Source organism: Ruegeria sp. AE3 (assembly GCF_056542225.1).
In genome coordinates, this window is sequence record NZ_JBQFZL010000004.1 from 55,676 (window position 1) to 113,026 (window position 57,351).

General features: G+C 57.8%; 53 protein-coding genes and 1 riboswitch (2 of these 54 only partly in view). Of the genes, 36 read left to right on the top strand and 17 right to left on the bottom strand.

The window, feature by feature from the left end; genetic code table 11:
• Nucleotides 1-540, bottom strand: the 5' portion of a protein-coding gene (locus tag ACR0NZ_RS10350; protein ID WP_480518724.1) for a LysR family transcriptional regulator. 384 nt of this gene lie to the left of the window's left edge; 540 of the gene's 924 nt are visible here — the first part of the coding sequence; its start codon is at nt 538-540; its stop codon lies off the left edge, out of view.
• An 83-nt stretch (nt 541-623) separates the two neighbouring features.
• Here ACR0NZ_RS10350 and ACR0NZ_RS10355 point away from each other — a divergent pair, with 83 nt between their 5' ends.
• Nucleotides 624-1,421, top strand: coding sequence for a phytanoyl-CoA dioxygenase family protein (locus tag ACR0NZ_RS10355; RefSeq protein WP_480518727.1), 798 nt, complete (start codon nt 624-626; stop codon nt 1,419-1,421).
• Between the two features lie 6 nt (nt 1,422-1,427).
• Here the strand turns inward: ACR0NZ_RS10355 and ACR0NZ_RS10360 are convergent, their stop codons facing one another.
• Nucleotides 1,428-2,291 (bottom strand): hypothetical protein, encoded by an 864-nt coding sequence (locus ACR0NZ_RS10360; RefSeq protein WP_480518729.1) that lies wholly within the window; start codon nt 2,289-2,291, stop codon nt 1,428-1,430.
• Between the two features lie 122 nt (nt 2,292-2,413).
• Between ACR0NZ_RS10360 and miaB the strand changes: the two genes are divergently transcribed.
• The 10 genes from miaB (at nt 2,414) to cmk (ending at nt 12,895) form a co-directional block, all read left to right on the top strand.
• A complete protein-coding gene (gene miaB / locus ACR0NZ_RS10365) occupies nt 2,414-3,733 on the top strand; it encodes a tRNA (N6-isopentenyl adenosine(37)-C2)-methylthiotransferase MiaB (RefSeq protein WP_480518731.1) in 1,320 nt (439 codons plus the stop codon).
• Between the two features lie 4 nt (nt 3,734-3,737).
• The gene (locus tag ACR0NZ_RS10370; protein ID WP_480518733.1) at nt 3,738-4,670 is read left to right on the top strand and encodes an outer membrane protein; all 933 of its coding nucleotides are present in this window, start codon (nt 3,738-3,740) and stop codon (nt 4,668-4,670) included.
• 136 nt (nt 4,671-4,806) lie between these two features.
• Entirely contained in the window at nt 4,807-5,829 is a 1,023-nt protein-coding gene (locus ACR0NZ_RS10375) for a PhoH family protein (RefSeq protein WP_480494855.1), read from the top strand.
• A gap of 36 nt (nt 5,830-5,865) precedes the next feature.
• Nucleotides 5,866-6,360 (top strand): rRNA maturation RNase YbeY, encoded by a 495-nt coding sequence (gene ybeY / locus ACR0NZ_RS10380; RefSeq protein WP_480473791.1) that lies wholly within the window; start codon nt 5,866-5,868, stop codon nt 6,358-6,360.
• Between the two features lie 35 nt (nt 6,361-6,395).
• Nucleotides 6,396-7,283, top strand: coding sequence for a hemolysin family protein (locus ACR0NZ_RS10385; RefSeq protein WP_480476819.1), 888 nt, complete (start codon nt 6,396-6,398; stop codon nt 7,281-7,283).
• A complete protein-coding gene (gene lnt, locus ACR0NZ_RS10390; protein ID WP_480518735.1) occupies nt 7,280-8,794 on the top strand; it encodes an apolipoprotein N-acyltransferase in 1,515 nt (504 codons plus the stop codon). The genes ACR0NZ_RS10385 and lnt overlap by 4 nt, the downstream gene beginning before the upstream one ends.
• A gap of 30 nt (nt 8,795-8,824) precedes the next feature.
• Nucleotides 8,825-8,873: riboswitch (SAM-SAH riboswitch) on the top strand.
• Between the two features lie 5 nt (nt 8,874-8,878).
• The gene (gene metK, locus ACR0NZ_RS10395; RefSeq protein ID WP_480518737.1) at nt 8,879-10,060 is read left to right on the top strand and encodes a methionine adenosyltransferase; all 1,182 of its coding nucleotides are present in this window, start codon (nt 8,879-8,881) and stop codon (nt 10,058-10,060) included.
• A 95-nt stretch (nt 10,061-10,155) separates the two neighbouring features.
• Nucleotides 10,156-10,866, top strand: a complete 711-nt coding sequence (trmB, locus tag ACR0NZ_RS10400; protein ID WP_480518739.1) for a tRNA (guanosine(46)-N7)-methyltransferase TrmB — start codon at nt 10,156-10,158, stop codon at nt 10,864-10,866.
• Between the two features lie 68 nt (nt 10,867-10,934).
• Nucleotides 10,935-12,281 carry a 3-phosphoshikimate 1-carboxyvinyltransferase gene (aroA, locus tag ACR0NZ_RS10405; RefSeq protein WP_480518741.1) on the top strand — a complete coding sequence of 449 codons (1,347 nt, stop codon included), beginning with the start codon at nt 10,935-10,937 and terminating at the stop codon, nt 12,279-12,281.
• Nucleotides 12,278-12,895: a (d)CMP kinase gene (cmk, locus tag ACR0NZ_RS10410; RefSeq protein WP_480488256.1), complete on the top strand. Its 618-nt coding sequence runs from the start codon at nt 12,278-12,280 to the stop codon at nt 12,893-12,895. Before aroA ends, cmk begins: the two co-directional genes overlap by 4 nt.
• 24 nt (nt 12,896-12,919) lie before the next feature.
• Here cmk and ACR0NZ_RS10415 read toward each other — a convergent pair whose 3' ends face one another.
• Nucleotides 12,920-13,396, bottom strand: coding sequence for a YHS domain-containing (seleno)protein (locus ACR0NZ_RS10415; protein WP_480473785.1), 477 nt, complete (start codon nt 13,394-13,396; stop codon nt 12,920-12,922).
• A gap of 629 nt (nt 13,397-14,025) precedes the next feature.
• Between ACR0NZ_RS10415 and rpsA the strand changes: the two genes are divergently transcribed.
• The 6 genes from rpsA (at nt 14,026) to ACR0NZ_RS10445 (ending at nt 20,965) form a co-directional block, all read left to right on the top strand.
• On the top strand, nt 14,026-15,702 hold the full coding sequence (rpsA, locus tag ACR0NZ_RS10420; protein WP_480473784.1) for a 30S ribosomal protein S1: 1,677 nt from the start codon (nt 14,026-14,028) through the stop codon (nt 15,700-15,702).
• 270 nt (nt 15,703-15,972) lie between these two features.
• Entirely contained in the window at nt 15,973-16,257 is a 285-nt protein-coding gene (gene ihfB / locus ACR0NZ_RS10425) for an integration host factor subunit beta (RefSeq protein WP_050603110.1), read from the top strand.
• Nucleotides 16,258-16,264: 7 nt separating this feature from the next.
• Nucleotides 16,265-16,615, top strand: a complete 351-nt coding sequence (locus ACR0NZ_RS10430) for a lipopolysaccharide assembly protein LapA domain-containing protein (RefSeq protein ID WP_209505811.1) — start codon at nt 16,265-16,267, stop codon at nt 16,613-16,615.
• Between the two features lie 5 nt (nt 16,616-16,620).
• A complete protein-coding gene (locus tag ACR0NZ_RS10435; protein WP_480518743.1) occupies nt 16,621-17,265 on the top strand; it encodes a phosphoribosylanthranilate isomerase in 645 nt (214 codons plus the stop codon).
• 98 nt (nt 17,266-17,363) lie between these two features.
• The gene (gene trpB, locus ACR0NZ_RS10440) at nt 17,364-18,611 is read left to right on the top strand and encodes a tryptophan synthase subunit beta (protein WP_480473782.1); all 1,248 of its coding nucleotides are present in this window, start codon (nt 17,364-17,366) and stop codon (nt 18,609-18,611) included.
• A 698-nt stretch (nt 18,612-19,309) separates the two neighbouring features.
• Nucleotides 19,310-20,965, top strand: coding sequence for an Ig-like domain-containing protein (locus ACR0NZ_RS10445; protein WP_480518745.1), 1,656 nt, complete (start codon nt 19,310-19,312; stop codon nt 20,963-20,965).
• 28 nt (nt 20,966-20,993) lie between these two features.
• Here the strand turns inward: ACR0NZ_RS10445 and ACR0NZ_RS10450 are convergent, their stop codons facing one another.
• The 7 genes from ACR0NZ_RS10450 to ACR0NZ_RS10480 all read right to left on the bottom strand — a co-directional run bounded on the left by ACR0NZ_RS10450 (nt 20,994) and on the right by ACR0NZ_RS10480 (nt 27,016).
• Entirely contained in the window at nt 20,994-21,368 is a 375-nt protein-coding gene (locus ACR0NZ_RS10450) for a DUF2237 family protein (RefSeq protein ID WP_480473780.1), read from the bottom strand.
• Between the two features lie 9 nt (nt 21,369-21,377).
• Nucleotides 21,378-22,541 carry a serine hydrolase domain-containing protein gene (locus ACR0NZ_RS10455; protein WP_480473779.1) on the bottom strand — a complete coding sequence of 388 codons (1,164 nt, stop codon included), beginning with the start codon at nt 22,539-22,541 and terminating at the stop codon, nt 21,378-21,380.
• An 83-nt stretch (nt 22,542-22,624) separates the two neighbouring features.
• On the bottom strand, nt 22,625-23,305 hold the full coding sequence (gene pth / locus ACR0NZ_RS10460; protein ID WP_480518747.1) for an aminoacyl-tRNA hydrolase: 681 nt from the start codon (nt 23,303-23,305) through the stop codon (nt 22,625-22,627).
• Between the two features lie 142 nt (nt 23,306-23,447).
• Nucleotides 23,448-24,095: a 50S ribosomal protein L25/general stress protein Ctc gene (locus ACR0NZ_RS10465; RefSeq protein WP_480473778.1), complete on the bottom strand. Its 648-nt coding sequence runs from the start codon at nt 24,093-24,095 to the stop codon at nt 23,448-23,450.
• A gap of 249 nt (nt 24,096-24,344) precedes the next feature.
• Complete coding sequence (locus ACR0NZ_RS10470; RefSeq protein ID WP_480518750.1) at nt 24,345-25,511, bottom strand: alpha-hydroxy acid oxidase; 1,167 nt, start codon at nt 25,509-25,511, stop codon at nt 24,345-24,347.
• A gap of 145 nt (nt 25,512-25,656) precedes the next feature.
• Nucleotides 25,657-26,448 (bottom strand): tryptophan synthase subunit alpha, encoded by a 792-nt coding sequence (gene trpA, locus ACR0NZ_RS10475; protein ID WP_480518752.1) that lies wholly within the window; start codon nt 26,446-26,448, stop codon nt 25,657-25,659.
• Nucleotides 26,449-26,527: 79 nt separating this feature from the next.
• On the bottom strand, nt 26,528-27,016 hold the full coding sequence (locus ACR0NZ_RS10480; RefSeq protein ID WP_480518754.1) for an acyloxyacyl hydrolase: 489 nt from the start codon (nt 27,014-27,016) through the stop codon (nt 26,528-26,530).
• 200 nt (nt 27,017-27,216) lie between these two features.
• On the opposite strand from ACR0NZ_RS10480, the gene ychF reads away from it, so the two are divergent.
• The 6 genes from ychF (at nt 27,217) to ACR0NZ_RS10510 (ending at nt 35,279) form a co-directional block, all read left to right on the top strand.
• Nucleotides 27,217-28,314: a redox-regulated ATPase YchF gene (gene ychF / locus ACR0NZ_RS10485; protein WP_480518756.1), complete on the top strand. Its 1,098-nt coding sequence runs from the start codon at nt 27,217-27,219 to the stop codon at nt 28,312-28,314.
• A 65-nt stretch (nt 28,315-28,379) separates the two neighbouring features.
• On the top strand, nt 28,380-29,261 hold the full coding sequence (locus tag ACR0NZ_RS10490) for a LysR family transcriptional regulator (protein WP_480494834.1): 882 nt from the start codon (nt 28,380-28,382) through the stop codon (nt 29,259-29,261).
• An 85-nt stretch (nt 29,262-29,346) separates the two neighbouring features.
• Nucleotides 29,347-31,050, top strand: coding sequence for an NAD(P)H-dependent oxidoreductase subunit E (locus tag ACR0NZ_RS10495; RefSeq protein WP_480518758.1), 1,704 nt, complete (start codon nt 29,347-29,349; stop codon nt 31,048-31,050).
• A 13-nt stretch (nt 31,051-31,063) separates the two neighbouring features.
• A complete protein-coding gene (fdhF, locus tag ACR0NZ_RS10500; protein WP_480518760.1) occupies nt 31,064-33,847 on the top strand; it encodes a formate dehydrogenase subunit alpha in 2,784 nt (927 codons plus the stop codon).
• 111 nt (nt 33,848-33,958) lie between these two features.
• A complete protein-coding gene (locus tag ACR0NZ_RS10505; RefSeq protein ID WP_480518762.1) occupies nt 33,959-34,747 on the top strand; it encodes a cyclase family protein in 789 nt (262 codons plus the stop codon).
• 10 nt (nt 34,748-34,757) lie between these two features.
• The gene (locus tag ACR0NZ_RS10510; protein WP_480518764.1) at nt 34,758-35,279 is read left to right on the top strand and encodes a thioesterase family protein; all 522 of its coding nucleotides are present in this window, start codon (nt 34,758-34,760) and stop codon (nt 35,277-35,279) included.
• A gap of 21 nt (nt 35,280-35,300) precedes the next feature.
• Here the strand turns inward: ACR0NZ_RS10510 and ACR0NZ_RS10515 are convergent, their stop codons facing one another.
• Complete coding sequence (locus tag ACR0NZ_RS10515) at nt 35,301-39,389, bottom strand: translocation/assembly module TamB domain-containing protein (protein WP_480518766.1); 4,089 nt, start codon at nt 39,387-39,389, stop codon at nt 35,301-35,303.
• Nucleotides 39,386-41,191 carry an autotransporter assembly complex protein TamA gene (locus ACR0NZ_RS10520; protein WP_480518768.1) on the bottom strand — a complete coding sequence of 602 codons (1,806 nt, stop codon included), beginning with the start codon at nt 41,189-41,191 and terminating at the stop codon, nt 39,386-39,388. Before ACR0NZ_RS10520 ends, ACR0NZ_RS10515 begins: the two co-directional genes overlap by 4 nt.
• Nucleotides 41,192-41,522: 331 nt before the next feature.
• Here ACR0NZ_RS10520 and ACR0NZ_RS10525 point away from each other — a divergent pair, with 331 nt between their 5' ends.
• Nucleotides 41,523-42,458 (top strand): LysR family transcriptional regulator, encoded by a 936-nt coding sequence (locus ACR0NZ_RS10525; protein WP_480518770.1) that lies wholly within the window; start codon nt 41,523-41,525, stop codon nt 42,456-42,458.
• Between the two features lie 36 nt (nt 42,459-42,494).
• Here the strand turns inward: ACR0NZ_RS10525 and ACR0NZ_RS10530 are convergent, their stop codons facing one another.
• The 3 genes from ACR0NZ_RS10530 to ACR0NZ_RS10540 form a co-directional block, all read right to left on the bottom strand.
• Nucleotides 42,495-43,481 (bottom strand): type I glyceraldehyde-3-phosphate dehydrogenase, encoded by a 987-nt coding sequence (locus tag ACR0NZ_RS10530; RefSeq protein ID WP_480518772.1) that lies wholly within the window; start codon nt 43,479-43,481, stop codon nt 42,495-42,497.
• Nucleotides 43,482-43,534: 53 nt separating this feature from the next.
• Nucleotides 43,535-43,858, bottom strand: coding sequence for a hypothetical protein (locus ACR0NZ_RS10535; RefSeq protein WP_480518774.1), 324 nt, complete (start codon nt 43,856-43,858; stop codon nt 43,535-43,537).
• 111 nt (nt 43,859-43,969) lie between these two features.
• Complete coding sequence (locus tag ACR0NZ_RS10540; protein WP_480473762.1) at nt 43,970-44,803, bottom strand: bifunctional allantoicase/(S)-ureidoglycine aminohydrolase; 834 nt, start codon at nt 44,801-44,803, stop codon at nt 43,970-43,972.
• Nucleotides 44,804-44,979: 176 nt separating this feature from the next.
• Between ACR0NZ_RS10540 and ACR0NZ_RS10545 the strand changes: the two genes are divergently transcribed.
• The gene (locus ACR0NZ_RS10545; protein WP_480518776.1) at nt 44,980-45,336 is read left to right on the top strand and encodes a hypothetical protein; all 357 of its coding nucleotides are present in this window, start codon (nt 44,980-44,982) and stop codon (nt 45,334-45,336) included.
• A gap of 15 nt (nt 45,337-45,351) precedes the next feature.
• Here the strand turns inward: ACR0NZ_RS10545 and ACR0NZ_RS10550 are convergent, their stop codons facing one another.
• Nucleotides 45,352-46,287 carry a 2-hydroxyacid dehydrogenase gene (locus tag ACR0NZ_RS10550; RefSeq protein WP_480518778.1) on the bottom strand — a complete coding sequence of 312 codons (936 nt, stop codon included), beginning with the start codon at nt 46,285-46,287 and terminating at the stop codon, nt 45,352-45,354.
• 232 nt (nt 46,288-46,519) lie between these two features.
• Between ACR0NZ_RS10550 and ACR0NZ_RS10555 the strand changes: the two genes are divergently transcribed.
• Genes ACR0NZ_RS10555 through ACR0NZ_RS10565 form a run of 3 tightly spaced genes read left to right on the top strand, consistent with a single transcriptional unit; the run spans nt 46,520 to nt 48,941 of the window.
• A complete protein-coding gene (locus ACR0NZ_RS10555; RefSeq protein WP_480483993.1) occupies nt 46,520-47,323 on the top strand; it encodes a thioesterase family protein in 804 nt (267 codons plus the stop codon).
• Between the two features lie 44 nt (nt 47,324-47,367).
• A complete protein-coding gene (locus tag ACR0NZ_RS10560) occupies nt 47,368-48,042 on the top strand; it encodes a DUF1007 family protein (RefSeq protein WP_480518780.1) in 675 nt (224 codons plus the stop codon).
• The gene (locus ACR0NZ_RS10565) at nt 48,027-48,941 is read left to right on the top strand and encodes a nickel/cobalt transporter (RefSeq protein ID WP_480518782.1); all 915 of its coding nucleotides are present in this window, start codon (nt 48,027-48,029) and stop codon (nt 48,939-48,941) included. Before ACR0NZ_RS10560 ends, ACR0NZ_RS10565 begins: the two co-directional genes overlap by 16 nt.
• A gap of 1 nt (nt 48,942) precedes the next feature.
• On the opposite strand, the gene truA is transcribed toward ACR0NZ_RS10565, so the two are convergent.
• Nucleotides 48,943-49,710, bottom strand: a complete 768-nt coding sequence (gene truA, locus ACR0NZ_RS10570) for a tRNA pseudouridine(38-40) synthase TruA (protein ID WP_480518784.1) — start codon at nt 49,708-49,710, stop codon at nt 48,943-48,945.
• A 107-nt stretch (nt 49,711-49,817) separates the two neighbouring features.
• Between truA and ACR0NZ_RS10575 the strand changes: the two genes are divergently transcribed.
• The 8 genes from ACR0NZ_RS10575 to ACR0NZ_RS10610 all read left to right on the top strand — a co-directional run.
• A complete protein-coding gene (locus ACR0NZ_RS10575) occupies nt 49,818-51,233 on the top strand; it encodes a YcjX family GTP-binding protein (protein ID WP_480518786.1) in 1,416 nt (471 codons plus the stop codon).
• Complete coding sequence (locus ACR0NZ_RS10580) at nt 51,230-51,685, top strand: N-acetyltransferase family protein (RefSeq protein ID WP_480473754.1); 456 nt, start codon at nt 51,230-51,232, stop codon at nt 51,683-51,685. The genes ACR0NZ_RS10575 and ACR0NZ_RS10580 overlap by 4 nt, the downstream gene beginning before the upstream one ends.
• Nucleotides 51,678-52,667: a YcjF family protein gene (locus ACR0NZ_RS10585; protein ID WP_480473753.1), complete on the top strand. Its 990-nt coding sequence runs from the start codon at nt 51,678-51,680 to the stop codon at nt 52,665-52,667. Before ACR0NZ_RS10580 ends, ACR0NZ_RS10585 begins: the two co-directional genes overlap by 8 nt.
• Nucleotides 52,668-52,727: 60 nt before the next feature.
• On the top strand, nt 52,728-53,438 hold the full coding sequence (locus ACR0NZ_RS10590) for a VIT1/CCC1 transporter family protein (RefSeq protein ID WP_480494812.1): 711 nt from the start codon (nt 52,728-52,730) through the stop codon (nt 53,436-53,438).
• Between the two features lie 76 nt (nt 53,439-53,514).
• The gene (locus tag ACR0NZ_RS10595; RefSeq protein ID WP_480518788.1) at nt 53,515-53,778 is read left to right on the top strand and encodes an NAD-dependent epimerase/dehydratase family protein; all 264 of its coding nucleotides are present in this window, start codon (nt 53,515-53,517) and stop codon (nt 53,776-53,778) included.
• Nucleotides 53,702-54,832, top strand: coding sequence for an SDR family oxidoreductase (locus ACR0NZ_RS10600; RefSeq protein ID WP_480518790.1), 1,131 nt, complete (start codon nt 53,702-53,704; stop codon nt 54,830-54,832). Before ACR0NZ_RS10595 ends, ACR0NZ_RS10600 begins: the two co-directional genes overlap by 77 nt.
• Nucleotides 54,832-55,311 (top strand): DUF2269 family protein, encoded by a 480-nt coding sequence (locus ACR0NZ_RS10605; RefSeq protein ID WP_480494907.1) that lies wholly within the window; start codon nt 54,832-54,834, stop codon nt 55,309-55,311. Before ACR0NZ_RS10600 ends, ACR0NZ_RS10605 begins: the two co-directional genes overlap by 1 nt.
• Before the next feature lie 80 nt (nt 55,312-55,391).
• Nucleotides 55,392-57,351: the 5' portion of a DUF2339 domain-containing protein gene (locus ACR0NZ_RS10610; protein WP_480518792.1), read on the top strand. Its footprint extends 749 nt past the window's final position; the window shows 1,960 of its 2,709 coding nt (coding positions 1-1,960); it begins with the start codon at nt 55,392-55,394; its stop codon lies off the right edge, out of view.

Genomic DNA, 57,351 nt, shown 5'->3' on the forward strand with positions numbered 1-57,351 from the left:
CGCTGTCGCCAACAGATGATCCGGGGGCATTAGGGCCTTTGGTCGACTGTCGAACAGTTTTGTTCGTGTGAACCCGGCATCCATTGTCAGCTCGTAAGTGATTGCAACATCGATCTGGCCATCAATCAATCTGTTCAACAGCCCTTCGAATGAGGCGGCAAAATAAGTGATAGCGATGTTTGGAAAAGCATCGCGCAAATGGTGCAGGGCGGGTGCCAGCAGGAAGGGCGCGAGGTCTGTAAAACACCCTAGACTTAGACGTGTCGTGCCTGGCGACGGAGTTTCTGATGCCTCGATTTGGGCTGCGTCTTTCAGCAGGCTCTCGGCCTGATCGATGAATTTTCGCCCCTGAGGTGTCAGCGCCATGGCCGAACCTCGGCGGCGGATAAACAGCGGGTATCCCAAATGTGCTTCGACACGCGTCAGGGCCGTGGACAGTGCTGGTTGTGAAACATTCAGGTATTGTGCGGCGGCGGACAGGCTGCCGTGGCGCCCGACTGCGCAAACATATTCATACTGACGCAGTGAAATATATAACATGAAATTAATTATAATTTCGAAAGATATGATTTGAATAGAACACATCTCCAACGCAAAAGATTGGAAAACGAATGGAGACCCGGATGCCTCACCCGCTTGTTACTCAAGAAATGATCACAACTTATCAGGATGATGGCGTCGTTCTGATCAAAGGGCTGTTTGCAGACTATGTGGATCAACTGCGGAAGGGTGTGGCCGCGAATATGGCAGAGCCTGGCCCGTATGCATCAGAAAACAAGAAAGAGGGTCAAACGGGTCTGTTCTTTGACGATTACTGCAACTGGACCCGCATCCCACAGTTCCGTGAGGTGATCGAAAACTCGCCTGCGGCCGAGGTCGCAGCGGACCTGATGCAGTCGAAAAGTGTGCAGGTGTTTCACGACCACGTATTGGTCAAAGAGCCCGGGACATCCATGGCCACGCCCTGGCATCAGGATGGCCCATATTACTTCGTTGAAGGTCAGCAAACCATCAGCTTCTGGTCTCCGCTGGATCCGGTCAGGCAGGCGACGTTGCGCTGCGTCGCAGGCTCTCACCGGTGGGAAAAAGAGGTGCTGCCAACCCGCTGGGTTTCAGAGGAAGGTTTTTTCCCTGATGAAGGGCAGTACATCTCCGTGCCGGACCCGGATGCTGAGGGCATGAAGGTCGTCGAATTCGAAATGGACCCCGGTGACGCCGTTGCCTTCAATTATCGCACCCTTCACGGTGCGCGAGGAAACCACTCGGACAGCCGTCGCCGCGCCTTTTCTCTGCGGCTGGTCGGCGATGACGCGCGGTATGTAGAGCGTCCTGGCAGAACCTCTCCACCGTTTCCCGGCCATGACATGACGCCGGGGCAGCGTCTTCGTGAAGACTGGTTTCCGGTCCTGTTTCAGCGCTGAGGCGCTTCAGAACCATTGGCCTGATTCGATCAGACCCAGATCCAGCAGCTGCCGCGAGTGCCATTCAAAAGGCACGGAGTTGCGCCAGCTAAAACTTGGAATGTCAAAAGTCGACCCGGCATTTGTTTTGAGCGCCTTCGCGGCGCGGAAGGAACAGATAGCCGCGGTCACGTTGTGATGCCATGGGCAGGAATAGGTATTGTATTCCGGCTCATTGAACGTGTGGTCGGATTTCAGGATCAGGCCCTTTTGCGCCTTGAACAGGGCGATGCGGTCGATGCGACGGCGTTCATAGGGAATGTGATCCTCGAACCGCCAGCGCAAGCCACCTGACAGGTCCACCTGACGGTCCAGAGGTTGGCCATCAGGGTCGTGGCGTGATTGGGCATAGTAACCCGTTTTGTCGAACAAAGCCTGTTCGGGGGCGACATCGTTGGGAAAAGCGGTCAGGTCCTCGGCATAAAGGTCGATGACGTAGCTCAGCATCGCATTGCGGCGTTCTTCGCTGTGAAAGGCCAGCATTTCGCCAATGCTGCGCGTTTCGCAAAACGGAAAGAACAGGTATTCGGCGTTATAGCAGTAATACATCCAGATGCCGGGTGCGGCCTGAATTATTCTGTTCAGGGTATCGAAAACCACCGTTCGGGGAACGCATTTCAAGGTGACCCGATGCACCCGGTCGGTCAACGCGGGCTCTAGTCGGAACTCCTGAGGCATGAAGGCGATAACGGATTTGAACCTTAGCTTCAGATGGTGATGCAGAGTGCTTTCCAACTCGACCTCGTCCTCGGCAAAGACCATCGCAACGGGGCCTTGCGTCATTGCGGGCTGCCCCGCTTTCAGGAAATGGTCGAAGGAATCGTATTGCATCGGCTGTTTTCGGTTTTGTCTTGCTGGAAAGTTCCGCCAAATTCGGGTAATTGCGCCCGCATTGCAAGCGGCGTTCGAAGCAGATAGACGACGCCGGTCCAGCGAATGCAAAGGCCCGTCTCATGTCCGAACCGAAGAAGCTGTTTATCAAGACCTATGGCTGTCAGATGAATGTCTATGACAGCGAACGCATGTCCGAGGCGCTGGGCGGGCAGGGTTATGTTGAAACCCAGACCCCCGAAGATGCGGATATGATCCTGCTGAACACCTGCCACATCCGCGAGAAAGCGGCAGAGAAAGTGTATTCCGAACTGGGGCGCTTTAAGGGTCTGAAGGCCGAGAAGCCTGATTTGAAAATCGGCGTGGCGGGCTGTGTCGCTCAGGCTGAAGGCGAAGAGATCATGCGCCGCCAGCCGCTGGTTGATCTGGTGGTCGGTCCGCAAAGCTATCACCGCCTGCCCGAGATGGAGGCAAAGACCCGAGCGGGCGAAAAGGCGCTGGACACGGATTTCCCCGAAGAGGACAAGTTCGAAAAACTGAAAAACCGCCCCAAGGCCAAGCGCGGCCCGACGGCGTTTCTGACTGTTCAGGAGGGCTGTGATAAATTCTGCGCCTTCTGCGTGGTTCCTTATACGCGCGGTGCTGAAGTCAGCCGTCCAGCGGATCGCATCATCCGCGAAGCCAATGATCTGGTCGAGCGCGGGGTGCGCGAGATCACGTTGCTGGGCCAAAACGTCAACGCCTATCACGGTGCCGGGGCAAATGGTGACATGACACTTGCCGGCTTGATCTGGGAATTGAACAAGGTCGACGGGCTGGAACGCATCCGCTTTACGACCTCGCACCCGAACGACATGGCCGACGACCTGATCGAGGCGCATGGCACCTGTGACAAGCTGATGCCCTATCTACACTTGCCGGTTCAGTCGGGTTCGGACCGTATCCTCAAAAGGATGAACCGCAGCCATACGGCAGAAAGCTATCTGCGGCTGGTCGAACGCATTCGCGCGGCGCGGCCTGATATCGTGATGTCGGGGGACTTCATCGTTGGTTTTCCCGAAGAAACCGAAGATGATTTTCAGGCCACGATGGATTTGGTCGAAGAGGTCAAATACGGCTACGCCTATTCCTTCAAATACTCCACACGTCCGGGAACCCCAGCGGCTGAACGAGCCCAGGTTGATCCGGCAGTGTCAGATGAACGGTTGCAGCGGCTTCAGGCCTTGATCACGCGTCATCAGCGGGAAATTCAGGACGGTATGGTTGGACGCACAGTCCGCGTTCTTTTTGAAAAACCGGGTCGCCTGCCTGAACAGATGGTTGGAAAGTCCGAATACCTGCATTCGGTGCACGTAAAAGGACCAGAGATCGCCACGGGTGACTTGAGAGAGGTCCGGATCACTGCGTCGGGGGCGAATTCTCTGGCCGGTGAGTTGCTGTAGATCGGTGTATACACCTCCCGGACACCATAGTTGGTGTTTGTTTCCAAAATTTACCCTTGATTTATTGCTTGGAACTATGCTCCGAGAGGAGCCATGGTTTTCGGGGCGCAAGGATTTGCGCCTGCAAATCGGCAATATGCCGGTCCCGGAAAACGGGATGAGGGAGGTACGAGTGACGACTTTCAATAGCTTTACGAGCCTGAGCAGGTTGAAAACGCTGACACTAACTGCCGCTGTTACACTGATTGCCAGCGCATCCATTGCCGGTGATTTGAAAGGTGAGATAAGCGATCCGGAAGTGGTCAGCCCGAAAAGATTCAGCAGCGATGTCAGTGCTTTTTATCTGGGGCTTGCTGGTGGTTATGGCGCTGGTGGGGACGATCGATTTGGCCTGACAACACCCGGCGGACAGTTTGATATCGGTGATCAGGATTTGTCGGGAGCATACGGGGGGGTCCGGGGCGGCTGGCGTGGCATTCTACCTGCAAGGGAAGGGCGCGACTATGTCTACGGCTTCGAAATCGGGTATGAATTCGGATCTCTTGACGACACTGTCAGCAGGCGGATCGGCAGCGTCAATGTGCAGGGCGGAACAAAGATATCGGATGTTCTGGCAGTCCGATTTCGCAATGGTCTGACGAACCGCAGCGGACGAATTCTGTATTTTTTTAGCGTCGGATATCTGTGGGGCGATGTGGAAACAACCAACAGTTTTGCATCGGCCACCTCGGTTCAGAATTTCCCCGTGTCAGATCGGCGGAACGGCTATTCGGCAAGCATAGGGGCCGAGCATAAGTTGTCCGACAATTGGTCGATTACGGGCGAATATGAATATGTCCAGTTCCAATCAAAAGACATCCAGTTCAGTTCTGGCTTCTCCACAAAGTCCACACCAAAATACAGCGGATTAAGATTCGGGCTGAATTACACCTTCTAATGTTCATCCAATCGGCAACCAATCACCGTTAAATCGGCTGTTATGACATCTCAGCATTTATTTTTTAAACTGTGGCTTGCGCCTACCAAGATTTGTTGTCTACGCTCGGGGTGAACAGCCAAGACAGGAGAGCGGATTGGCCATCGGTGCCCTGACCCCACCGCAAGATGAAATGCCCCAACACGAGGCGTTCGTAGAATTTCCCGACAACCGATTGCTGATTGACCTGTGCGGTGAATATGACCGCAATCTGGCTGAGATCGAAACCAAGCTTTCGGTCCAGATTGTACGCCGCGGCAATCAGCTTGTTGTGATGGGCGATGAAGATGCTCAGAAACAGGCGGTTGAAGTGCTTCAATCGCTTTACACTCGGCTTGAAGGTGGGCGCGAGGTTGAGGCAGCAGACGTCGATCGCGAGTTGCGGATGGGTGTTTCGGAACAGGGAACCGGTAGCCGCGATGGCGATCAGCTTGAGATGTTCAAGGGCGGTTCGGTCGAGATCAAAACCCGCAAGAAGTTGGTTGAACCGCGCACCGACGCCCAGAAAGCCTATGTCCAGTCACTGTTCAAGAATGAGCTGGCCTTTGGAATTGGTCCGGCGGGGACGGGTAAGACCTATCTGGCGGTGGCGGTCGGGGTTTCGATGTTCATCGGCGGGCATGTGGACCGAATCATCCTGAGCCGTCCGGCGGTCGAGGCGGGCGAAAAACTGGGCTATCTGCCGGGTGACATGAAGGACAAGGTCGACCCTTACATGCAGCCGCTTTATGACGCGCTGAACGATTTTCTGCCCGGAAAACAGTTGGCCAAGCTGATCGAAGAAAAACGAATCGAAATCGCTCCGCTGGCCTTTATGCGCGGTCGTACGCTGGCCAACGCATTTGTGGTTCTGGATGAAGCGCAAAACGCCACCACGATGCAGATGAAGATGTTCCTGACCCGTCTGGGCGAAGGAAGCCGCATGGTCATAACTGGCGACCGGTCACAGGTCGATTTGCCGCGTGGCGTTCAATCGGGCTTGGCGGATGCTGAGAGGTTGTTGAAAACAATCCCGAATATCAGCTTCAACTACTTCACCTCGAAAGACGTGGTGCGTCACCCGCTTGTCGCTGCGATCATCGAGGCGTATGAGGCCGATGCGGGCCGTGAAACCACGTGAACACATAGCCCGCTAACGAGGCTGTTGCGCGGTAAGATGACCCTGGAACTCATTTTCGAAGACGAAAGGTGGCAAGATCTTGAGGTCTTGTCACAAAAGGCGATTAACGCCGTTCTGACCCATTGCGGATTGGCCCCGGAGCAGTGCGAAGTCAGTATATTGGGATGCAACGATGCGCGGATTTCAGAACTGAACGCTGAATTTCGCGGTAAACCGACGCCCACCAATGTGCTGAGCTGGCCTGCGGAAGACCTAGCTCCGGATGAGCCAGGGCAATCACCACGCCTGCCAGAGCCGGATTTTACCGGCGAGATTGTTCTGGGCGATATTGCGATTTCCTATGACACCTGTGCCCGCGAGGCGGCCGAGGCCAACAAGGCAATGAGTGACCATGTGACCCATTTGCTTGTTCACGGAACGTTGCATTTGCTGGGTTATGATCACATTCGTGACCCCGATGCCACCTTGATGGAAGGGATTGAGGTCAAGATACTTGGCAAATTGGGTATTGATGACCCATATAAGGTATAATGTGGGTTCAAGACCCGATCAGTTGGAACAAGGTAATGGGCGATATAGAAGGCAGTTCTAGGGCGGCGCAAAGCGCGCAACCTCAGGACAGCAGTACTGAAACGGAAGAGAAAACCGGTCTGTTTTCTCGAATCCTCGAAGTGTTTTCGAGCGATGATACTCAACCGGACCAGACGGTGAACGGACAAAACGCGGCTGTGGCGCAGCCACGCGGGATGATTAACCTGCGCCGGATGCGCGTTGAGGATGTTGCCATCCCTACCGCTGAAATCGTCTCGGTACCTTCAACGATCACAAAAGATGAACTGGCGGATGTTTTCCGGAGCAGTGGTATGTCAAGGATTCCTGTCTATGAGGGAACCTTGGATACACCGCTTGGTTTTGTTCATCTCAAGGATTTTGCCCTGACCCACGGTTTCAACGGTGGCGGCAAAGAGTTTGATCTGACCTCGATGCTGCGGACGCTATTGTTCGTGCCGCCATCCATGCCAATCGGCGTCTTGTTGACCAAGATGCAAACCGAGCGGCGTCACATGGCATTGGTGATTGATGAATATGGCGGCGTTGATGGACTGCTCACGATCGAAGACCTGATCGAGCAGGTCGTCGGCGAAATCGCTGACGAGCACGATGCGGATGAAGACCAGCTTTGGGTGCAGGAAAAGCCCGGATGTTATGTGGTGCAGGCGCGTGTGCCGCTCGAAGATTTCGAGGCTGAGATTGGCCGGTCTCTGACCAGTCATGAAGACGTCGACGAAGAGGAAATCGATACTCTGGGCGGGCTTGTGTTTATGCTCTCCGGCCGCGTTCCGGCGCGGGGTGAAGTTGTCATTCATCCAGAAGGTCCGGAATTCGAAGTGATCGAAGCCGATCCACGCCGTATCAAACGGCTGCGCGTCATGCTGCCGGACGTTGCTGCATGACCCCAGTACGGGGCTGGCCATTATCATTGAGATTGTTGGTCGCTGCCGCCCTTGGCGGTGTAGGCGCGTTTGGTCAGGCGCCTCATCTGTATTGGGGCGCAACCGTTTTGGCTCTGGTCCTGATTGTGCCGATCTTCCTTGCCAGCGAAACCCGAGGCCGGGCGGCATGGGTCGGCTGGGCCTTCGCGACCGGCTATTTTGCCCATGCCCTTGGCTGGATCATTGAGCCGTTTCAGGTAGATGCTGAACGCCATGCCTGGATGGCCCCGTTTGCGTTGGTGTTCTTAGCGGGCGGACTGGCCTTGTTCTGGGCCTCTGCATTCGGCCTGTCGCGCAGAATTGGTGCCACGCCAGTTCGTCAGGGCATATTACTGGTTGCAGTTTTGTCCCTGGCCGAAGTGGCGCGGGGATATGTGTTGACCGGCTTTCCATGGGCTGGGGTCGCGCAAATCTGGGTGGACACGCCAGTGGCGCAGATGCTGTCTCTGGTCGGGCCGTATGGGTTGAATGTGCTGACCTTTGCCGCAACATTCCTAATTGGCGCGGCATTGGTGCAGGACAAACCCTTGGACGGTTTGGTGCGGACCCTGAGTTTTACCGGCGTTATGGCAGCGATGGCGATTGCCTACGGGTCGACGCGACCCGTCGTTCAGGGTAGTTCGCATCTGGTTCGCGTGATCCAGCCGAATGCCCCTCAGCATCAAAAATGGGATCCGGCATATGCGCCTTTGTTTTTTGCGCGTCAGGTTGAGTATACTGCAGCCTCTCCTAGACCTGACCTGATTGTTTGGCCCGAGACCGCGGTTCCCGAATGGTTGGGCAGCGCACGACCGTTTCTGTCGACTATTGCGGATGCCGCGCAGGGTGCGCCGGTGATACTGGGGATTCAGCGCGCAGAAGGTCCGAGGATTTTCAACTCGCTGATCTATCTGGATGAAACCGGGCGTCTGGCAGGGGTGTATGACAAACACCATCTGGCGCCATTCGGCGAATATGTCCCCTTGGGTGATCTGATGGGGCGTTTCGGGATCAGTGGTCTGGCAACTGCAACCGGGCACGGGTTCAGCGCGGGGCCGGGCCCTGCCCTGTTGGACCTCGGCAAGCTGGGAAAGGCGTTGCCACTGATTTGCTACGAAGCCGTCTTCCCGCAAGATGTGAACGGTGCGCCGGGTCGGGCTGATTTCTTGCTGCAAATCACAAATGACGCCTGGTTTGGAACTCGGTCGGGACCGTTTCAACACCTGGTGCAAGCCCGGATGAGGGCAATTGAGCAGGGCTTGCCGATGATCCGTTCGGCCAATACCGGTGTATCGGCCATGATTGACCCATTGGGTCGTTTGACTGCGTCGTTGGCTCTGGGTGAGGCTGGCTATGTGGACGCCGTGCTGCCGCAACCACACCGTCGCACGACTTATGCACGTATCGGGGACAGTCCGATCGTTGTTGTCTTACTGTTTATTCTGGCAATGGCGCTGTTTGGTACCCGCGGCAACCGGGCAATTAGAGATTGACCCCAACTTTGGGCAAGCGTATGCGTCTGTGGTCTGCCACAACGGCTTCCTGGCGTGGCGGAGAAACCTTAATGGAGCACATTTATGTCCCGACAGAACTATACTTTTACTTCGGAATCCGTTTCTGAAGGGCATCCGGATAAGGTCTGTGACCGTATCTCAGATGCTGTCCTTGATGCATTTCTGAATGAAGAGCCTGAGGCGCGCGTGGCCTGCGAAACCTTTGCCACGACCAACCGCATCGTTATCGGTGGCGAAGTTGGTCTGTCGGACAAGGACAAACTGCACGACTACATGGGCCGCATCGAAGAGATCGCGCGCGAGTGCGTGAAAGATATCGGATATGAGCAGGACAAATTCCACCACGAAACCGTCGAGGTTACAAACCTTCTGCACGAACAATCCGCCCATATCGCGCAGGGCGTGGATGCCGCGGACAACAAGGACGAAGGCGCTGGCGACCAGGGCATCATGTTCGGCTTCGCGACAACCGAGACGCCTGCGCTTATGCCGGCACCGATCCAGTATTCGCACGCAATCCTGCGGCGTCTGGCCGAAGTGCGCAAGAACGGCACCGAGCCTGCACTGGGGCCGGATGCGAAATCTCAATTGTCGGTCGTTTATCAAAACGGCAAACCGGTCGGCGTCAGTTCGATCGTTCTGTCGACGCAGCATCTGGACGAGGCGCTGACGTCGGATGACATCCGCGCCATCGTTGAACCTTATATCCGTGAAACTCTGCCCGAAGGCTGGTTGTCGGCTGATACCGAATGGCACGTCAACCCGACCGGAAAATTCGTTATTGGCGGGCCGGATGGCGACGCTGGTCTGACCGGTCGTAAGATCATCGTGGATACCTATGGTGGCGCAGCCCCGCATGGTGGCGGCGCATTCTCGGGCAAAGACCCGACCAAGGTTGACCGTTCGGCGGCCTATGCCGCGCGCTATCTGGCGAAAAACGTCGTAGCCGCCGGTATGGCCGAGCGCTGCACCATTCAGTTGAGCTATGCCATTGGCGTATCGAAGCCGCTGTCGATCTATGCAGACACGCATGGCACGGGCCAGATCGACGATGCTGCTATCGAAAAAGCAGTTGGTGAGGTCATGGATCTGACACCCCGCGGCATTCGTCAGCACCTTCAGCTGAACAAGCCGATCTACCAGCGTACAGCGGCTTACGGTCACTTTGGCCGCGAACCGGATGCGGATGGCGGTTTTAGCTGGGAACGCACTGATCTGGTCGACGCGCTGAAATCCGCAGTTTGATCTGAAAAATCCAAAGTGCGCCTTCAGGGGCGCGCTTTTCTTTGGGCCGGTGCACGCCCTTGCAACGTACTCCACTGCGCAGTATGGCCACCGCCATGAGCACCGAGATCCCACAACGCCCGCGCAGAAACTTTTATGGCCGCTTCAAGGGCAAGACCCTGAAGCCCAGTCAAAAGACCTATCTGAACGAAGATCTGGCCGCCTTGTCGCCCGGCGTCGTGGACTGGGCCTCGAATCCCGAACGCAAGCCGCTGGACCTGAACGATCTGTTCGGCGGCAAGCCGGTCTGGTTGGAAATTGGCTTCGGCGGTGGTGAGCATCTGGTGCACCAGGCGCAAAACAATCCTGACATTGGCATCATCGGGGCCGAGCCATACATTAACGGTGTTGCCATGCTGCTGGGCAGAATCCGTCAGGCAGGTGTTGAAAACCTTGCCGTGCACCCCGGCGATGTGCGCGATCTGTTCGACGTGCTGCCAGAGGCCAGCATTTCGCGCGCGTTCCTTCTCTATCCCGACCCATGGCCCAAAACGCGGCATCATCGCCGTCGATTTGTAACCCAGGAACATCTTGAACCGCTGGCGAAAGTGCTGAAACCCGGGGCGATCTTCCGGGTTGCAACTGACATTCCCGATTATGTGCGTCAGACCTTGGAAGAGGTTCCGCGCGCCGGGTTTGAATGGCTGGCCGAACGCCCTTCTGACTGGCGCGAGCCGTGGGGCGACTGGATCTCCACGCGATACGAACAGAAGGCGCTGCGCGAGGGTCGGACACCTCACTACCTGACCTTCCGACGCAAAGGCTGATTGCCGCTGGACCAACGGGCGTCAATTCGCTAATCGGCTTGAGCACTGATAGCGCAAAAGGAGCCCTCATGTCCGGACACGGCACGCCCATCCCGATGACCTCGCATCCCTGCGGCCCGCTGACCGGCACGGCCGAGGTGCCCGGCGACAAGTCGATTTCGCACCGGTCGCTGATCCTTGGTGCGATGGCCGTGGGTGAAACCAGGATTTCGGGTTTGCTGGAAGGCGAAGACGTACTGGATACCGCAAAGGCGATGCGTGCCTTCGGCGCTGAGGTCACAGAGCACGGAAACGGGGAATGGACAGTGCACGGCGTGGGTGTCGGTGGCTTCGCCGAACCGGGTCAGGTGATCGACTGTGGCAACTCGGGAACCGGTGTGCGGCTGATCATGGGGGCGATGGCGACCTCTCCGATCACGGCGACCTTTACCGGTGATGCTAGTCTGAACAAACGCCCCATGGCGCGGGTGACTGACCCTCTGGCCTTGTTTGGGGCACAATCGGTTGGGCGATCCGGCGGGCGCTTGCCGATGACCATCGTCGGCGCTGCGGACCCGACCCCTGTGCGATACGAAGTTCCTGTGCCGTCGGCGCAGGTGAAATCCGCCGTACTTTTGGCGGGTCTGAATGCCCCCGGAAAGACCGTTGTGATCGAGAAAGAGGCTACGCGTGACCATTCCGAACGGATGCTGGCTGGATTTGGTGCCGAAATCACGGTCGAGGATACCGACGAGGGCCGTGTTATCACTCTGACCGGTCGCCCGGAGCTGAAGCCACAGGTCATCGCTGTACCGCGCGATCCGTCCAGCGCGGCTTTTCCGGTTTGCGCGGCATTGATCACACCTGGATCGGATGTTTTGGTGCCAGGGATCGGTTTGAACCCCACACGCGCGGGCCTTTTTACAACCTTGCGCGAGATGGGCGCTGATCTGACCTATGAAAACGAACGCGAAGAAGGGGGCGAGCCGGTTGCCGATTTGCGCGCCAAGTACTCGCCCAACATGAAAGGCATCGACGTTCCTTCCGAGCGTGCCGCCTCGATGATTGATGAATACCCGGTTCTGTCTGTGGTGGCTGCAAATGCCACAGGCACAACGATGATGGGCGGCGTGAAAGAGCTGCGCGTGAAGGAAAGCGACCGGATTGACGCCATGGCCCGTGGCCTGCGCGCCAACGGGGTGACAGTCGCTGAAGGTGACGACTGGTGGTCGGTCGAAGGGCTGGGCATCGGCAACGTTCCGGGCGGCGGCACCTGCGAAAGCTTTCTGGATCACCGCATTGCCATGTCGTTCATGGTGATGGGTATGGGGGCGCAGAATCCCGTAAGCGTGGATGATGGTGGCCCGATTGCAACGTCGTTCCCGATCTTTGAACCACTGATGGCGTCGCTGGGCGCAAAGGTAAAGCGCACGTGAGTTTCACGGTTGCCATTGACGGACCAGCGGCTGCGGGCAAGGGCACGATATCCAAGGCTGTGGCGGCGCATTTCGGCTTTGCCCATCTGGACACGGGCTTGCTGTATCGCGCTGTCGGAAGGCGGACCCTGGAAGGGGTTGACGCGCTTGAGGCCGCACAGGCCCTGACAGCGGAAGAACTTGAACAAGGCGACCTGCGCACCGCCGAGATTGCGCAGGCAGCTTCCAAAGTGGCGGTTCTTCCGGAAGTTCGTGCGGCCTTGGTCAATTTTCAGCGCGCTTTTTCCCGCAGGGCAGGTGGGGCCGTTCTGGACGGTCGTGATATCGGCACGGTGATTTGTCCGAATGCCGAAGTGAAGCTGTTTGTAACAGCCAGTGCTGAAGTGCGCGCCGAGCGACGCTTCCTGGAGCTAAGTGCAAAAGGCGCTGACGTAACCCGTGAACAGGTTCTGGCAGATGTCAGAGAACGGGATGCGCGAGATGCTGAGCGCAGCACCGCTCCGATGAAACCCGCTGAGGATGCCGTGCGGTTGGACACCACCGATTTGAGTATCGAGGCGGCGTTGGCCAAAGCCCTTGAGGTGATCAACGCAAAACTGCCCGCGACGCGTTAACGCCGCAGGCAAACGGGGCAGGTCTTACAGCTCGCCCACGGCGACGGTTTTGATATTCGCCCATTGGTCATCCGCCGTCTTTGCGGTGGCGACAACGTCCTTCAAAAAGGCTGCCCGGGTTTCCGCGTTCAGGAACAGAAACAGTTTTCCGTCTGCGACAAGGTATTGATCCGGGTCACCGTCAAACTTCTTGCCGACCGATACGCCGAATGAACAGAAGCCACCATGCTGCGGCAGGTATGCAGCAGGGTTTGCCTCGAACGCTTCACGGTTCGCGGCGGACGTGAAATAATAGGAGGCTCCGTCATAAGTTGACGAGTGAGTGGCGAAGCCTTCGACCGGGTTGCCATCATTGACCAATGCAACCAGATCAACGCCATGTGCGGCCAGTGGCGCACCAGCGGCTGAAATGCCGTTGGACACGTTGATTTCGTCAGCGGCAAAGGCCGGGGTGGACAGGGCAATTGCAGTCGCCATGGCGGCAAAGATGAGAGATTTCATAATATTTTCCTTTTGGTTCTGGTTTCGGGTCGACCTCTTTGTCGACCGATAAAGCTAAATTAGGGAAAGGATACGGAACGTTTAATCTCAGATACGTCACCAAGTCTTGCAGATCGTACAAACAGTCGAATGGTTGGCGTTCACTCTCCAATTCTCCACCATCCATCCTGTGACGCAGGAAGCCGGGCGCCGCGTGACGCGCGAAAAGTTGAGACATATCACCTTTGCGTTGCATGCTGAGGCTTAGCCGCGTGGTTCGGTTCCCGGTACCAAGATTCCTTCGGGCAAGAACCTACCGCGGACCATGCAGACTTTTTCAGTCAGAACCTGCTATCATTCAGGTTGCCATCTTGCATTGGGGATCAGCGCTAGGCAGGAGTTCCTGCGCGCGCTGCCGCGCACCATAGGCTTTGCACTTGCACCGGTTCAAGATTCAGCCTATACGCGCGCTGTCGATACAAGGGCGGTCAACGTCCGGATGACGTTTCTGAGCAGGGCCGGGTTAACTCGGCCCTTTGTGTTTGTTTGCTCGGGGCGCACCGGATCACGCCTGAAGACGTCATGAAACAAGACCGGCGGAGACAACCGCTCGGCCAGCAAAAACGTACTGTAAAGGAAATGAACGCCACATGGCTAACACATCCATGGAGGAATTCGAAGCCCTCCTGAACGAAAGCTTCGAAATGGACACGCCCGAAGAGGGTTCTGTTGTCAAAGGCAAGATCCTGGCGATTGAAGCCGGTCAAGCCATCATCGACGTCGGCTATAAAATGGAAGGCCGCGTTGATCTGAAAGAATTCGCAAATCCCGGCGAAGCCCCTGAAATCGCTGTCGGCGACGAGGTCGAAGTTTACCTGCGTGCCGCAGAAAACGCCCGTGGCGAAGCCGTCATCTCGCGCGAGATGGCCCGCCGCGAAGAGGCATGGGATCGTCTGGAAAAAGCATATGCCGACGACCAGCGTGTCGATGGTGCAATCTTTGGCCGCGTCAAAGGTGGCTTCACCGTCGATCTGGGTGGCGCAGTTGCGTTCCTGCCCGGTTCGCAGGTTGACGTACGCCCCGTACGCGACGCAGGCCCGCTGATGGGTCTGAAGCAGCCGTTCCAGATTCTGAAAATGGACCGCCGCCGTGGCAACATCGTTGTGTCGCGTCGCGCAATCCTGGAAGAATCGCGTGCCGAACAGCGCGCCGAAGTCATCGGCAACTTGACCGAAGGTCAGAACGTCGAGGGCGTGGTCAAGAACATCACCGAATACGGTGCATTTGTTGACCTGGGCGGCGTTGATGGCCTGCTGCACGTCACTGACATGGCATGGCGCCGTGTAAACCACCCGTCTGAGATCCTGACGATCGGCGAAACCATCAAGGTTCAGGTCATCAAGATCAACAAAGACACCCACCGCATCAGCCTGGGCATGAAGCAGCTTCAGGAAGATCCGTGGGATCTGGTTGCAGCCAAGTACCCGCTGGGCTCGGTCCATCAGGGTCGCGTCACCAACATCACCGACTACGGCGCATTCGTCGAACTGGAAGCCGGTGTCGAAGGTCTGGTGCACGTGTCCGAGATGTCCTGGACCAAGAAAAACGTCCATCCCGGCAAGATCGTCTCGACCAGCCAGGAAGTCGACGTCATGGTTCTGGAAATCGACGGCGCCAAGCGCCGCGTGTCTCTGGGCCTGAAGCAGACTCAGCGCAACCCATGGGAAGTGTTTGCAGAAACACACCCCGAGGGCACCGAGGTCGAAGGCGAAGTCAAGAACATCACCGAATTTGGTCTGTTCATTGGTCTCGAGGGCGACATCGACGGCATGGTTCACCTGTCGGACCTGTCCTGGGACGAGCGTGGCGAGGATGCGATCCAGAACTACCGCAAAGGCGACATGGTTTCGGCCGTTGTCTCGGAAGTGGATGTCGAAAAAGAGCGTATCTCGCTGTCGATCAAAGCTCTGGGTGGTGACAAGTTCGCAGAAGCCGTTGGCGGCGTGAAGCGTGGCTCGGTCATCACTGTCGAAGTGACCGCAATCGAAGATGGCGGCATCGAGGTCGAGTACGAAGGCATGAAGTCGTTCATCCGCCGTTCCGACCTGTCGCGTGACCGTTCCGAACAGCGCCCCGAGCGTTTCTCGGTCGGTGACAAGGTTGATGTCCGCGTAACCAACGTTGACAGCAAGACCCGCCGTCTGGGCCTGTCGATCAAGGCACGCGAGATCGCCGAAGAGAAAGAAGCCGTGGAACAGTACGGTTCTTCCGACTCGGGCGCGTCGCTGGGCGACATTCTGGGTGCAGCGCTGAAGTCGGGCGACTAAGCCCGGGGCGCATCCCAAGTATGATTTACGGCCTCGCATGGAAGTGCGGGGCCGTTTTTGTTGCGAATCAACATGTTCCAAACACACTGCTAAAACTCGATATTGTTCGCGCTTGAAGTGTGTAAATCGGCCTGTCGGGCAAAATTTCGCGTGAGAATATGGCAAAATAAGGCATCAACACGCAGAGTATCCGTTCCCCCGTTCTGGGTTTTTTCCTATACTGTCAAAACAGTAGACCTGTCACACCGGCTGCCTGGGAGGGTATCTCGAATGATCCGTTCAGAACTGATTCAGAAAATCGCTGACGAAAACCCGCATCTCTATCAGCGTGATGTCGAGCGGATTGTGAACACCGTGTTCGAAGAAGTCACCGATGCCATGGCGCGCGGCGACCGGGTCGAACTGCGTGGCTTTGGCGCGTTTTCGGTGAAAAAGCGGGATGCCCGCGTAGGGCGCAACCCCCGTACCGGTGAAACCGTTCAGGTCGAGGAAAAATGTGTACCATTTTTCAAAACTGGCAAGTTGCTCAGGGATCGTTTGAACGGTAAAGCCTGACCTCATGATGCGTTACCTTCGATATGCTTTTCTTGGGACTCTCGGGATCGTTCTGATTTCTGTGTCCTTGGCGAATGTTCAGTCTGTTGAACTGAAACTGATGCCCGATGCTCTGGCCGAGCTTCTGGGCTTTAACGTCAGTACCTCTTTACCGCTTTTTCTGGTCGTTCTCGGTGGCGTTGTCGCCGGTTTGATCATCGGTTTCATGTGGGAATGGCTGCGGGAACATAAACACCGCCGCGATGCGACCGTGAAAAAGGGCGAGGTCCGCAAGCTTGAACGCGAAGTCAAGAAGCTCAAGAAAAAGCAGAACGAGGGTAAGGATGATATTCTGGCCCTACTCGACGAGGCCAGCTGAGGCTTATGTCTACCGATGTATCCGTTAAAATCTGCGGTTTGACCGCATCAGAACATGTGCGTGCTGCGGTTGAAGCCGGCGCACGCTATGTCGGGTTCAACTTTTTTCCCAAATCGCCCCGTTACGCACCAATACCGCAAGCCGCGGCCTTGGCCGCCGAAGTACCAGTCGGCGTTGCCAAGGTCGCTCTGGCCGTGAATTTCTCGGACGCGCAGCTTGATGAGATTGTCGCTGGGGTTCCGCTGGATATGTTGCAGCTTCACGGCGGAGAGTGCCCCGAGCGTGTGGCAGAGGTCAAGCAGCGCTATGGCCTGCCCGTCATCAAGGCGATCGGTGTGGCGGAGGCCGAGGACTTGGCAGCGATTGATCAGTATTCCGAAGTTGCAGACCAGCTTCTGATCGATGCAAAGCCGCCGAAGAATTCGGAACTTCCCGGCGGCAACGGTCTTCCTTTTGACTGGCGGCTGCTGGCAGGTCGCAAATACTGGCGCAGGCCGTGGATGTTGTCCGGTGGTCTCAACCCGGACAATGTCGCTGAGGCGATCCGCATGACGGGTGCGCGGCAAGTCGATGTGGCGTCAGGTGTTGAAAGCGCGCCGGGCGTAAAGGACGCTGGACTGATACAGGCATTTATCGACGCGACGCGCTGATTTTGTTTGCCTCTGCAAGGGGGCAATATGGTGCGTTTTGCCATGGCAAATCCCGCGACGACCACCTATGACAGTCAGGTACGACGAGGGAGACACCCATGGCCAACGATCTTTTCAATTCCTTCATGTCCGGCCCTGACGAGCAAGGGCGCTTTGGCATATTCGGCGGGCGTTTTGTCAGCGAAACGCTGATGCCGCTGATCCTGTCACTGGAAGAGGAATACAACAAAGCCAAGGATGATCCGACCTTCTGGGCCGAGATGGATGATCTGTGGGCCAACTATGTGGGCCGCCCCTCGCCTCTGTATTTTGCGGAACGCCTGACCGAGCATCTGGGCGGGGCGAAGATCTATCTGAAACGCGATGAGCTGAACCACACCGGCGCACACAAGATCAACAACGTGCTGGGCCAGATCATTCTGGCGCGACGCATGGGCAAGACCCGGATCATTGCCGAGACCGGGGCAGGGCAGCACGGTGTCGCGACAGCCACGGTCTGTGCGAAATTTGGTCTGAAATGCATCGTTTATATGGGTGCCCATGACGTGCAACGTCAGGCCCCGAACGTGTTTCGTATGCGCTTGCTGGGGGCCGAGGTGATCCCGGTCACTTCGGGACGTGGTACGCTGAAGGACGCGATGAATGACGCGCTGCGCGACTGGGTGACCAATGTGCGCGATACGTTCTACTGCATCGGAACAGTGGCCGGTCCGCACCCATACCCGGCGATGGTGCGTGATTTCCAGTCGATCATTGGCAAGGAAGCCAAAGAGCAGATGATGAAGGCCGAAGGCCGTCTTCCCGATACGATCATTGCGGCTATCGGTGGCGGCTCGAATGCGATGGGCCTGTTCTATCCTTTCCTTGATGACAAGGCCGTCAACATCATCGGTGTTGAGGCTGGCGGTAAAGGTGTGAACGAAAAGATGGAGCATTGTGCCTCGCTGACAGGCGGTCGCCCGGGCGTGCTGCATGGCAACCGGACCTATCTGTTGCAGGATGATGACGGGCAGATTCTGGAAGGCTATTCGATCTCGGCCGGTCTGGACTATCCGGGTATCGGCCCCGAGCATTCCTGGTTGCATGAGGTCGGTCGCGCGACTTACGTCTCGATTACCGACAAGGAAGCGCTTGAGGCATTCCAGCTGTGCTGTGCCACCGAGGGTATCATTCCGGCGCTGGAACCCAGTCACGCCCTGGCGCATGTCATGAAGATCGCGCCCGAGTTGCCCAAGGACCACCTGATCTGCATGAATATGTGCGGACGCGGTGACAAGGATGTTCAGACCGTCGCAAAATACCTGAACTTCGACATGTCCGACACCGAAGGCCGCACTGCAGGGTGATTTCAACCAGGACCGCACCGGGGCTATATGCCCCGGTTGACAATCTTGATCGAACAAGCAGCGGGGAAAACCCTTCGGTCCACCCGTGATTGTAATGCCCCTTTGAAATGGCTTTCGAATCTGATTGCTGTATTGCCGGGCGCAGCCGGATGTTGTTCCTGCCCTGGCGCGGCATCCGGTTTTGTCACGCGTGCTCGCCCTCGCAAGCGATCCTTTTGGACCCGATGGAGCCCGTGCAAAGAATCGTCCACAAGCGATATCGCCCTGTTCAACTTGTGCCTGAAGGTTTCCAAATGGTGGTCAGTGTGGCAACTGGAGTCATACTGTTGTAAAACTGCTGAACTGTCAGCGATTATGTCCCTTCTGTTTTTGCAGGCGAATTTCCAGCGCTGCCTGTCTCACGGTTCTTTCTCCACGCGACGACACAGTAAAAATTGGATGTTTCAAGCTGTCTGCGAGTTGGTTCAGGTCAAAACCCGGTTGTTCCAGCAACACTGTGTGGTCCGCACGCCCCAGTTGAATCTCGCAGCGTTCTATACAGCGTCTTCCAATTGAATTAACTTCTCATTAACCGGCGATTTGCCGCCGGTTCTGGGGATGTCTCTGCGAAGACGGGGCAAGGATGACGCTGCTTGGGATGTGATTTTGACCCCGGGCACTCTGGTGTTTGGCACCCACGCGGTGCTGTAGGAGGTAATATGGTTTGGTCCGCAATCACGAGGCTGTCATGTCTCTGTCTTCTGGTTTCCGCGCTTTTGATGGGAAGCGTCAAAGAGGGTCTGGCATTTGGCAACCCGTCCTTTCCGTCCCAGACAGTCGCAACACCTAACGGCGGGCAGATTTTCTTTTCCAATCTCCAAGGCACTGCGACAGCGTTTATGTCTTTGGGCGTTTCGGGAGAAGGCCCCGGAGGATCGTTCTATTTCAACAATGGTGTTTTGACTCAACCTTCGATAACGCCGGCAGGATTGGCCAATCTGGGGTATATTGGCGCGACGATACTCAGCCAGAACGGAGCGGACTCCACTTACGCCACTGATGGCTATCTTGGGGTCATGTTCACCGCGCGCGAAACCGTCGGAGGGCCGCTTTACCTTTATGAAATCGCGCTGTCCGGCGTCACGAATACCCAGATTATCAACACGCGGACTTTGGCCGACACGACGCAGCCGACGGCCTCAATCGGTGCACTGACAACAATCGGCAACGGTACGTTCCAAGCGGTGATCACACTTAGTGAACCCAGCACAGATTTCACAGTGGGTGACTTGTCGGTTACCAATGCTTCAGCCACCCTGACAGGGTCCGGAACCAATTATGTCGCAACGTTGACTGCGCAAAATAACGGTACAATTGAGCTGTTTATTCCCGCTGGCGTTTTTTCTGATGCCGCCGGGAACCTGAATCTTGCATCCAACAGGGTCAGCACACAACAGGGCGTAACGGATACACAGCGACTGGTGCAGGCCTTTCAGAACGCCCGGGCCAACAGCCTTGTGACCAATCAGCCAGAGCTGACGCAGTTTCTCCAGCAATCGGGATCAGGTGCGTTGGACTCATCAGTGACGCAGGGATCGGGGTATCTGAAATTTGCAAGTGATCCAACTCAACCGGTCTGGTTCAATCTGTCCGGTAACTGGAGCTCGCAAAACGAATACGACAGTTCTTATGCCTTGGCCGTGGTGGGGGCGCATGGCTGGGTGAACTCGAACCTTCTGATCGGCGCCATGTTGCAGATCGACTATGCCGAAACCGAAAACGGCCCGGCCAGCGTGGATGGCACAGGGTGGCTGGTCGGGCCTTATGTCGTCGCAAAACTACCTAGCCAGCCGGTGTTTTTCGAGGGGCGCGTTCTGTACGGTCAGGCCGATAACGATATTTCCCCGCTGGGCACCTATACCGACAGTTTCGATAGCGAGCGCTGGCTGATCCAGTCGCGCGTAACCGGAGAGATGAAGCGCGGGAACCTGACGCTTATGCCGCTGCTGGACATCAGCTATGCCAGCGACAATCAGGAGACTTATACTGATAGTCTGGGCAACCTGATTCCGCAGCAGGATTTCAGCCTGACCACCGCACGGTTGGGCATGGATTTCAGCCATCCAATCCAAGTGTCGCGCGGTCAGATGATGCTGACCGGTGGTCTATCTGGTATTTGGAGCACAACATCCGGCACAGGCACTGTTCCTGGCGTGACACCGATAGGGGATACGGCCCGTGCACGCGCTGATCTGGGTTTTGACTACCGACTGGAAAACGACAGCCTTCTGGCCGCAAATCTGTTCTATGATGGTATCGGTGAAAGCGGATTTGAAAACTACAGTGTCAGCCTGATCTGGCAAATGGCATTCTGAATCCGCCGTGTGCTATTTTGGGAGTCCGTCAGGTCTTCGCCTTGTTTTGGAGCAGAATGTCGAGCGGTACGATTTCAAGCGCGCGTTGATGTGTCGCCTCCAGATGAACCTGTGGCGCACATCCTTCGTCATGAGCTTGCAAAAACCGGCTTGCACATAAACACCAGCTGTCACCTGGGCGAAGGCCGGGAAAGCCGAATTCGGGCCGTGCCGTGCTCAGATCATTACCCACATATTTTGAGAACGCCAGAAATTCGGCTGTCATCACGGCGCAGACTGTGTGACTACCCTGATCCTCGGCGCAGGTATTGCACGCGCCATCCCGGAAAAACCCTGTCAAAGGGTCGCGTGAGCAAGGGGCCAAAAAGCCACCCAGTACATTTACACTGTCTTGTTTCTGCATAATGGCATCTTACAGACTTTCCGCAATCTTGCGGAACATTTCGATGTTAAGATCATTTACGCTGGGTTCACGGAACAGCCTGTCTGCACCAGTTGTCACAATTAGAACGCCCCTGGGCTGGTTGAAATAGATGTACTGACCATAGACACCGCGGGCCAGAAACTCTCCTTCATGTGCGCCGCGGGGAATCCACCATTGATACCCGTACCCGATCTCTCCTTGTGCGGTCGGCGCGCTGGGTTGGGTGGCTTCGAAAATCCATTCGGCAGGAACCAGTTGCTTTCCGTTCGCGATGCCGTCCTGAAGGATCATTTGTCCGAACCGGGCGAAATCACGCGTGGTGAAGTTGAGGCCACCCAAAACAAAAGCGACCCCTGCACCATCAGTGATGTAGTATCCGTCCCGCTCCAGCCCCAACGGTTGAAGTATCTTTTCCGTCAGAAGGTCTGCCACGTTCCGCCCGGTCGCACCGCGTATCACCATGCCCAGAACATGGGTGTCGATCGACACGTATTGCCAGGTTTCACCCGGCGTCGCAAAGCTGTCCCGCAGCGAGGCTGCGAAATCGTCCAACTCACCACCCAGCGCAACCACACGCCCCATCCGATTGATGTCGGAATTTGGGTCGAGATAATCTTCATCAAACGTCACGCCGCTTGCCATGTTCAGCACGTTGCGGATCGATGCAGCCTCATACGCGCTGCCCTTCAGTTTGGGCGCATATTTGACAACCGGGTCATCCAACGACCCGATTGCACCCTCTTGCAGCAGGATACCGAAAAGCGCCGAAAGATAGCTTTTGGCGACCGACCAGGAAATCCTCCGGTCATCAGACCCGGTTCCAAGATAATATTCCTCGAACCTGATTTTGCCGTCCTGCATAACCAGCAACGACGTGACCGCGCGTTCATCGATCCAGCTGTCGGTTCCCTCCGGCAGCTCGAACCCTTCGCCATAAGGCAGGTCCCAGGTAGGTGCGTCGCCACGCGGCAGGTTCACGGTTAGAAAAGCTTCGTCCATGTGCGAGAAATTGTGAACGATCTTCTCTTCAGAAAATAAAGAGTTTACGGCTAAAAGGCGCTGCAACTCTTCGCGTTTCCACAGCCCGACGGCAGTGGCGGCCAGAACCAGCGCCAGCACGATGCGCAGCACCCACTTCAAGATGGATTTCATCGCATTGCCTCCCTAGTTGAGCGGTATTGGAACGCGGGAGATCACATTCCGCAACCTCTACGTAACGGAAAGAGGCCGACGTGCTACCTGAATTTGTCCAAAAGCTTCTGCATCGCCGACCGGTCATCGTCCGCGGCGTCGGGTGCGCCTGTTGAAGGTGTGTCGGTTTTTGGGGCAGCGTTCTTTGATGATCGCGGCGGGGCAGTGCGCAATGCAACCGCATTCATGAACTTGCCGCCCTCGTCCTGTGCCAGGTAGGGTGCTCCGTCCGAAACACCCCAAAGAACGTCGTCCAGCCATTCGGCTTCGGATTTTGCAAAGTCGTTCAGGACATATCCCGACACCATTTCCTTGCGGCCCGGATGCCCGATCCCAAGGCGCACGCGATCATAAGCCGCCCCGATATGCTCATGGATCGAGCGCAGACCGTTGTGCCCGGCGTGCCCGCCCCCTGCCTTGACACGCAGCTTGCCCGGAGCAAGGTCCAGCTCGTCATGGAACACAACAACGTCGGTGGAGTCGAGCTTGTAAAATCGCATCGCCTCGCCGACGGATTGACCCGAACGGTTCATGTAGGTTTGCGGTTTCAACAGCAGGACTTTCTCGGTGCCAAGTCGACCTTCCGAAATCTCGCCCTGAAACTTCGATTTCCAGGGGCCAAACCCGTGATCCTCTGCGATCCGGTCCAGGGCCATGAACCCGATATTGTGCCGGTTCCGGGCATATTTCTGGCCCGGGTTTCCCAATCCAACAAACAGCTTCATGTTTCCGTTTTGCCTCTGTAGCTCCAAAGCCATTTCATGCCCGGAAATCGTCAGGAAATCCAGTCAGGCCTGATGACTGAACCCGTAAAAAAAACGGGGCTCACCCGAGCCCCGCTTCAAAGTCGGAAACATTGTTCCAGACTTATTCTTCTTCTTTTCTGACAACTTCGACTTCATCGGCTGCAACTTCACCATCTTCATCGTCGTCGCTGGTGGACAGACCAGTCGGCGCCGAGATGTTGGCAATCACAAAGTCACGATCGATGGTCGGTTTGGTGCCCTCAGGCAGTTCAACCGACGAAATGGTCACGACGTCATTGATGTTCAGACCGGTCAGATCAACAGTGATCTTTTCAGGAATGTCACCGGCGGTGCAGATCAGTTCGACTTCCGGGCGGACAACGGTCAGAACGCCACCCTTTTTGATGCCAGGGGCCACCCCTTCATTGATGAACTCAACGGGGATGAACAACGCGATCTTGGTGGTCCGGCGCAGGCGCATCAGGTCCAGATGGGTCGGCAGGTCTTTGACGACATCACGCTGAACGTCGCGGCAGATGACGCGCACGTCATCGTGGCCTTCAACTTTCAGGTTCCACAAGGTCGACTTGAACCGGCCCGCTTTCAGGCGCTTGAACAGGACGTTGAACGGGATCTGGATTGGCAACGGATCTTTGTCACCACCAAATACGATGCCCGGAACCATGCCGTCGCGGCGTGCCTGACGAGCGGCGCCCTTGCCTGTCCCCGTCCGTTCCAGAGCTACGAGATCAGGAATCTCACCAGCCATGATATATTCTCCAATGTTAGGGCGGGCATCCTCCAAGGCTGTATACCCGCGTGAAGCCGCGTCCTTAGCTTGATTCACACGATTTGGAAAGAGGTATTTCTTGCCATGCCGTTCGGCTGGGTTCCACCGCCTATCCCCGAGTGTCTATCTGGCGGACGGATGAAGGATCCCCAGCTTCATCTGGCCAAAAATATCCCGGGGGAGGCGCCCGGAACGGGCGTCGGGGGCAGAGCCCCTCTGTTTAACCGGTTACGCTTGCCAGCGGCCCCCAAAGTTTTCGGGTATCAGCAGATTGTGGCGCCCCAACGCGGCCACGTTTTTCTCACCACAAAGCGCCATTGTGGTGTCAAGCTCCCTCTGGATCAGCTCAAGCGCCGTGGTGACACCTTTCTGACCCATGGCACCCAGACCATACACAAACGCGCGGCCAACATAGGTCCCTTTTGCCCCAAGCGCCAAGGCTTTGAGCACGTCTTGCCCGGACCGGATGCCGCTGTCCAGATGCACCTCGATATCGCCACCGACCGCATCCATGATCTCGGGCAGGACACGAATTGAGCTTAGCGCGCCGTCAAGTTGACGCCCACCATGGTTTGACACGACAATCGCATCGGCACCCAGCTTGGCGGCCATCCTTGCGTCCTCCGCATCAAGGATGCCCTTGAGGATCACTTTCCCGCCCCATTGCTCCATCAGTTTTTCAACCTTGGACCAGTCCAGGCTGGGGTCGAACTGTTCTGCGGTCCAGGCCCCCAATGACGATGCGTCCGAAATACCATGCACATGCCCCACGATGTTGCCGAACTCGCGACGCTGGGCCCGCAGCATTTCAATGCCCCAGGCCCATTTGGTCATCAGGTTGGCGATGGTTTTTGCCGTCAGTTTGGGCGGGGCCGACAGACCGTTTTTCAGGTCCTTGTGCCGTTGGCCCAGAATTTGCAGGTCGAGCGTGATCACCAGTGCGGAACATCTGGCATCTTTTGCCCGCTGGATCAGGCGGTTGATGTAGTCCGTGTCTTTCATTGTATAAAGCTGGAACCAGAATGGCTTGTCGGTATACCCGGCCACATCTTCGATCGAGTTGATGGACATGGTGGACAGCGTAAAGGGTACACCAAATTCCTCGGCGGCTTTGGCGGCCTTCATCTCTCCGTCTGCATGTTGCATCCCCGTCAACCCGACCGGGGCAAGCGCCACGGGCATTGAAACGTCTTCGCCAATCATTTGCGAAGTTGTCGACCGACCGGACATGTCGACCGCAACCCTTTGGCGCAGGCGAATTTTTTCGAAGTCGGTGCTGTTGTCGCGAAAGGTCTGTTCTGTCCAGCTGCCGCTTTCGGCGTAGTCATAGAACATACGAGGCACGCGGCGTTCATATATGCGTTTGAGGTCTTCGATATTGGTGATCACAGGCATGAAAACAGGGCTCCGCTCACTTTGGTTAGTTTTCCTTACCAATTCATTCCCAAGGCTGCAATGTCTTGACGTCACAGTGAAGGGTCACAAAAAACCCGCCGCGGTATCCGCGACGGGTCATCATTCTCGCATGTTGGCTGCGAAATCAGGCGCTGTGCGCGCCATCCGAAAGAGATTTCACAAAGGTCAGCACGTCGGCCACAGGTTTACCTGCGCCGATCTGGCTGACGATCGCTGACCCGACCACCGCGCCATCCGACACCGAGGCAATATTGCGCGATTTCTCAGGCGTGTTGATCCCGAACCCCACGATCACCGGCAGATCGGTCGCGGCCTTGATGCGGGCAACCTCGGGGCCAACATCGGTTGCTTCTGCCTCGGCTGCGCCAGTGATCCCGGTGATCGAGACATAATAAACAAAGCCAGAAGTGTTTTGCAGAACACGTGGCAGGCGTTTGTCATCCGTAGTCGGGGTCGCCAGGCGAATAAAATTCAGACCTGCCGCTTGCGCGGGCAGGCAGAGTTCTGCGTCCTCCTCGGGGGGAAGGTCCACCACGATCAAACCGTCAATCCCTGCCGCTTTTGCATCGGCCAGAAACGCGTCAACACCCCGGCTGTAGATTGGGTTGTAATACCCCATCAGGACAATGGGGGTTGTATCGTCCGTTTCCCGAAACGTTCGTGCCAGATCCAATGTGCGTTGCAAGGTCATGCCCCGCTCAAGCGCACGTTGGCCTGCGGCCTGAATAGTAGGGCCGTCGGCCATCGGGTCGGTAAAGGGCAGGCCCAGCTCGATAACATCCACGCCAGCACCAGGCAGGCCTTTGACCACTTCAAGCGAAGTGTCATAGTCGGGATCCCCGGCCATGACATAGGCGACAAAGGCCTTCTTGCCTTCAGCTTTCAGGGCGGCGAACTTGGCGTCGATACGGGTCATCGGATGTCCTTGCACTCGGGTTTCGACCTGATGTGCAGAAACTTTGACCGAAAATCAATCCCGCCCGGACAGGAATGGATCAGAAGCCCAGATGATAGCGTACCAGCAGGGCATTCACGCCCGGGTTCTCGTCATTTGTGCTGGCGTTGGATTTATGGGTAAGTGCGACAGACACGCTATTGCCATTGTTCAGGTTATAGCCAAGTCCCAAAAGGCTGCGAATCTGGAAATCGCCCCCCAAATCATTCAGGTCGTTGCTGGCGTTATAATACCCAGGCATCACGCTGCCTTCCACGAACCAGCGATCGCTTAGCGCATACTGCCCGATCAGGCCCGCGCCGATATGCGTGTCCCCATCCTCATCTACGGTTAGGGCCGCGCCCAAACCGGCGCGAAACCGCGTGGCCTGATGAAATGGCGTGTGGTGGTATTCGATCGAGATCAGACCCTGATCTTCAGATGTGTCTTCAGAATAGTCCGCGTATCCGGCACCAAAAACAACGGTCTGGGCTTGGGCTGACGCGCAGGCCGTTGCCGCCAGTACGGTTGCAAGAAAAAAGTGTTTCATCTGTGTCCGCCAACAAAAAGTGATCGTGCGCTATTAACTGGTATTCGTAGCCGTCGTTTTTCAATTTCGGCAAGAACACGTTTTCCAAACAATTTTGTGATGTGGCGAAATGGACTCTGCCAAAGAGCCGCCAGCAATCCCTTGCGCAATCAGGCGGACCTGCATAGAAGCTGCGATCGTATTCTATGCAGGAGGCCGTGATGGGCTTTAAAATGGGAATCGTGGGTCTGCCGAATGTCGGCAAGTCGACCCTGTTCAATGCGCTGACCAAAACCGCAGCTGCGCAGGCCGCGAACTTCCCGTTCTGCACCATCGAGCCAAATGTCGGGGATGTTGCGGTTCCCGACGCCCGCCTCGACAAGTTGGCGGCGATTGCATCCTCAAAACAGATCATCCCAACGCGGATGACTTTTGTGGATATCGCGGGTCTGGTAAAAGGCGCGTCAAAGGGCGAAGGGCTGGGCAACCAGTTTCTGGCGAACATTCGCGAAACGGATGCGATTGCCCATGTGCTGCGCTGTTTCGAAGACGGCGACGTGACACATGTAGACGGGCGCGTTGATCCGGTTGCGGACGCTGACACGATCGAAACCGAGTTGATGCTGGCCGATTTGGAAAGCATCGAAAAGCGTCGGGCCAATCTGGTGCGCAAGCTGAAGGGCAACGACAAAGAAGCGCAGCAGCAGGATCGCCTGCTGGCCCAGGCGCAGGCCATGCTGGAAAGCGGCAAGCCCGCACGTCTGGTCGACGTCAGCGACGAAGACGCCAAGGCGTGGACGATGTTGCAACTTCTGACCACCAAACCGGTTCTGTACGTCTGCAACGTGTCCGAGGAAGACGCCGCAAAAGGCAACGAATTCTCTGCCCGCGTGGCCGATATGGCTGCTGCTCAGGGCAATGCCCATGTGATTATCAGCGCCAAGATCGAAGAAGAAATCAGCCTGCTGGATGAGGACGAAGCCCAGATGTTCCTTGAGGAAATGGGACTGGAAGAGCCCGGCCTGGACCGTCTGATCCGCGCCGGTTACGATCTGCTAAAGCTGGAAACCTATTTCACCGTCGGCCCGAAAGAGGCCCGCGCCTGGACCATCCGCACCGGCACCGCTGCACCGCAAGCAGCAGGTGTGATCCATGGCGATTTCGAAAAGGGCTTCATCCGCGCCGAGACCATCGCCTATGACGACTATGTCGCTGCCAATGGCGAACACGGCGCGAAAGAGGCGGGTAAGATGCGGGCAGAGGGTAAAGGCTATATCGTCAAGGACGGCGATGTGATGCACTTTTTGTTTAATACCTGATCAATTGGGCTGTTCCTGTCGGGTGAGCGGGGTATCCTGCCCTATCCGCAGCATTGGAGCTTTCCTTGATCGAAATCCGCGACCTGCAACTGCTCAGCGCTTTGGCGCGGCATCGGCATTTTGCCAAGGCGGCCGAGGAGTGCGGGATTTCACAGCCTGCGTTTTCTATGCGCATCCGCAATCTTGAGGATCGGTTGGGTGTCTCCATCGTCCGCCGCGCCAACCGCTTTCAAGGGCTGACCGAAGAGGGCGAGATGATCGTCCAGCGGGCGCGGCGCATTCTGGACGACACCAAGGCGCTGGAACAGCAGGTGCTTGCTGCCAAGGGCGAGATTACGGGCACACTGATCCTTGGCGTGATCCCGACCGCAATCGCCTTCACGGGGCGGTTGGTCAAAAGGCTGCGTGACGCGCATCCTCGTATCGTCACACGCATTGAAACCATGTCCGCCACCGCAATTCAACACCGGCTGGACGAAGGCAGCCTAGATGCCGGGGTAACCTATGGTGACAGTATTGGCACCGATTTCCGGCAGGTTCACCCTCTTTACGAGGAAACCTATGTGTTGTTGGTGCCCACGCATTTGACGGACCAGACCGGCCCGATTCCGTGGGCGCAGGTCGCAGAATTTCCGCTCAGCCTATTGGAGCCGCAGATGCAGAACCGGCGAATTCTGGACCGGGTGTTTGCCGAACAGGGGCTGCACCCTGACATCGTGGCCGAAACCAGCGGTTTCACGGCTTCGATGGTCATGGTGCGTGAAGGGCTGGCAGCGACGGTTGTCCCTCGGGTTTTGGTGCGCGCGCTGGGCGATTTGAAGGGAACGAAAGTGTTGCCGCTGATTGAACCTGTTGTCAGCAAACCGATTTGTCTGGCAACCCTCAGCCGGGATCCCGAGCTGCCAACCGTCAAGGCTTTGCGGGATGTGGTGACCTCTTTGCGGTGATAAGGCGTCGTTATCGTGCGATTGCGAAAAGCGATTTGACGATATGTTTGCCTGATGAGAGACGGAACCTCAATCGGAGGGCATCATGGCACCATTAGATACCAAGCCATCAGGCACACCCAAGGGCGTCTGGAAGTCAGGTAAAGGCAAGGGGCGGCACACACCCAAGGGCCGTCAGTTCACGGATGAGGCGCAGGCTGAAATCACACGCCTGCTGGGTGATCGCCCGCGTCGCCGCGACCTGCTTATCGAGTTTTTGCATTTGATTCAGGACGAACACGGTCATATCAGCGCCGACCATATTGCGGCGCTTGCCGTGGAAATGCGGATCGGTCAGGCCGAGGTCTATGAAACCGCGACTTTCTATGCCCATTTCGATGTGGTGAAAAAAGGTGAGACGCCTCCTCCGGCATTGACCATCCGGGTTTGTGATTCCCTCTCCTGCGAAATGGCCGGTGCCCAGCAGTTGCAGAAGGCGCTGGAAGACGGTTTGGACCCTGCCGAAGTTCGCGTTGTTCGCGCGCCCTGCATGGGGCGTTGCGATACCGCTCCGGTATTGGAGATCGGCCACAACCACATCGACCATGCGACCCCCGAAAAGGTGCAGTCGGCGATTGCGGCAGGGGACACCCATGCGCATCTGCCCGACTATGAGACCTTCGAGGCCTATGAGGCCAACGGCGGCTACGCCAAGCTGAAAGATCTGCGCAACGGCGGGAACTGGGAAGAAGTCCAGGAAACTGTTCTGGCCTCGGGCCTGCGTGGTCTGGGCGGCGCTGGCTTCCCGTCGGGCAAGAAATGGGGCTTTGTTCGCATGAACGACGGCCCGCGCTATCTGGCCGTGAACGGCGATGAGGGTGAACCCGGCACATTCAAAGACCGCTATTACCTGGAGCGCACGCCGCATGTCTTCTTGGAAGGTATGTTGATCGCGGCATGGGCGGTCGAGGCCGAGACCTGTTTCATCTACATGCGCGACGAATACCCGGCAGTACTGGAAATTCTGCGTCGTGAGATTGCGGCATTGGAAGATGCCGGTATCGTCGCAAAGGGTTACATCGACCTGCGACGGGGTGCCGGTGCCTATATCTGCGGCGAAGAATCCGCGATGATCGAATCGATTGAGGGCAAGAAAGGCCTGCCGCGCCATCGTCCGCCGTTCGTCGCGCAGGTTGGGGTCTTTAACCGTCCGACCTTGGTGCACAATGTCGAGACGCTTTATTGGGTCTCAAAAATCTGCCGCGAAGGGCCGCAGATTCTGAACTCTGTTGAAAAGAACGGCCGCAAGGGCCTGCGCAGTTATTCGGTCTCGGGGCGTGTGGCGAAGCCGGGCGTTTACCTACTGCCCGCAGGTTCGACCATTCTTGATGTGATTGATGCCGCCGGCGGCATGGCTGATGGCTATGTGTTCAAGGCGTATCAACCGGGCGGGCCGTCGTCAGGTCTTCTCCCCTCGGGCATTGACGACGTCCCGCTCGATTTCGACACGCTTCAGCCGCTTGGCACTTTCATCGGGTCTGCCGCCGTTGTGGTTCTGTCCGATCAGGACACCGCCCGCGATGCTGCGCTGAACATGCTGCGGTTCTTCGAGGATGAAAGCTGTGGCCAGTGCACCCCCTGCCGGGCAGGCTGCGAAAAGGCGGTCAAGCTGATGCAGGCCGACAAGTGGGATACCGATCTGTTGGAAGATTTGTGCCAGGTCATGGGTGATGCCTCGATCTGCGGTCTGGGGCAGGCGGCCCCGAACCCCATCCGTCTGGTCATGAAACATTTCGCTGACGAAATCTGAGGGAGACAGAGCCATGCTTGACGCAAGCCCAACCAAGACCGTCACCTTCAACCTGAACGGCGATGACGTCACTGTGCCCGAGGGCACCACGATCTGGGAAGCGGCCAATGGCCGGGGCCTGGTGATCCCGCATCTGTGCCACAAGCCTGCACCGGGATACCGCCCCGATGGCAACTGCCGCGCCTGCATGGTCGAGGTGGAGGGCGAGCGTACTTTGGTCGCCTCGTGCATCCGCCCGGCGGCCGATGGGATGGTGGTCAAGACCGACACCGACCGCGCCGAAAAATCGCGCGCCATGGTGATGGAATTGCTCGTGGCTGACCAGCCCGAGCAGCCGCATGACGTATCCAGCCATTTCTGGGATATGGCCAAGTTGAACGATGTCAGCAACAGCCGCTTTCCTGCGAAAGAGGCCGAGAAAATCCCGCTGCTGGATGACAGCCATGTGGCGATGCGTGTCAATCTGGATGCGTGTATCAACTGCAATCTTTGTGTTCGGGCCTGCCGCGAAGTGCAGGTGAATGACGTGATTGGCATGGCCGGTCGTGGTCATACGGCGCAGGTGGTGTTTGACCAGAATGACCCGATGGGTACCTCCTCCTGTGTTGCTTGCGGTGAATGTGTTCAGGCCTGTCCCACCGGTGCGCTGATGCCTGCGACCGTGCTGGACGACCAGCAGCAGGGGGACAGCAAGGATTACGATAGCGAGACCGAAAGCGTCTGCCCGTTCTGCGGTGTGGGCTGCAAGGTGTCGCTGAAGGTCAAGGACGGCAAGGTGAAGTATGTCGAGGGCATCAACGGCCCCGCAAACGAAGGTCGTTTGTGCGTCAAAGGTCGCTTTGGCTTTGACTACATCCACCACCCACACCGCCTGACCAAACCGCTGATCCGGCGCGAGGATGCGCCCGCCAAGGGTCTGAACGTCGATCCGGGCGATCTGTTGACCCATTTCCGTGAAGCGACCTGGGAAGAGGCGATGGATCTGGCCGCGACCAAGCTGATGGCCCTGCGTGCCAAAGACCCACGCTCGGTTGCAGGCTTCGGTTCGGCCAAGTGTACCAACGAAGAGGCGTATCTGTTCCAGAAGTTCATCCGTCAGGGCTTCAAGCACAACAATGTCGATCACTGCACCCGTTTGTGCCACGCCTCATCCGTTGCGGCGCTGATCGAGAATGTGGGTTCGGGCGCGGTGACGGCGACCTTCAACGAGATCGAGAACGCCGATGTGGCGATCATCATCGGTTCAAATCCGATCGAGAACCACCCTGTCGCGGCGACCTATTTCAAGCAGTTCGCCAAGCGTGGCGGCAAGCTGATCGTGATGGACCCCCGAGGCGTTGGTATGCGCAAGTTCGCCGACGAAATGCTGCAGTTCCGCCCTGGCGCGGATGTCTCGATGCTGAACGCAATCATGAACGTGATCGTCGAGGAAGAGCTGTATGACAGCCAGTACATCCATCGCTGGACCGAGAACTGGGAGGCCGAGAAAGAGCACCTGCGCGCCTTCACGCCCGAAGCGATGGCACCGATCTGTGGTATTGAACCGGATCAACTGCGCCGGGTCGCCCGCACCTTTGCACAGGCCAAAGCGGGCCTGATCTTCTGGGGCATGGGCGTCAGCCAACATATTCACGGCACCGACAACTCGCGCTGTCTGATTTCGCTGGCTCTGATGACCGGCAATGTCGGTAAACCCGGCGCAGGCCTGCACCCGTTGCGAGGGCAAAACAACGTGCAGGGCGCATCGGATGCGGGCCTGATCCCGATGTTCCTGCCGGACTATCAGTCGGTGACTGACGACGGTGTTCGCGCCAAGTTCAATGATGTCTGGCATTCGGATGACTTTTCGAACGAGAAGGGTCTGACGGTGACCGAGATCATCGATCAGGCATATGCGGGCAACATCAAGGGCATGTATATTCAGGGTGAAAACCCGGCCATGTCCGATCCGGATGTGAACCACGCCCGCGCGGCACTGGCCAAACTGGATCTGATGATCGTGCAGGACATCTTCCTGACCGAGACGGCGAACTATGCCGATATCATCCTGCCTGCCTCGGCGCTCTATGAAAAGAACGGCACGGTGTCGAACACCAACCGTCAGGTACAGCGTGTACGGCCTGCCGTTACCCCTCCGGGTGAGGCGCGCGAAGATTGGAAGATCACGGTTGAGCTGGCACAGCGCATCGGGCTGAATTGGGACTACACCGATGTGTCGCAGGTCTTTGCCGAGATGAAACTGACCATGGCGTCGCTTGACAACATCACGTGGGAGCGTCTGGAGACCGAGACGATTACCTACCCGTCGCTCAGCGAAACCGATCCGGGTCAGGCCATCGTGTTCGGGGATGGTTTCCCCCGTTCGGGCGGCAAGGCGAAGTTCACTCCCGCCAGCGTCATTCCGCCGGATGAGGCCCCGGACGAGGGATACCCGATGATCGCCACCACTGGCCGTCAGCTGGAACATTGGCACACCGGCTCGATGACCCGCCGGTCCAATGTTCTGGACGCGGTGGAGCCGGAGGCGAACTGTTCGATGAATCCACGTACGCTCAAGCTTATGGGAATCGAGCCGGGCGATATGATCCGCCTGACCACACGTCGTGGTTCGATTGAGATCATGGTTCGCGCGGACCGGGCGATTGCCGAGGATATGGTGTTCATCCCGTTTGCCTATGTTGAGGCGGCGGCGAACATCCTGACCAATTCGGCCATCGACCCCTATGGCAAGATCCCCGAGTTCAAGTTCTCGGCCATTCGCGTCGAAAAGATCGAAAGCGCAGTTGCGGCTGAGTAAAACCAACACATATCAAGCAAAGAAGGCGGCCTGATAGGTCGCCTTTTTCTTTTCTTGACAGGCGCTTGCGCTCGACCAACCCTGTCGTAGATGTTGGTGGAGGAATTTCTTATGGCACGCCGTTTCGTCGATCTGTCCGTTCCGTTGGAAACCGGGATCGTGTCTGACCCGCCAATCATGTTGCCGCAAATTGAATATCTGACCCATGATCAGACGGCAGAACAGGTCATGTCTTTCTTTCCGGGTCTGGAACGGCAAGACCTGCCGAACGGTGAAGGATGGGCAATCGAACGGTTGCAGATCGCGACCCACAACGGCACGCATCTGGATGCGCCGTATCACCATCATTCCACGATGAACAAAGGTGAACGGGCAATAACTATCGACGAAGTGCCGCTGGAATGGTGCATGAACCCCGGCGTCAAGCTGGACTTTCGACACTTCGAGGATGGGTATGTCGTTACCGCGGCAGATGTCGAAGCTGAATTGAAGCGCATCGGCCACGAACTCTGCCCGCTGGATATCGTCGTGGTCAACACTGCTGCAGGGACACGTTATGGTGCGCCGGACTATCTGGTCAAAGGATGTGGAATGGGGCGCGAGGCGACGCTTTTTCTGACTGAACGTGGCGTGCGTGTCACCGGCACCGACGCCTGGAGTTGGGATGCCCCGTTTCCGCTCACCGCTCAGGAATACGCTGAGACCCGAGATCCATCTATAATCTGGGAAGGCCATCGCGCGTCGATGGACATCGGGTATTGCCACTTGGAAAAGCTGACCAATCTGGAAGATTTGCCGCCCTCAGGGTTCGAGATTTCCTGTTTCCCCTTCAAGATAAAAGGGGCCTCTGCCGGATTTGTCCGGGCCGTGGCAATACTTGACGATGAAGACGCGCAGTAAAGGGGGTCAAATGCAGCCTAGTACCATACCTCCTGGCGGGCATGATGGCCCGTATGCCGCGCCGGTGGAAATTCGCGGCTTTGAAGTACGGCCCGAATGGATCGACTATAACGGCCATATGAATGTCGGGTTTTACGGTGTCGCCTTTGACATGGCGTTGGAAAAGCTGATGGTTGATCATCTCGGGTTGGGCGAGGTGCAGGTCAAGGCGTTGGGGCAGGGGCCTTACATCCTGCAGTCTCATCTGCATTTCGTGCAGGAGGTCAAAGACGGTTCATCGTTTTATTTCAGGTTCCGTATGCTGGATGCTGACAGCAAGAGAGGACATTATTTCGCGCAGATGCTTTTGGCAGAAACTGACGAGATTTGTGCGACGCAAGAGGCGCTTTTCATGAATGTCAGCCACAGCACCGGGCGATCCGTACCCTACCCGGATTGGGCAGCGGCGCGTCTTGCGCAAATGGTGGATGATCATAAATCTCTGGAACCGGCTTCGCAGATCGGCCAATCGATAGGAATTCGCCGGGAATAATTTTGGAGGTCGGAAGCGATCCTAATAGTCCTTTGAAAAGAACACTCCGATGCCCGTTTCGCCGCGACCGTCAACCGTGCCCTTGACCGAGAAATTGTCGGTGACATCAAGGTTCAGGTTCACCTCGGTATCGCCTTCGGTATTGACGGTAAAGTCGGTATAGAGGTTTTCACCCAGATAGGCCCCGGCACCCAATCGGCCCGCGCCACCGTCTGACGCACCAACATCAATCGTATCAACACCGGTAGAGTCGCGTAATCCCTTGGTCGCGTCCCCTCCAGCACCGCTGAGTTGCGCCAGCGACGCGGCCATCTGCGCAATCAGGAAGGGTGAGATTTCCGAGAACCTGTTCCCAAAGAGCAGCATCGCCAGTGCCTCTTCAGCCGGGCGTTCGGGATCGGAAAACACGCTGACCTCGGGTGAATCCAGCGGCCCTGCGATTTCGATGGTCGCGGTGCCGTCCGAGGTGCTGGCAGAGGATTCAAACTCGATATAAGGCGTCAAGTCACCCTGTAGGGTCACGATGCCTTTGGTCAGGGCCAGCCTGCGGCCCAGAATATCGAAATTACCGCGGATCAATTCAATCTGACCTGATGGGACCACCGAGGTCGTGGTGCCACCAATGGAAATCCGGCCACCCAGTTCGGCATTTACACCGCGCCCCCGTACGAACACGGCTTTGGGTGCCAGCAAGTTGATGTCCAGTGCTATTCGGGATGTGCTTTGGCCCTTGTCTTTGGTGGTTACAAGACCTGCACGCTCGCGCGTGATGAAACTGGCACCGCTTTCGTTGACATGCTGTATTTCGGGGATCGGTGCGGCACCTACAGCCCCCGAAGCCGCAGCGAGGTTGATATTGGTCTCACCAAAGGTGATCTGCCCAGCCAGCGAACTGTTCCCGGCTAGAGCGCCGGTCATCGCAATCTGACCGTTCAAAGTCGTCTCGTATAAAAGCCGATCGGTCAGGACGAGGCTGTTGATTGTTGTCGTGATCTGCGCATTGAACGGGGGCGTCAGATCGACAGGTCCATTGACGGTAAAGCCACCACCGGCCCGCACCCCGCCGTTCAGCGTGATGGTTGCACGGCTTTGCGCCAGATCCACCTGTCCGTTGATCCCGGTGATGGTCTGGCCTGCGCCGGGAAGTGCAAGGGATGTTCCCGAAGTGGTAATCGATCCGCTTAGGGACGCCAGATCAGCCGGGCCTTTGAGGGCTAGATCAAAACGCGCGGACCCCTCAATCTTGTTAGGCGTGATGAAGACGTTTGCTATCCCCAGGTTTACGCCACCCTTTGCTGAAATATCTGCATTGCTGCTGGTTTCATCAAAGGTGCCTGCAACCGTGCTGACGATGTCTGCGGGACCTTGCGCCTTGGCGTCGATGGTCCAAACGCCACTGTCCCGCTTGGCATTGCCCGCAGCGGTAAGGGTGCCGGGAAACTCTGGCACAAACCTTTCGATGCGGTTGAACTTGGCATCGAAGTCCAGATCAGCGGATCCATTTGTGTCCACCGTACCGGACACTTTGGCATAGGAACTCTCTGGCCCAAGCAAGTGTGCTGTTCCTTCGAGCCCGGACCGTGTCGGAGCGACGTTGCCGTCCAGTTTCAGAGGCCCGGAGAGTGTTTTTGACAGCCGCCCCAGATCATCCAGCGCTGCGGAAAAGGTCAATCCGCCGGCATCGCGGTTCAGTTTGCCGGATGCATCCGCAGAAAGGGCGGTGCCGATCAGCTGGAATGTGCGAATATTCAGACCGGCCTCGTCATTCACCGCATCCACCGTCAGGTTCGTTCGCCCCTGGATCAGGTTGTCAACCGCGTTGATGCCGGACTTGATGTCATCAGCAGCCAAGTTGCCTTTGACGTCAAATGCCTTGCTGCCAACCGTACCTTTGCCTGCGACGTCCGCGATGATCGAACCTGCAAGATCTCGCCCGGCAAGAGTTGAAAAGGGTGACAGGTCCGGGATGTTCAGACTGACCTGCCCGTCCACCGCCAATGCATCCGTCGGATCATCAATTGTTGCCGCGGCGCTTGCCACAATGGCTGAACCTTTGATCACCGCGTCGCGGATTTTAATCTGCTTCTGACTCAGCGCGCCGTCGAAATTTATCTCGGTCCGACCGACCAGCAGCGGGTCAATCTCGGGTAGGCCCGTTTTGACATCCCGGCTCATCACGCTGGCTGTGCCATCAAACTCGAGCGTCTGAACAGTGCCTTTGCCGTCCAGTTTCGCCTGTACCGCACCGCCAAGCTCACGTTTGGCGAGGCCCGAGAACACGGAAAGATCCCGCGCGTTGACTGTTGCTTGCCCGTCAATCGTCACGCTGCCCTCAGGGGTGGTAACCGTACCATCAGCCTGCGCGCGCAGAGTATCGCCGATCAGCGTAAAATCCCGGATCGTTATGCCATCTGGACCGCGTTTTGCGTCCAGCGTGATTGTTGTGTTGCCCCGGATCACTGGGTCAATGTCATCGCGCCCTGTGGAAAGACCGCGCCCTTCGACCTCCAGCTTGCCATCGAAACTGCCTTCAAGCGGCGAACCCTGGCCCGTGAGCCGGGCAGAGGCCTGACCGCCCAGTTCCAGCTGCGCCAGACCCGAAAACCGTGCCAGATCGGTCGCCTGCAATGTCGCGGTTCCATCGACGGCCAAACCACTGGACAAGCCGCTGATCTCGGCATCAACGCCCAGTTCATAGTCCGAGCCGACCATCTCGACCCCGGACACGTTCAGGGTCTGATCCCTGCCATACTGGAACGTACCGTCCAGCGTAATGCGGTCTCCAATAGCTGCGTTCAGGGCATCGTCAGTCAGGTCGATACCGTCCAAAGCAGCTTGCAAATCACCGTCGATCCGCAAAACGTCACCCTGTTCCAAAGTTCCCTGCGCCGTAATTTGCGCGCGTTGCAGGTTCAGGTTATTGGATTTTACCGCGTTAGCGGTCAGACTTAGATCCCAGAGATTGCCGTTTTTCTCATCAAACAACGCAGAGACCTGCGCAGCTTCGATCGATGTGTCGCCACCTGACAACGGAAGGACGACGCTTTGCCCCTCGGGCGGTGTAATGCGTCCTTGCAGGGCCGCCAGTTGCAGCCGACCGCCCGGCGCCAGTTGCAGCGCCCCTTTCAGGTTCAGTGCCTGAGAACTGAGTTCCAGATCACTGATATCCAACGCGCCTTCAGGCAGGGCCCGTCCATCCACGATCAACTGCGTTTTGGGGCCGAAAAACGTATTCATTTTTTCAGCAACAAAAGGTGTCAGGTCACCACCCAGATCCGCGGTAAAGGCGATGCCCTCCTCCGCGCTAGCCGCGGCTGTTGGGGCCGAACGCAACCGAACCTGTCCGGTCACTCGTGGCTGCCCATCACTGCTCAGGCCGATATCGGCCGTAAAATCCGTCACCGGCCCGGACCCTTTCGCGGACAATCCGATCGGGGGCCTGTCCGGCATTTTCAAAGCGGTCGAGATCAGACCCCCCGCGGCTTCGGTGACCTGAAGGTCAAGATCAATCTGGCTGTCAGTGTTCCGAAAACCCGCGGCTATGGAGATTTGATCACCGGCCCGATCCAGTCGGGTGATGTCCAGTTTGGTGTCCAGCGTCCCGTCGGCCAGCGACAGGTTGCCATTGACGGCCAGTTCCGCCGCAACGCCGATCAAAGGTTTGCCCAAGGCCAGCTCGCCAATGTGGATTTCGCCGATTTCGATTGCCACGGGCAGTTCAGGCAGTTGAAAAGCTTGGGTCTCGGCAGAAGCGGACGGTGTGTCCTTGGTCGTGGTGCCCGGCGCACGGGCGACGTCGATTTCTTGTGCGGTCAGCGCGTTGACCGAGAACCGCCCACGAATCAACGCCAACCGGTTCCAATCCAGTTCCGCTCCCCGGATGGTCAGCCAGACCCCTTCATCATCGGCCACCGTGATCTCGGTAATGGTGGCGCGTGAACTCAGCGCGCCTTGCAGACCTTTGACGGTAACATTCTGATCGTCGCCCGACAGCGTGTCCTGTAGGAACCGCTCGATCATGCTGCCGCCTTCGTCCTCCTGCGCGGGGCCGGCCACTGGCACAAGCATCAGCGTGCCAATCAGCAGAAGGTATGAAAGGTGCCGCCTCAAAACGCTTGCCCGATCCCGATATAGAATTGCAGACCGTTGCCGCTGGAGCCGCTTACCGGGAAGGCCAGGTCAAACCGCAGGGGTCCGAAGCCGCCCAAATCATATCTTACGCCGATACCGGCACCTGCATGATCTTCCGCGCCACTTCCTATAAAGGAAGAGGTATCGACGACACCGTAGTCGTAAAACCCAACCAACGACAGAGAATCTGTCACCTTGCCCCGGATCTCGCCTGAAAGTCCAAGGAACGATTTGCCGCCTGCGACACCGGTCCCGACCGGGATGCCAAGGCTTTCATAGGGTTGCCCGCGGACGGTTCCCGCACCACCGGAAAAAAACAGAAAGTCGGGTGTAACGCCATCTGCTGGCGGGCCAATGACTGATCCAAGTTGCGCCCGCGCTGCCAGCACAACCCTGCCGCCGGTTCCAAGGCTGGTATAGATCCGGCCGTCGACAAACAGGCGAATGCCCGTATCGGTGCCGGAAAAGCCAATGAAAGGCATGACTTCGGAATCCAGATAATAGCCGCGCGTGGCGCTGACTTTATTGTCGCGTTCATCCCTTTCCGAGCGGAAGGGCAGGATAAAGTACCTGAACTTGCGGCCACTTCCATAGGCGTCGTCAGCATCTGACCACTGTAACCCAGCCGAGGCTTCGGCATAGAGCGTGTCCGAGAATGTGCGGCGCGCACCATATGCCACAGACGCAACCGATACATTGTAGTTTTCAGTGTTGCGGCGCTCCAGCAACACGTTCCAGAATGTATTGTCGTCCGGACCCAGACGATCGGGCTGATCCAGACGCAATCCGATCCGCCCATCAAGATCTTCGGAACCACCGATATTTCGTATCGCGGCCTCAAAACGCAGACGCTCCGCGCGTTTGAACATGTTTCGATGTGTCCAGGTCGCGGTCACGTCGAGACCGTCGCGCGAGGCCAGCTCGAGCCCAAAGGTCAGCTGACGCTTTGGTAGGTCTTCGAATGTGGCGTCGAAATCCAGTGTCCCGTCGGGGTTTGCTGTCTCATGTTCCTGCAATGAGACGACGTTGAACGTGCCGGTTCGGCGCAAACGCGTTCCAACCTTCTGAATTTTTTCTGGTGAGTAAACTTCCCCGCTTGGGAAACCGGCGATTTTTTCGATGGACCGGTGGCGCACATCCGTGTCGCCCTTAATGAACATTCTGCCAAACGTCAGCCTGCGCCCCGGGTCCAGATCAATCTGCGCATCCAGACGGGCCTGTGCGTGACGGGCGATAATGGTCTGATCCTCAATTTTTGCTTTTGCGTGGCCTGCATTCCGCCAACCCTGCACACCGTCCGAGCCTGCTTTTTGAATGACCCCTGTTGTTGCTAGTTTGCCGGGGGCGAAACCTTCGGGCAGCACGGTGCCAGACGCCAAGGGCTGAACAATGGCCGTGCCGAATTTGAAGCTTGGCCCGGTTTCAACGGTAATTGCGGCCCTGTTGATCTGGGCTGGCACAGTCAAAGAGCTCAACTCAGCGGCTTCCTGCCCGTCAAGCTTAATGCTGACAACCGGGCTGAAATACCCTTCGTCATACAAGATCTGCACAAGCGTGCGGTAATCCGACAAGGCGGCAGACAGGATCTCAAGTGGCGTATCCAGACCCCGCTCTTCCGCTGTTGTCACCGATGATGTCTTTTTCAGACGTTCAACAAGTTCCTTTGAAGCGCCCGGCGCCGTCAGAGAGGTTTCCAGCGCCATCAGAGCGGTCGGGGTCAGTGCCATGACAATGGCACTCAGCCAGCACTTCAAACGGCCTTGCGGCATGCGCCCTTGCATGAATAGCCCCAACTGTCCCAGTTCCAGATCTCAGCTACCGTGTGATGCACGGTCTTATAGTGTCAGGTTAGAACATCTGAATGCCGTTGGGAAAAGGGATAAACGCGGGATCGGGAAATTTTGGTCGAATTGTCCCGGCCTTTGCTGACACAATCGCTTTGCCGCACCTCGATTGGCAGACCGGAATTGCCGCAGTCCGGGCCAAAGCCAACCGTATACAACCAATGTCCTGGCCAGTCCTTGGCTTCGGCCCTGTGTAATTCACTAGGCAAACGGGCGGTTCTTCGGTATTCCCAATATATTGTCAACTGGTATCAAAAAAACCGAAAAAATGTCCTATCTCGACAACATCCGAACCTTTGTCAGGGTTTACGATCTGGGCAGCATGTCTGCGGCCGGGCGAGATCTGAGGATTTCGCCAGCGGTGACATCGGCGCGAATATCGCAGCTTGAGGACCATCTGGGTGTACGTCTGTTCCAGCGCACCACACGTAACCTGTCCCCGACAGAGCAGGGAAAAGCATTCTACCCCGGTGCGGTGGCGGTTCTGGATGCGGTGGACGAGGCCGAGGCTCAGGTCACGCATCTGACCGAGGCACCGCGCGGGTCGTTGTTCGTGGCGTCTCCACTGGGGGTGGGGCGGCGATTGCTGGCACCGCATGTGCCTGAATTTCTTGCAGAATACCCCGAGATTGATGTCCGCTTGCGCCTGACGGATCGCTCGGTTGACCTGACGACGGAAGGTCTTGATCTGGCGTTTTTCATTGGCCAGCCCGAGGACAGCACGTTGCGTATTCGCAAGATTGCCGACTGCCAGCGTGTATTGTGTACTGCGCCGGATTATGTGGCGCGGCGCGGTATGCCTAAAACCGGAGCTGACCTGATTGCCGACAAGCATGAATGCCTGAATCTGCGCTTTCCGGGTGCGACCGAGTTTCAGTGGATGCTGAAAACGACCGATGGTCCGAAACGTTTTGCCGTGTCCGGGCGCTTCGAATGTGATGATGGGGATGTTTTGACGGACTGGGCGTTGTCCGGTCAAGGCATTGCAATGAAGCCGGTTTTCGAGGTGGCCGAGCATCTGAAATCCGGTCGCCTCGTACCGGTTGCGACGGAAACTCCGCCTGTTCCAGTTCAGATGGCCTGCCTATACACGCATCGGCGCCATCAGGACCCAAAGGCACGCCTGTTCATGGATTTCATGATTGAACGGATCAGTAAGGTAGTCCGCGTTACAGAATACCCTATCGCGGGGCCTAAACCATAGGCACTGACCCGACGCTGTGCACGAAGCTAAGTCCGGTCACGGCGCGGCCATCAGGCGAGCCACGTCCAGCATGCGGGCCGAAAAGCCCCATTCGTTGTCGTACCAGCCGAAAACGCGCACCTGATTTTCACCGACCATGCGGGTTTCGGGCCCGGCGATGACCAGCGATTCCGGGCGCGCCCGCAAATCGGAGGACACCAGCGGCATATCCGTCCAACCCAAAACCGGTGACTCGACAACAGCCTGACGCAAAGCATGATCGAAATCCTCGGCCCGCATACCGCGTTCCAGCGTGACCACGAGGTCGACCGCCGAAACGCTGGCTGTCGGGACGCGAACTGCGGCACCCGAGATGCGCCCGGCCAGATGTGGAAGGACCACGTCGATCAGGTGTGTGGCGCTGGACGTTGTCGGAACCATGGACAGCGCACCGGCCCGCGACCGGGCAAGGTCGCCGCGCGGGGCGTCAACCATGGGCTGGCTGTTTGTATAGCAATGGATGGTTGTCATATGGCCTGACAAAACACCACCAATGTGGTCCAGCACTTTAACCAGCGGTGCCAGCCCATTGGTTGTGCAGGAGGCGTTCGATACGATCCGGGCGCTGCCCAACTGATCTTCGTTCGCCCCCAGAACGACGGTTATGTCGGCCGCGGGCGAAGGGCCCGAGATCAGGACCTTGCTAGCGCCCGCAGATAACCCGCGACGCGCCACGTCGGATGTGCGCGCGACCCCGGTACAGTCCAGCATCACGTCAACGCCGGACAGGTCAACGCGTGTCAGATCGGCACTGTGGGTCATAGGAACAGAGCGCCCGTCCACGATCAGCGTTTCATCCCCCTGTGACACATCGCCGGGATAAGGGCCGAAGGTGCTGTCGTATTTGAACAGGTAAGCGCAGGTCTCCAGCGGCGCGATGTCATTGATCAACACCAGCTCGATATCCGACCCTTCGGGCAGGGCCAGAACCTGCCGCAGGATCGTGCGGCCAATGCGGCCGAATCCGTTTATCGCGAGTTTCATGCGCAAGCTATGGCAGGGCGTCGGGGCGACCTCAATGCCTGATCCGCAACAGCTTACTTGCAACAGACCTGAGAAAAGAACTGACCCGAGATATTCTGGTACATGCTGTTGAAGATCACCTTGCAGCCCGTCGCTTGTTGAATGGCAGCAATAGCTTGCGTCGTGCGAAGACGTGGGGGCGGGCCGAACGGGTTCAGGTTGTTGTTGTCGCGTGTGGCGCGATAAATGATCGGTGCGTCAGCGACCTGTGTCACAGCCCAGTTACGGCTCATGACGAAGACGGATTTGGTCTCTTCCCCCGCAATGGCGGGTGCTGTGTGTAGGATTGCAGAGGTAGAGAGTACGGCAACGGCTATCAGGGCAAGGTGCAGTTTCATGGATAAATCTCCAATGCTCTAAACAAGAAATTACCTGGAGTTCAGCAAATTCCGACCCTTGTGTGAAGCCCTGGGATAAAAAATCACTGCGATTTCCAGCCAGACCAGCGTTTAGCGGTGCGACAGGGACAGGGGCATATGCCGGTTGACGTCCTTGTAAAGCAGATACCTGAATCGGCCCGGCCCCCCTGCGTAACAGGCTTGCGGGCAAAAGGCGCGCAGCCACATGTAATCTCCGGCCTCAACTTCGACCCAGTCCTGATTGAGGCGATAGACCGCTTTCCCTTCCAGAACATAAAGCCCGTGTTCCATCACATGAGTTTCGGCGAAGGGAATGACCCCGCCCGGTTCGAAATTGACAATGTTCACATGCATGTCATGGCGCAGGTCCTGTGGGTCTGCGAACCGCGTGGTGGACCATCGGCCTTCGGTGCCCGGCATTTCGACTGGCGTCACATCGCGTTCGTTGGTGATGATCGGGTCTGGCGCGGGCAACCCGGGAACAGCCTCATAGGCTTTGCGGACCCAGTGGAACCGCGCTGCCGTCTGACCAGTGTTCCGCAATGTCCAGTCGCTGCCGACGGGGATATAGGCATATCCGCCTGTCGCCAACACATGGTTTTCCGAGTTCAGTGTCAAAGTCACTGTTCCTTCGACGACAAAAAGCACCGCCTGAGCTTGCGCGTCTGTCTCTGGCTGATCGCTGCCGCCGCCGGGCTGCACTTCCATGATGTATTGCGAGAACGTTTCGGCAAATCCGCTGAGCGGGCGTGAAAGAACCCACAGGCGTGTTCCTTCCCAGAACGGCAGATAGCTGGTGACGATGTCGCGCATCGTACCTTTGGGAATGACCGCATACGCGTCGGTGAACATGGCGCGGTCGGTCAGCAACTGGTTCTGGCCGGGATGGCCGCCGGTCGGGGCGAAGTAGGTCGGATGGGTCATTTGTCTGCCTCGGGATCGTTTGAATGGCACTATGGGCACAAAGGCGCGGCGCTATTAGGTCCTGACGCGCGATAGGTTTGTTCGGGATATTTTGAAGGTCGGCACCCCGGGGCTTGGCCCTGCTGAAACAGAGGTATATCCTTGGTCACAAATGATTTCAGTTCTGTGAGGCCCCTATGAAAGCCCAGTTGTTACCCATCATTGCCGCGTGTGGCGCCCTTTTGATGACCGGTTCCGCCGACGCCAAGTCACTCTCCCGAATCATAGCTGAGATGGGGCTGTCCCCGGCAGACTTTGAAGTGGTTAGTGAAACCTCGAATGCGCTTTTGAACAATGGCACGCCCTCTGTAGGGCAGGAACGGTCCTGGCAAAACGACGAGACCGGCTCAAAAGGAACGATCAGGGTGCAAAACGTTCAGGGCAACTGCGTCGGCCTTCAGCATGTCATCCAGCCGGAAGGCAGCGATCAAAGCCGAGAAATCAGAACCCGCCGGTGTAATGACGGTAACGGAAACTGGATCCTGACACCCTGATCTCTGACTTGGCTATCAGTACCCGAGGTCCCGGCTGACTTCGTGCAGCAGGGGATCGCCGGATTTGAGCCTGTGGTAGTTCTCGGCCACATCCGACAGTGCATCGCCCAGATACCAGCCCGAGACGTGCGGTGTGATCGTCACAGCGGGGTGCCGCCACAAGGGGCTGTCCTTCGGCAGCGGTTCCTGTGATGTGACGTCCAACACCGCATGGCCCGGAGAACCGTTATCCAGCGCCGCGATCAGTGCCGCCTCGTCAATCAGGTTTCCGCGTCCGGCGTTCAGCAACTGACTGCCCGGCTTCATCGCGGCCAGCGTCTGTGCGTCAAACAGACCCACGGTTTGCGGCGTCGAAGGCAGGATGGCACAGACGTGATCACATTGCCCCAATAGCCGTGGCAGCGCGTCTTGCCCATGCTGGCAGGTGACACCATCGATGGACTTTGGTGAGCGGCTCCAGCCCATGACCTGAAACCCGACGGCACGTAACATGCGGGCAGTGCGGGCCCCGATATGGCCCAGACCCAGAACGCCCACAACCGTATCAGGTGTGAAAACGGGCGCGCGCGGCAACCACTCGGCGCGCCTCTGGGATGCCTCGTGAAAGACCATGTGGCGCTGAGCGCGCAGAATATAGGCGAGAAACCATTCGGCAATGCCCTGCGCAGGCGCGTCTGGCTTCAATCGCGCCACACGGATATGCGGAGGCAGGTTCGGGTGGCCAACTATGGTCTCAACCCCGGCCCCCAGCTTCTGGACCAGTTTCAGGTTGGGCAACTTCGTCGGATGATTGCTTTGCATGCTGACTACCGCCAGCATCGTAATGTCGTTGGGGTCGCCCAGCGTTTCGGGTGTGCGGATGTCGGCACCAGGCGCCAGGGCCTGTAAAGTGGCGGCGATTTCCTCATCCCCAATCCAGTCCGACAGCCCGGTTTCAATCAACAACGCCATATGCGAACCCCACTTGGATTTGATGTGGTGACGTCCCGTCACAGCGGTGGACAGGATCAGGTCAGTTAAGCCATCCTCGTGCCTAAAAGTACAGCCCGGTTTCAAGATCTGAAAAAGGACAGTTTCGTGAAGAAATAACTCAACCTGCGCAGGGAAAACCACGTTTCTTTGCAACCGGTTACCGGGGTGACCGAACTGAAGTAAACAACGCAGAAAAGACCAGAGAGGACGAATGGCAGGGCTCGACTTCACGGATCAGACCTATTTTCATCAGCGCGAGGATGGGGCGTTTGTAGGACATGATCCTGCACGCGGTCCGTGGTCTGCCGATCATTGCCACGCAGGGCCGGTCAGCGGGTTGATAGTGCGGGCAGCGGAAACTGAGGTTGGCCCCGAAAAGATGCTGACCCGCCTGACAGTTGACCTGTTGCGCCCTCTGCCCTTGGCCGGGTTGCGGGTTGCCGCAGAAACCACGCGCCATACAAAGACGCTGGCGACCACACGTGTTACGGTGCATGATCTGGATGACACACTCTGCGCCACGGCCACCACCATGCATCTGGTGCGGCGCGATCTAGGCGTGGTGGCAAACGTCGAAACCAGCGCGCCACAGTTGGAAGACGCGGTAGAAGGTCCTTTTCCAATCGGCGAGATTCGTCATGATTTGAAGGGGTTTGCCCACTACAGTGACATCCTTTATCCCAAAGACGGCAAACAGGGGGCCGGACCCAAAACGGTCTGGATGCGCACCCCAAAGCTGTTGAGCGGCGAAGATCAGTCGCCCATTCAGGCACTGTGCCCGTTGGCGGATTGCGGCAATGGAATCTCGTGGAATGCTCCGACGTCGGAAATGGGGTTCATGAACACCGATCTGACCGTGAATATCCACCGCGAACCGGTGTCAGATTGGCTGGCGTCCCGTTCGGTTTCACATTGGCAACCTACGGGCATCGGCATGTCTCAGTCCGTGCTTTTCGACACACAGGGTCCTGTAGGAACCGCTCTGCAAACACTTGTGCTGTTCCCGCCAGTCTGAAGGTCGGCCAGTTTCCGCATGTGTGTGTAAAGGCCGTTGTCGCCGTGTCCCTTCAGACCTATCTTGCGCATATGCGCTGGCTGTTCACTGTCATGACCTGTTGCCTGCCGATCCCGGCACTATCCCACCCGCATGTCTTTATCGACACCGGGCTGGAATTCATCGTGGATGAGGCCGGTCACCTGACCCATATCCGGGTGACTTGGGCATATGACGAATTCTACTCTCTGCTTGTTCTGGAAGACATGAATTTGGATCAGGATGCTGACGGCATTTTGACGAAAAGCGAAGAAGAACGTCTGAGCGGGTTCGATATGCAATGGGTCGAGGGGTATAACGGCGACTTCGTGCTCACCAAAGACGGAGCGCTGGTTGCACTGTCCGGTCCAATGGAGCCCAGTGCGACAACGGAAGATGGGCGGGTCGTGACCACCCATATGCGCGCGGTCGAAGGCGACGCGATACCTGCCATAGGGCTTTCCGCCAAGGCATTTGATGAGTCCTTCTATACGGCCTACGAGATTACGCGCCCTGTAACCGTGACGGGCCCGGCTTTATGCCGGGTGGATCGTAACGATCCCGACATAGACGGGCAGCTTGCACAGATGCAGGCGTTTCTGTTGACACTGGACGCGGATTACGACCTGGAGGAAAACGATATTCCATTGGTTGGTGAGAACTTTGCGACTGAGATCCTCGTTTCATGTCCCGTTTCCTGATTGTTCCGGTCGCTCTGGCCTTTGGTTTGCTGCTTTGGTTCTGGGGCAGTGGTGGGTTTGACAGCCTGGCAAGTTGGGCAGCCGGAGAGCAGCGGGACTTTCAGAACCAGATCGCGCGGTCCTTGCGTGCCGCGCGTGCGGAACAGCCTCAGGCGGTGGCCACGCTTCTGACTGTCTGTTTCGCCTACGGGTTCTTTCATGCCGTGGGTCCGGGCCACGGGAAGGTTTTGATCGGGGGCTACGGTTTGGGTCGGCGTGTTGTCTTCTGGCGGTTGTCGGCGATTAGCGTATTGTCCAGTTTTGGACAGGCGGTGATGGCGGTTGTGCTGGTCTACGCGGGGGTGCTGGTCTTTCAGATGTCCCGCGAAAGCCTTGTTGGGACGACCGAACAGGTGATGGCTCCGATCAGCTACGGAGCCATTGCGTTGATTGGGCTTTGGTTGGTTGTACGGTCTGTGCGCAATTTCGCACGACAACGAAAAAAGCATGTCCCTAACGATCACACCCATCAGCACCATCATGATGACGGAGACTGCGCGGAGTGCGGTCATCGTCATGGTCCAACCGCGGACGAGGTTGCGAATGTCGGCACATTGCGCGAAGCCCTGATCCTGATCGCAGGCATAGCTGCACGGCCTTGTACCGGTGCCTTGTTTGTACTGATCCTGACGTGGCAAATGGGCATCGCCATGGTGGGGATCGCGGGTGCTTTTGCCATGGCGCTTGGCACGGCGACTGTGACTACGCTGGTCGGGTGGACGTCTTTTGGTCTGCGCGGCGGGCTGCTGGCTTCGGCTTCGGCCACGCGCTTTGCGTCGATTTTGGCACCCAGCATCGAACTGGTGGCAGGACTTACAATTGCGGTGATTGCAGGCGGGTTGCTTCTGCGCGCGGTTTAGATCAGTCGAACACCGGTTCCGGGTATCCGACCCGCGCCAGATAAAGCCCCTGCGGCGGACATACCGGCCCGCAGGCAGCGCGGTCGGTGGCTTCCAAAGCCTCACGCACGTTGTCCGGGGTCCACGCTCCCGCCCCGACACGTTCCAGAGTGCCAACGAAACTGCGCACCTGATTGTGCAGGAACGACCGGGCGCGCACGTGGAAATGAACCTCGGGGCCGGAAAAGCCCTCGACCCGTTCAACGCGCAGTTCATCAAGGGTTTTGACCGGGCTGGCCGCCTGACAGATGGAGGACCGAAAGGTGGTGAAATCATGCCGGCCCAGCAGCATGTTTGCCCCTTCCTGCATGGCGTCAACATCCAACTGGTGGCTAATCTGCCAGACCTGTCCCCGGTCGTGGGTTGCAGGCGCACGGCGCATCAGGATGCGGAACAGATATTGCCGTTCAACCGCTGAAAACCGCGCGTGCCAATCCTCGGCCACTGGGGCGGCCTTAACGATAGCCACTGGGAGAGGCTTGAGATGATAGTTCAGCGCCTCAGACAGGCGAAACGGGTCCCATTCCATTGCCATGTCGCAATGGGCAACCTGCCCCAGAGCGTGAACACCGGCGTCTGTGCGCCCTGCTGCGGCAATTGTGTGGCCGCCCGGCTGAATTCGGGAAAGCGCCTGTTCGATGGCACCTTGCACGGATGGTTGATCCTTTTGCCGCTGCCATCCGGCAAACGGCTCCCCCTGGTATTCAACTTTCAACGCATATCTGGGCATGTGCCGCTGGTACAGCGCAGCGCAGGATCGGGCAAGGGGGCGAAAGCGCTGGTATGTGCCGCGACCGCTACCTATCTTGGGTAAAAGGAAAATTGCGGGGCGGCGGATTGGTCATCTCTTCACTGGCAGACAGTCTTGCGCGTGGCGTCGAAAGTATCGGCGACAGCGTGTCCGAGACATTTTTCGAGCCGGTCATCCGTTTGGGTGTCACCGGGCTGGCACGATCCGGCAAAACAGTATTCATCACTTCGTTGGTTGCCAATCTGTTGGATCGGGGCCGTATGACCGGGCTTGTTGCGCAGCAGGAGGGGCGGATCAATGCCGCCTTTCTGCAACCCCAGCCGGATGACACTGTGCCCCGGTTCGATTATGAATCGCACCTGTCTGCCCTGACGGGACCGATACCGCACTGGCCAGACAGCACGCGTGCGGTGTCTGAATTGCGTTTGTCCTTCAAGGCCCGTCCCGCCGGGCTGCTTGCCGGGTTGCAAGGGCCGCGCACGGTCCATTTGGATATCGTCGATTACCCCGGCGAATGGCTGCTGGATCTGGCCTTGCTGGACAAATCTTACGCAGACTGGTCTCAGGAAACTCTGGCACGGATCGAGACCCGTGCGGAGGCTGCCGCGTATCTGGCGCTGGTCCAAAATACAGACCCGTCGGTAGGGCACGACGAACCTGCCGCACAAGCTCTGGCCGCGTCGTTCACCGCCTATCTCAACGCAGCGCGCGATGCCGGGTTTTACGACTGTACGCCGGGACGTTTCCTTCTGCCGGGCGATCTGGCGGGATCTCCGGTGCTGACCTTTGCACCGCTGGCAATCACTGGCCCGTCGCGGCGCAGGACCCTTCAGCGCGAGATGGAACGGCGGTTTGAAGCTTATAAATCTCAGGTCGTGAAACCGTTTTTTCGGGATCACTTCTCGCGGATTGATCGGCAGGTGGTTCTGGTTGACGCGCTGAGCGCAATTCACAAGGGTCCTCAGGCCGTTGAAGATATGCGCCGCGCGATGGCCGATATCCTGTCGGCTTTTCGTCCGGGCCGGAACGCATGGCTGAGCCAGCTTTTGCTGGGCAAAAAGGTCGAACGCATCCTGTTTGCAGCGACAAAAGCGGACCACCTGCACCACACGCAACATCCCCGCCTGACCGCGATTATCGAGGCTTTGACGCGCGAGGCGCGCGATCGTGCGAATTTCGCCGGGGCCCGGACCGCGGCCCTGTCTCTAGCATCGCTGCGTGCAACGACCGAAGAGATACGCAGCCACGACGGAACCGATCTGCCATGCGTGCGTGGTACTTTGTTGGACAGCGGCAAACAGGCCGCTTTCTATCCCGGAGACTTGCCCGAGGATCCGGCGCATCTGTTGAGTCCGGCGCGAAATGGAGCGGAGAGTTGGTTGAACGAAGACTATGGGTTCATGGCCTTTGCCCCGGCAAAACTAACCCTGAAACCCGGTGACGGCCCTCCGCATATCCGACTGGATCGTGCGGCGCAGTTTCTGATCGGAGACAGATTGTGATCGCGACACTGCGCCCCGCACGCACCACAGATGCCGGTACAATCGGTACGATCCTGCACGGCTTCGCCTTGGAAAACGACTGGATGCCCAAACTGCACAGCTGTGCTGAAACCATCGCCTTTTGCGGCCGGATGATTGATCAGGATTGGGTCACTGTGGCCGAGGCAGAGACAGGTGTGGTCGGGTTTCTGGCGCTGAATGGTGGTGAAATCCATTCACTTTATCTGGATGCGCAAGCTCGGGGGCAGGGGATTGGTCAGCAATTGCTGGGTCACGCGAAATCAAGCCAGCGGCGGCTGGGCTTATACGCGTTTCAGGATAATTCCCGTGCCTGTCGGTTCTATGAGCGAAACGGCTTTGCCGAGGTGGCGCGCAGCGATGGGGCAGAAAACGATGAAAACCTGCCGGACATAAGGTTTGTCTGGCACAGCAGGGATGCGACAAATGGCTAAAGGTCCGGTTCTGATCGATCTTGACGATGATGAACCCGCTGCTGATGTCGCGCAGGCAAAACCGGTGCCGGATACTGTGCCGCCTCAGGGGCAGGCGATGCAAAGCGCGGCCCGACTGGCGGCCCGCAAACCCTCGGCCCTTGCGCGCTGGTTCTGGGGGCTTGCGCTTTCGGTGGTCGGGGCGGCCATATCGGTGGCTGCCTGGGATTTTGCAACCTCTCTGGTGGAGCGGACGCCCGTATTGGGTTGGATCGTTGCCGGACTGTTGGCTGCATTGGTTCTGGTGGCGGTGATCATCGCGCTGCGCGAGCTCGCGGCTTTGGGGCGGTTGTCCCGTGTTGATGGGATGCGCCGTGCAGCGGATATTGCATTGGCTGATGAAGACCTGGCTCAGGCGCGTGCCGTCACACATCGCATCATAGCATTCTACAAAGGGCGCGAGGATACCCGCTGGGGTCGTGAGCGATTGTCCGAGCGTATGGGAGAACAGTTCGATGCCGAGGCGCTTATAGTCCTTGCCGAGGATGAGCTGTTGGCCCCGCTCGACGCCGCCGCCAGCCGTGAGGTTGAGGCCGCGGCACGGCAGGTTGCCACCGTGACCGCTCTGGTCCCTCTGGCACTGGCGGATGTTGTAACGGCACTGGCTGCGTCCCTGCGGATGATCCGTCGCATTGCGGAAATCTACGGGGGGCGGGCTGGCACGTTGGGAAGCTGGCGTCTGACCCGTGCCGTCTTTGTGCATCTGGTCGCAACTGGGGCGGTGGCCGTTGGTGACGATCTGCTGGAACCTGTTCTTGGCGGATCCGTTCTCAGCAAGTTGTCCCGACGGTTCGGAGAAGGTTTGGTCAACGGTGCGCTCAGCGCCCGAGTGGGCGTGGCCGCGATGGAAGTCTGCCGCCCGTTACCATTCTCAAAACGCCACAAACCCTCCACGCGGGGCATCATCAAGCGAGCCTTGCAGGGTCTATTCTCCAAGGGTTGATCCAGAGCAAAGCGTCAGAACACTCCCTTCGGCACTCTGCCTGTGAAAAAGGAGCTAGCCATGACGGATCACGGTCACAGTCCGCAGGAAATCGCCGACCGGATCAATGCTCCGCCCGGGCGTGGCGTGTTGCGCGACGTTGTGTATGGCGGCATTGACGGTTCCGTCACCACGTTTGCCATTGTCGCCGGTGTCGCGGGGGCGGGTCTTTCCCCGTTTGTCATTGTGGCGCTTGGTCTGGCAAACGTTCTGGCGGACGGGTTTTCCATGGCCGCAGGTAATTATTCGGGCACGAAGGCCGAACTGGACAACATACGGCGCATTCGGGCGATCGAGGAACGCCACATCGCACTCTACCCCGACGGCGAGCGCGAGGAGGTCCGTGAAATTCTGTCACAAAAAGGGTTGTCAGGGGAAATTCTGAACGAAGCCACCGCCGCGATCACGTCGAGCCACGAACATTGGGTCAACCTGATGATCGAGGGTGAATATGGGCTGGGCAGTGTAGACCCGCATCCGATGAAAGCCGCGTTGGCCACGTTTTTCGCGTTCCTTGTGGCCGGGATGATCCCGCTGCTGCCGTTTTTAGCGTCGGTGGAGAACGCTTTTGAGATGTCGATCTGGATGACGTTGGGGGTTTTCTTTGCGATTGGAGCATTCAAAAGCCGGTGGTCGTTGGCGGCTTGGTGGCGATCAGGTATCGAAACGCTGTTGATCGGTGGTTCGGCGGCACTGATCGCGTATCTCGTCGGGTCTCTGTTCCATCCATAAATGTCGCAGCTCGGTAGTCGCGACTGGTCAAAGCTTCCCGGATAGGTAGAGTGGCGCAAAACGGGTGCAAAGGCTAATGGCAGATCACGAGCTTTCTGGAAAGAACGTTTTGGTTCTGGGTGCTTATGGCTTCATCGGCGCCGCCGTCACGCGGGCAGTGTCAGCCGCAGGTGCCACGGTTCAGGGCATGGGGCGCAATCCTGAGCAAGGGGCAAAGGTCCTGCCGGGGGTGTCGCTGAAACAGGGCGATTTGCGAAGATCTGTTGCACAAGGAAGACTGGCAGGACCTGCTGGCCAACTTCGATGTCGTGGTGAATTGCGCGGGGGTTTTGCAGGATAACGCGCAGGACAACCTTGAAGCGGTGCACCATTCAGCAATCACAGCCCTTGCAGAGGCCTGCGCTAAAGGTGGCATCAGCGTTGTTCAGATCTCGGCAATCGGGGCAGAGCCGGACGCGAGCACGCATTTCCTGCGCAGCAAGGCGCGCGGAGATGCCGCTTTACGTTCATCGGGCGTAACACTTTGGATCCTGAAGCCGGGGCTAGTTATCGGGCAAACGGATTATGGGGGAACGGCGTTGCTGAGAATGCTGGCTGCCGTGCCTTTTGTTCAACCGCTGGCTTACCCCGATACACCCGTTCAATGCATCGGGATGCCCGACCTGTGTGACGTCGTGATTGCCGCCGTTGCCGGTCGCCTACCGCAGGGTAATTACGATCTGGTCGAGGATATCCCGCATAGTTTGTCGGACGTGGTGCGCTGCACGCGGCAGTGGCTCGGGTTTCCTGCCGCGCGCTTTCATTTGGTCCTGCCGCCTGTCCTGACAAAAGCCGTTGCGTCCATGGCGGACTGTCTGGCCCGGTTGGGTTGGCGGTCTCCGCTGCGCAGCACGGCGATGACGGTCATGGCGGATGGCGTGGTTGGCGACCCCGGCCACTATCGTGCAGCGGCCGGGCGCGGGATTGCCGCCTTGCCTGATGTCTACGCCAAGCTGCCTTGCGCGCGCGAGCATCGGTTGACCGCTCGGATGACGCTGTTGATGCCGCTGATCGTTGCAACACTCAGCCTGTTCTGGTTGCTGTCGGGCCTGTTTGGTTTGGCGGGTTTGTCCACGGCTTCTGGCATGCTGGTCGAAGCAGGGTGGTCATCCGCCATGGCGGTGACCAGCGTTGTGTTCTGGTCCCTGATCGACATAGCGCTGGGTCTGGCCATCCTGTGGCGCCGATGGGCGGCGCGGGCCTGCGTGGCGCAGTTAACCGTGGCCGTGTTCTATCTGATCGCCGCTTCGATCACGATGCCGGACTTGTGGTTGGACCCGCTGGGGCCGCTGGTGAAAATCCTGCCCGCGATGATCCTGTCGCTTGTGGCGCTGCCCTTGTTTGAGAGCCGATGATGGACCCTGAACTGATTTTGCGATGGCTGCACGTCATCGGTGCATGTGTGCTGCTGGGAACTGGGGCAGGGATCGCCTTTTTCATGCTGATCGCGCACCGGACAAACGACCCGCGCGTCATCGCCCATACGGCGGGTACGGTGGTTCTGGGTGACCTTCTGTTCACCACGACCGCTGTCATCCTGCAACCGGTGACCGGAGCGCTGCTTGCCTGGCAGATCGGGTGGTCTTTGGGTGAAGGATGGATTGTGTTGTCTCTGGTACTTTATGTTTTGACGGGCCTGTTCTGGTTGCCGGTGGTTTGGGTCCAAATCCGGTTGCGGGACCACGCGCGAACGGCGGCAGAGCAGGGAACGCAACTGCCACCGGAGTATTACCGCTTGTTTCGGTTCTGGTTCGCCTGCGGGGTTCCGGCGTTTCTGGCGGTTTTGACCATCCTTTGGCTGATGATCGCCCGCCCGGCGATTTCTGTGCTTTAGACTTTCTCACGGCTTTCCTGACTGTTGCTGACCGACAGCACAAGATAGCTTGGCCGAAATTACGGATCGGAGAGACTCGGTTGGAAACGCTGCTTGTTCTTATTGGCCTGGTTGTTCTGGCCATCCCGGTGACATTGATTGCCCTTCTGGTCGGGCATTCCCGATTGCGTCGCCGGGTCGAACAACTGGAAGCGCAGATCAATGCGTTGGTGTCGCGTGATGCACCGGCATCGCTGCAACCGGAACAAGATGCACCTTCACCGCAACCTGTGGCAGAGGAACAGGTTCAAAGCCCAGGGCCGTGGGCCGCGCCAAAGCGACAGGAAGACGAAAGCGCCGAAGATGTAGACACCGACGCCGCTACGCCTGCAATTGTATTTCGCCATGACCGGTTTGCCGCGCTGGGCGCGTGGCTGCGTGAGAACTGGTTTTACGCTGTCTCGGCCCTGTCGCTGGCATTGGCCGGTATTTTCCTCGTGCAATATGGCGTTGAGAACGGATTGTTACCTCCGGTGGCCCGCGTTTTCGCCGCGCTTGGTTTTGGTTCGGCTTTGATTGTCGGGGGCGAGGTTCTGCGCCGCAGGTTCGGGGATGACGAAGCGGTGGCCACTGCCTACTTGCCATCGGTCTTTTCCGGGGCCGGTCTTGTCACCTTGTTCGGGGCCATCTTGTCTGCGCGGCAGCTCTATGGCCTGATCGGGGCCGAGACAGCTTTGGCAGGTATGGTTGTCATCGCGCTTGTTGGTCTTGTTCTAGGGTGGTTCCACGGCCCGCTGCTGGCTGCGGTTGGTCTGATCGGAGCCTATGCCGCACCCTTTCTAGTTGGGGGCGCATCTGACGATCCTTCGTGGCTCTATGCCTATTTTCTTTTGGTTGCCGTTTTGGGGCTGGGTATCGACACGGTTCGGCGCTGGGCATGGATTTCTGTTCTGACGTTGGTCGGCGTTTATGCGGCAAACCTGCTTTTGATAAGTGGCGCACCGAATACGGTACCGGGGTATCTGGTTGCGACAACAGTGCTGGCGCTTCTGGCAACAGCCATTCCGGTGCGGCGCGTTTGGCCGAATCATGCAGGGCGTATGATGTCTCAGGTAATCCGCACCCCCGGAACCCGCCCGTGGCCCGAGTTTCCAACTCGGCTCGCCGCCGGAGCGATTGCGGCCAGTGCCGCGATCCTGTCCTGGCATTGGGCAGACTCAGCAGCTGAATTCTGGCTGGGTGTCTGCCTGCTGTCCGCCCTGCTTCTGGCGCTGCTTTTGTGGGCCAAGGATGCGCCAGCCCTTCAGGATCTGACCGTGCTACCTGCGACGGGCCTTGTGTTTTTTGTGGCGGCTCACGGGCTGGAATACGGCGCGGTTCAGCGCAGTTTCGCCGACACCTATGCCGAGACGCCCGAGGCCGACTTTCCGATGGTGGCCACCGTGCTGGTTGCTTTGGGCGCGCTCATGTCGATTTTGATGGCATGGCGGTCATTCAGGGTAAACCAGTATCGTGCAATCTGGGCCGGGTGGGCTGTGATTTTTGCACCAGCGCTGGCCATCGCTTTGGAATTGGGCTGGCATCCCGCCACGGTTATCGGTGCGTACGCCTGGGCCCTACACGCGATTGTCCTGGCAGTTCTGATGGTGTTTCTGGCCGGGCGTTTTGGTCGCGCCGACGGCGATGACCGGATGCGGGCTGCTCTGGCCACGTTGTCGGCGCTGTCCTGTCTGGTCTTTGCTTGCGTCATCGTGCTCAGCTCGGCCGCACTGACGATTGCGCTGGTGGCCAGCGTCGTCGCAGCAGCAGCGTTGGATCGCAGATTCACCTTGCCGCAGATGAGTTGGTTTATCTGGGCCGGTGTCTTCGCCGTCACCGTGCGCTTGGTGCTTGACCCGGGTCTGGACTGGGCCAACGCGGCCCCGGTGTCCGAAATGGCGATGGTTTATGGCGCGGCCACATTGGGTTTCGTGGCTGGCTGGTGGCTGTTGCGTCCCTTGCAGCGGCCGGTTGCAGCACTGCTGCTGGAAAGCGCGGCATGGGCGACGGGCGGCATTCTGC

What these genes read in the sequence shown, in the direction of transcription:
- ACR0NZ_RS10355 (WP_480518727.1), top strand. Translation starts at nt 624, where the DNA reads ATGCCTCACCCGCTTGTTACTCAAGAAATGATCACAACTTATCAGGAT.
- ACR0NZ_RS10360 (WP_480518729.1), bottom strand. Translation starts at nt 2,291, where the DNA reads ATGCAATACGATTCCTTCGACCATTTCCTGAAAGCGGGGCAGCCCGCA.
- miaB (WP_480518731.1), top strand. Translation starts at nt 2,414, where the DNA reads ATGTCCGAACCGAAGAAGCTGTTTATCAAGACCTATGGCTGTCAGATG.
- ybeY (WP_480473791.1), top strand. Translation starts at nt 5,866, where the DNA reads ATGACCCTGGAACTCATTTTCGAAGACGAAAGGTGGCAAGATCTTGAG.
- ACR0NZ_RS10385 (WP_480476819.1), top strand. Translation starts at nt 6,396, where the DNA reads ATGGGCGATATAGAAGGCAGTTCTAGGGCGGCGCAAAGCGCGCAACCT.
- lnt (WP_480518735.1), top strand. Translation starts at nt 7,280, where the DNA reads ATGACCCCAGTACGGGGCTGGCCATTATCATTGAGATTGTTGGTCGCT.
- metK (WP_480518737.1), top strand. Translation starts at nt 8,879, where the DNA reads ATGTCCCGACAGAACTATACTTTTACTTCGGAATCCGTTTCTGAAGGG.
- trmB (WP_480518739.1), top strand. Translation starts at nt 10,156, where the DNA reads ATGAGCACCGAGATCCCACAACGCCCGCGCAGAAACTTTTATGGCCGC.
- aroA (WP_480518741.1), top strand. Translation starts at nt 10,935, where the DNA reads ATGTCCGGACACGGCACGCCCATCCCGATGACCTCGCATCCCTGCGGC.
- ACR0NZ_RS10415 (WP_480473785.1), bottom strand. Translation starts at nt 13,396, where the DNA reads ATGAAATCTCTCATCTTTGCCGCCATGGCGACTGCAATTGCCCTGTCC.
- rpsA (WP_480473784.1), top strand. Translation starts at nt 14,026, where the DNA reads ATGGCTAACACATCCATGGAGGAATTCGAAGCCCTCCTGAACGAAAGC.
- ihfB (WP_050603110.1), top strand. Translation starts at nt 15,973, where the DNA reads ATGATCCGTTCAGAACTGATTCAGAAAATCGCTGACGAAAACCCGCAT.
- ACR0NZ_RS10430 (WP_209505811.1), top strand. Translation starts at nt 16,265, where the DNA reads ATGCGTTACCTTCGATATGCTTTTCTTGGGACTCTCGGGATCGTTCTG.
- ACR0NZ_RS10435 (WP_480518743.1), top strand. Translation starts at nt 16,621, where the DNA reads ATGTCTACCGATGTATCCGTTAAAATCTGCGGTTTGACCGCATCAGAA.
- trpB (WP_480473782.1), top strand. Translation starts at nt 17,364, where the DNA reads ATGGCCAACGATCTTTTCAATTCCTTCATGTCCGGCCCTGACGAGCAA.
- ACR0NZ_RS10445 (WP_480518745.1), top strand. Translation starts at nt 19,310, where the DNA reads ATGGTTTGGTCCGCAATCACGAGGCTGTCATGTCTCTGTCTTCTGGTT.
- ACR0NZ_RS10450 (WP_480473780.1), bottom strand. Translation starts at nt 21,368, where the DNA reads ATGCAGAAACAAGACAGTGTAAATGTACTGGGTGGCTTTTTGGCCCCT.
- ACR0NZ_RS10455 (WP_480473779.1), bottom strand. Translation starts at nt 22,541, where the DNA reads ATGAAATCCATCTTGAAGTGGGTGCTGCGCATCGTGCTGGCGCTGGTT.
- pth (WP_480518747.1), bottom strand. Translation starts at nt 23,305, where the DNA reads ATGAAGCTGTTTGTTGGATTGGGAAACCCGGGCCAGAAATATGCCCGG.
- ACR0NZ_RS10465 (WP_480473778.1), bottom strand. Translation starts at nt 24,095, where the DNA reads ATGGCTGGTGAGATTCCTGATCTCGTAGCTCTGGAACGGACGGGGACA.
- ACR0NZ_RS10470 (WP_480518750.1), bottom strand. Translation starts at nt 25,511, where the DNA reads ATGCCTGTGATCACCAATATCGAAGACCTCAAACGCATATATGAACGC.
- trpA (WP_480518752.1), bottom strand. Translation starts at nt 26,448, where the DNA reads ATGACCCGTATCGACGCCAAGTTCGCCGCCCTGAAAGCTGAAGGCAAG.
- ACR0NZ_RS10480 (WP_480518754.1), bottom strand. Translation starts at nt 27,016, where the DNA reads ATGAAACACTTTTTTCTTGCAACCGTACTGGCGGCAACGGCCTGCGCG.
- ychF (WP_480518756.1), top strand. Translation starts at nt 27,217, where the DNA reads ATGGGCTTTAAAATGGGAATCGTGGGTCTGCCGAATGTCGGCAAGTCG.
- ACR0NZ_RS10495 (WP_480518758.1), top strand. Translation starts at nt 29,347, where the DNA reads ATGGCACCATTAGATACCAAGCCATCAGGCACACCCAAGGGCGTCTGG.
- fdhF (WP_480518760.1), top strand. Translation starts at nt 31,064, where the DNA reads ATGCTTGACGCAAGCCCAACCAAGACCGTCACCTTCAACCTGAACGGC.
- ACR0NZ_RS10505 (WP_480518762.1), top strand. Translation starts at nt 33,959, where the DNA reads ATGGCACGCCGTTTCGTCGATCTGTCCGTTCCGTTGGAAACCGGGATC.
- ACR0NZ_RS10510 (WP_480518764.1), top strand. Translation starts at nt 34,758, where the DNA reads ATGCAGCCTAGTACCATACCTCCTGGCGGGCATGATGGCCCGTATGCC.
- ACR0NZ_RS10520 (WP_480518768.1), bottom strand. Translation starts at nt 41,191, where the DNA reads ATGCAAGGGCGCATGCCGCAAGGCCGTTTGAAGTGCTGGCTGAGTGCC.
- ACR0NZ_RS10525 (WP_480518770.1), top strand. Translation starts at nt 41,523, where the DNA reads ATGTCCTATCTCGACAACATCCGAACCTTTGTCAGGGTTTACGATCTG.
- ACR0NZ_RS10530 (WP_480518772.1), bottom strand. Translation starts at nt 43,481, where the DNA reads ATGAAACTCGCGATAAACGGATTCGGCCGCATTGGCCGCACGATCCTG.
- ACR0NZ_RS10535 (WP_480518774.1), bottom strand. Translation starts at nt 43,858, where the DNA reads ATGAAACTGCACCTTGCCCTGATAGCCGTTGCCGTACTCTCTACCTCT.
- ACR0NZ_RS10540 (WP_480473762.1), bottom strand. Translation starts at nt 44,803, where the DNA reads ATGACCCATCCGACCTACTTCGCCCCGACCGGCGGCCATCCCGGCCAG.
- ACR0NZ_RS10545 (WP_480518776.1), top strand. Translation starts at nt 44,980, where the DNA reads ATGAAAGCCCAGTTGTTACCCATCATTGCCGCGTGTGGCGCCCTTTTG.
- ACR0NZ_RS10550 (WP_480518778.1), bottom strand. Translation starts at nt 46,287, where the DNA reads ATGGCGTTGTTGATTGAAACCGGGCTGTCGGACTGGATTGGGGATGAG.
- ACR0NZ_RS10555 (WP_480483993.1), top strand. Translation starts at nt 46,520, where the DNA reads ATGGCAGGGCTCGACTTCACGGATCAGACCTATTTTCATCAGCGCGAG.
- ACR0NZ_RS10565 (WP_480518782.1), top strand. Translation starts at nt 48,027, where the DNA reads ATGTCCCGTTTCCTGATTGTTCCGGTCGCTCTGGCCTTTGGTTTGCTG.
- truA (WP_480518784.1), bottom strand. Translation starts at nt 49,710, where the DNA reads ATGCCCAGATATGCGTTGAAAGTTGAATACCAGGGGGAGCCGTTTGCC.
- ACR0NZ_RS10585 (WP_480473753.1), top strand. Translation starts at nt 51,678, where the DNA reads ATGGCTAAAGGTCCGGTTCTGATCGATCTTGACGATGATGAACCCGCT.
- ACR0NZ_RS10590 (WP_480494812.1), top strand. Translation starts at nt 52,728, where the DNA reads ATGACGGATCACGGTCACAGTCCGCAGGAAATCGCCGACCGGATCAAT.
- ACR0NZ_RS10595 (WP_480518788.1), top strand. Translation starts at nt 53,515, where the DNA reads ATGGCAGATCACGAGCTTTCTGGAAAGAACGTTTTGGTTCTGGGTGCT.
- ACR0NZ_RS10605 (WP_480494907.1), top strand. Translation starts at nt 54,832, where the DNA reads ATGGACCCTGAACTGATTTTGCGATGGCTGCACGTCATCGGTGCATGT.